The sequence below is a fragment of the Streptococcus sp. LQJ-218 genome (assembly GCF_003428885.1).
In the GTDB taxonomy this organism is placed as follows: Bacteria; Bacillota; Bacilli; order Lactobacillales; family Streptococcaceae; genus Streptococcus.
Map to the genome: position 1 here is coordinate 52,839 of NZ_QQRU01000001.1, position 57,671 is coordinate 110,509.

56 protein-coding genes and 2 other annotated features (2 of these 58 cut by a window edge) are annotated in these 57,671 nt (G+C 40.3%); of the genes, 51 read left to right on the top strand and 5 right to left on the bottom strand.

Features of this window, described 5'->3' with window-relative positions:
* The 11 genes from D2908_RS00395 to D2908_RS00445 all read left to right on the top strand — a co-directional run.
* Positions 1-427, top strand: partial view of a helix-hairpin-helix domain-containing protein gene (locus tag D2908_RS00395; RefSeq protein WP_117304064.1) — the 3' portion only. The gene continues 224 nt to the left of window position 1, outside the view; the window shows 427 of its 651 coding nt (coding positions 225-651); its start codon lies off the left edge, out of view; the stop codon is at positions 425-427.
* Positions 411-2,651, top strand: a complete 2,241-nt coding sequence (locus D2908_RS00400; protein WP_117304066.1) for a DNA internalization-related competence protein ComEC/Rec2 — start codon at positions 411-413, stop codon at positions 2,649-2,651. The genes D2908_RS00395 and D2908_RS00400 overlap by 17 nt, the downstream gene beginning before the upstream one ends.
* Before the next feature lie 123 nt (positions 2,652-2,774).
* Positions 2,775-2,999, top strand: a complete 225-nt coding sequence (locus D2908_RS00405) for a hypothetical protein (RefSeq protein ID WP_117304068.1) — start codon at positions 2,775-2,777, stop codon at positions 2,997-2,999.
* 32 nt (positions 3,000-3,031) lie between these two features.
* Entirely contained in the window at positions 3,032-3,619 is a 588-nt protein-coding gene (locus D2908_RS00410) for an ABC transporter ATP-binding protein (RefSeq protein ID WP_117304069.1), read from the top strand.
* A gap of 3 nt (positions 3,620-3,622) precedes the next feature.
* On the top strand, positions 3,623-4,807 hold the full coding sequence (locus tag D2908_RS00415) for a hypothetical protein (RefSeq protein ID WP_117304071.1): 1,185 nt from the start codon (positions 3,623-3,625) through the stop codon (positions 4,805-4,807).
* 160 nt (positions 4,808-4,967) lie between these two features.
* Positions 4,968-5,099: a sequence feature (ribosomal protein L20 leader region), on the top strand.
* Positions 5,100-5,114: 15 nt separating this feature from the next.
* A complete protein-coding gene (gene infC / locus D2908_RS00420; protein ID WP_000848184.1) occupies positions 5,115-5,645 on the top strand; it encodes a translation initiation factor IF-3 in 531 nt (176 codons plus the stop codon).
* Positions 5,646-5,677: 32 nt separating this feature from the next.
* Positions 5,678-5,878, top strand: coding sequence for a 50S ribosomal protein L35 (gene rpmI / locus D2908_RS00425; protein ID WP_001125942.1), 201 nt, complete (start codon positions 5,678-5,680; stop codon positions 5,876-5,878).
* A gap of 51 nt (positions 5,879-5,929) precedes the next feature.
* The gene (rplT, locus tag D2908_RS00430; RefSeq protein ID WP_000124834.1) at positions 5,930-6,289 is read left to right on the top strand and encodes a 50S ribosomal protein L20; all 360 of its coding nucleotides are present in this window, start codon (positions 5,930-5,932) and stop codon (positions 6,287-6,289) included.
* 59 nt (positions 6,290-6,348) lie between these two features.
* Positions 6,349-6,729 (top strand): VOC family protein, encoded by a 381-nt coding sequence (locus D2908_RS00435; protein WP_117304073.1) that lies wholly within the window; start codon positions 6,349-6,351, stop codon positions 6,727-6,729.
* A gap of 247 nt (positions 6,730-6,976) precedes the next feature.
* Complete coding sequence (locus D2908_RS00440; RefSeq protein ID WP_117304074.1) at positions 6,977-7,777, top strand: dihydroorotate dehydrogenase electron transfer subunit; 801 nt, start codon at positions 6,977-6,979, stop codon at positions 7,775-7,777.
* Positions 7,740-8,726 (top strand): dihydroorotate dehydrogenase, encoded by a 987-nt coding sequence (locus D2908_RS00445; protein WP_165847403.1) that lies wholly within the window; start codon positions 7,740-7,742, stop codon positions 8,724-8,726. The genes D2908_RS00440 and D2908_RS00445 overlap by 38 nt, the downstream gene beginning before the upstream one ends.
* 74 nt (positions 8,727-8,800) lie before the next feature.
* Here D2908_RS00445 and pavA read toward each other — a convergent pair whose 3' ends face one another.
* The gene (pavA, locus tag D2908_RS00450) at positions 8,801-10,456 is read right to left on the bottom strand and encodes an Rqc2 family fibronectin-binding protein PavA (protein WP_117304077.1); all 1,656 of its coding nucleotides are present in this window, start codon (positions 10,454-10,456) and stop codon (positions 8,801-8,803) included.
* A 104-nt stretch (positions 10,457-10,560) separates the two neighbouring features.
* Between pavA and ybeY the strand changes: the two genes are divergently transcribed.
* The 31 genes from ybeY (at position 10,561) to D2908_RS00605 (ending at position 39,452) form a co-directional block, all read left to right on the top strand.
* Positions 10,561-11,058 (top strand): rRNA maturation RNase YbeY, encoded by a 498-nt coding sequence (ybeY, locus tag D2908_RS00455; protein WP_117304079.1) that lies wholly within the window; start codon positions 10,561-10,563, stop codon positions 11,056-11,058.
* Positions 11,039-11,434 carry a diacylglycerol kinase gene (locus D2908_RS00460; protein WP_000378166.1) on the top strand — a complete coding sequence of 132 codons (396 nt, stop codon included), beginning with the start codon at positions 11,039-11,041 and terminating at the stop codon, positions 11,432-11,434. Before ybeY ends, D2908_RS00460 begins: the two co-directional genes overlap by 20 nt.
* 16 nt (positions 11,435-11,450) lie before the next feature.
* Positions 11,451-12,350, top strand: a complete 900-nt coding sequence (era, locus tag D2908_RS00465; protein WP_117304081.1) for a GTPase Era — start codon at positions 11,451-11,453, stop codon at positions 12,348-12,350.
* Positions 12,351-12,398: 48 nt separating this feature from the next.
* The gene (mutM, locus tag D2908_RS00470) at positions 12,399-13,223 is read left to right on the top strand and encodes a DNA-formamidopyrimidine glycosylase (RefSeq protein ID WP_117304083.1); all 825 of its coding nucleotides are present in this window, start codon (positions 12,399-12,401) and stop codon (positions 13,221-13,223) included.
* Positions 13,223-13,828, top strand: coding sequence for a dephospho-CoA kinase (coaE, locus tag D2908_RS00475; RefSeq protein WP_117304084.1), 606 nt, complete (start codon positions 13,223-13,225; stop codon positions 13,826-13,828). Before mutM ends, coaE begins: the two co-directional genes overlap by 1 nt.
* A complete protein-coding gene (locus D2908_RS00480) occupies positions 13,815-15,014 on the top strand; it encodes a multidrug efflux MFS transporter (protein ID WP_117304086.1) in 1,200 nt (399 codons plus the stop codon). Before coaE ends, D2908_RS00480 begins: the two co-directional genes overlap by 14 nt.
* Positions 15,014-15,163 (top strand): 50S ribosomal protein L33, encoded by a 150-nt coding sequence (gene rpmG / locus D2908_RS00485; RefSeq protein WP_001809104.1) that lies wholly within the window; start codon positions 15,014-15,016, stop codon positions 15,161-15,163. Before D2908_RS00480 ends, rpmG begins: the two co-directional genes overlap by 1 nt.
* Before the next feature lie 39 nt (positions 15,164-15,202).
* The gene (gene secG, locus D2908_RS00490) at positions 15,203-15,436 is read left to right on the top strand and encodes a preprotein translocase subunit SecG (RefSeq protein WP_000282517.1); all 234 of its coding nucleotides are present in this window, start codon (positions 15,203-15,205) and stop codon (positions 15,434-15,436) included.
* 100 nt (positions 15,437-15,536) lie between these two features.
* Entirely contained in the window at positions 15,537-17,891 is a 2,355-nt protein-coding gene (gene rnr / locus D2908_RS00495; protein ID WP_117304088.1) for a ribonuclease R, read from the top strand.
* Entirely contained in the window at positions 17,854-18,321 is a 468-nt protein-coding gene (gene smpB, locus D2908_RS00500) for an SsrA-binding protein SmpB (RefSeq protein WP_001051750.1), read from the top strand. Before rnr ends, smpB begins: the two co-directional genes overlap by 38 nt.
* A gap of 14 nt (positions 18,322-18,335) precedes the next feature.
* Positions 18,336-19,196, top strand: a complete 861-nt coding sequence (gene tehB, locus D2908_RS00505) for an SAM-dependent methyltransferase TehB (protein WP_117304090.1) — start codon at positions 18,336-18,338, stop codon at positions 19,194-19,196.
* A gap of 118 nt (positions 19,197-19,314) precedes the next feature.
* On the top strand, positions 19,315-19,503 hold the full coding sequence (locus D2908_RS00510; protein WP_101782206.1) for a type II toxin-antitoxin system HicA family toxin: 189 nt from the start codon (positions 19,315-19,317) through the stop codon (positions 19,501-19,503).
* A gap of 27 nt (positions 19,504-19,530) precedes the next feature.
* Positions 19,531-19,908: a type II toxin-antitoxin system HicB family antitoxin gene (locus D2908_RS00515; protein WP_117304092.1), complete on the top strand. Its 378-nt coding sequence runs from the start codon at positions 19,531-19,533 to the stop codon at positions 19,906-19,908.
* 78 nt (positions 19,909-19,986) lie between these two features.
* Positions 19,987-20,940, top strand: coding sequence for a competence protein CoiA family protein (locus D2908_RS00520; protein WP_117304094.1), 954 nt, complete (start codon positions 19,987-19,989; stop codon positions 20,938-20,940).
* An 18-nt stretch (positions 20,941-20,958) separates the two neighbouring features.
* Complete coding sequence (gene pepF, locus D2908_RS00525) at positions 20,959-22,761, top strand: oligoendopeptidase F (protein ID WP_117304096.1); 1,803 nt, start codon at positions 20,959-20,961, stop codon at positions 22,759-22,761.
* Position 22,762: 1 nt separating this feature from the next.
* Complete coding sequence (locus D2908_RS00530; protein ID WP_117304097.1) at positions 22,763-23,476, top strand: O-methyltransferase; 714 nt, start codon at positions 22,763-22,765, stop codon at positions 23,474-23,476.
* Between the two features lie 66 nt (positions 23,477-23,542).
* Complete coding sequence (gene prsA, locus D2908_RS00535; protein ID WP_117304099.1) at positions 23,543-24,481, top strand: peptidylprolyl isomerase PrsA; 939 nt, start codon at positions 23,543-23,545, stop codon at positions 24,479-24,481.
* A gap of 160 nt (positions 24,482-24,641) precedes the next feature.
* Positions 24,642-25,865 carry an FtsW/RodA/SpoVE family cell cycle protein gene (locus D2908_RS00540; RefSeq protein ID WP_117304101.1) on the top strand — a complete coding sequence of 408 codons (1,224 nt, stop codon included), beginning with the start codon at positions 24,642-24,644 and terminating at the stop codon, positions 25,863-25,865.
* Between the two features lie 24 nt (positions 25,866-25,889).
* Positions 25,890-28,586, top strand: coding sequence for a phosphoenolpyruvate carboxylase (ppc, locus tag D2908_RS00545; RefSeq protein WP_117304103.1), 2,697 nt, complete (start codon positions 25,890-25,892; stop codon positions 28,584-28,586).
* 96 nt (positions 28,587-28,682) lie between these two features.
* Positions 28,683-28,900, top strand: a binding site (T-box leader).
* Between the two features lie 111 nt (positions 28,901-29,011).
* The gene (gene trpX, locus D2908_RS00550) at positions 29,012-30,007 is read left to right on the top strand and encodes a tryptophan ABC transporter substrate-binding protein (RefSeq protein ID WP_117304105.1); all 996 of its coding nucleotides are present in this window, start codon (positions 29,012-29,014) and stop codon (positions 30,005-30,007) included.
* A 75-nt stretch (positions 30,008-30,082) separates the two neighbouring features.
* Positions 30,083-30,949 (top strand): ABC transporter permease, encoded by an 867-nt coding sequence (locus D2908_RS00555; RefSeq protein WP_117304343.1) that lies wholly within the window; start codon positions 30,083-30,085, stop codon positions 30,947-30,949.
* Positions 30,946-31,704: an ABC transporter ATP-binding protein gene (locus tag D2908_RS00560; protein ID WP_117304107.1), complete on the top strand. Its 759-nt coding sequence runs from the start codon at positions 30,946-30,948 to the stop codon at positions 31,702-31,704. The genes D2908_RS00555 and D2908_RS00560 overlap by 4 nt, the downstream gene beginning before the upstream one ends.
* Positions 31,705-31,793: 89 nt before the next feature.
* Positions 31,794-33,554, top strand: a complete 1,761-nt coding sequence (dnaG, locus tag D2908_RS00565) for a DNA primase (RefSeq protein WP_117304109.1) — start codon at positions 31,794-31,796, stop codon at positions 33,552-33,554.
* Positions 33,555-33,556: 2 nt separating this feature from the next.
* The gene (gene rpoD / locus D2908_RS00570) at positions 33,557-34,666 is read left to right on the top strand and encodes an RNA polymerase sigma factor RpoD (protein WP_117304111.1); all 1,110 of its coding nucleotides are present in this window, start codon (positions 33,557-33,559) and stop codon (positions 34,664-34,666) included.
* A 14-nt stretch (positions 34,667-34,680) separates the two neighbouring features.
* Positions 34,681-35,010, top strand: coding sequence for a metal-sulfur cluster assembly factor (locus tag D2908_RS00575; RefSeq protein WP_000331929.1), 330 nt, complete (start codon positions 34,681-34,683; stop codon positions 35,008-35,010).
* A 116-nt stretch (positions 35,011-35,126) separates the two neighbouring features.
* Complete coding sequence (gene cpoA, locus D2908_RS00580; protein ID WP_165847404.1) at positions 35,127-36,170, top strand: alpha-galactosylglucosyldiacylglycerol synthase; 1,044 nt, start codon at positions 35,127-35,129, stop codon at positions 36,168-36,170.
* A gap of 15 nt (positions 36,171-36,185) precedes the next feature.
* Positions 36,186-37,511: a glycosyltransferase family 4 protein gene (locus D2908_RS00585; RefSeq protein WP_117304114.1), complete on the top strand. Its 1,326-nt coding sequence runs from the start codon at positions 36,186-36,188 to the stop codon at positions 37,509-37,511.
* Between the two features lie 29 nt (positions 37,512-37,540).
* A complete protein-coding gene (locus D2908_RS00590) occupies positions 37,541-37,717 on the top strand; it encodes a PspC domain-containing protein (protein ID WP_117304347.1) in 177 nt (58 codons plus the stop codon).
* A gap of 58 nt (positions 37,718-37,775) precedes the next feature.
* Positions 37,776-37,910 (top strand): DUF4044 domain-containing protein, encoded by a 135-nt coding sequence (locus D2908_RS00595; protein ID WP_117304116.1) that lies wholly within the window; start codon positions 37,776-37,778, stop codon positions 37,908-37,910.
* 63 nt (positions 37,911-37,973) lie between these two features.
* A complete protein-coding gene (gene obgE, locus D2908_RS00600; protein ID WP_117304117.1) occupies positions 37,974-39,284 on the top strand; it encodes a GTPase ObgE in 1,311 nt (436 codons plus the stop codon).
* Positions 39,285-39,293: 9 nt separating this feature from the next.
* On the top strand, positions 39,294-39,452 hold the full coding sequence (locus tag D2908_RS00605) for a hypothetical protein (protein WP_007284777.1): 159 nt from the start codon (positions 39,294-39,296) through the stop codon (positions 39,450-39,452).
* Between the two features lie 43 nt (positions 39,453-39,495).
* Here D2908_RS00605 and D2908_RS00610 read toward each other — a convergent pair whose 3' ends face one another.
* Together D2908_RS00610 and D2908_RS00615 are read right to left on the bottom strand one after the other, a co-directional pair.
* A complete protein-coding gene (locus D2908_RS00610; protein ID WP_117304119.1) occupies positions 39,496-39,966 on the bottom strand; it encodes an arginine repressor in 471 nt (156 codons plus the stop codon).
* Positions 39,967-40,439: 473 nt separating this feature from the next.
* Positions 40,440-42,722, bottom strand: a complete 2,283-nt coding sequence (locus D2908_RS00615) for a Xaa-Pro dipeptidyl-peptidase (RefSeq protein ID WP_117304121.1) — start codon at positions 42,720-42,722, stop codon at positions 40,440-40,442.
* A 289-nt stretch (positions 42,723-43,011) separates the two neighbouring features.
* Between D2908_RS00615 and D2908_RS00620 the strand changes: the two genes are divergently transcribed.
* The 3 genes from D2908_RS00620 to pyk all read left to right on the top strand — a co-directional run bounded on the left by D2908_RS00620 (position 43,012) and on the right by pyk (position 48,766).
* Positions 43,012-46,113 carry a DNA polymerase III subunit alpha gene (locus D2908_RS00620; RefSeq protein ID WP_165847405.1) on the top strand — a complete coding sequence of 1,034 codons (3,102 nt, stop codon included), beginning with the start codon at positions 43,012-43,014 and terminating at the stop codon, positions 46,111-46,113.
* Between the two features lie 81 nt (positions 46,114-46,194).
* Entirely contained in the window at positions 46,195-47,202 is a 1,008-nt protein-coding gene (pfkA, locus tag D2908_RS00625) for a 6-phosphofructokinase (RefSeq protein WP_000820863.1), read from the top strand.
* A gap of 58 nt (positions 47,203-47,260) precedes the next feature.
* Positions 47,261-48,766 carry a pyruvate kinase gene (gene pyk, locus D2908_RS00630; RefSeq protein ID WP_117304125.1) on the top strand — a complete coding sequence of 502 codons (1,506 nt, stop codon included), beginning with the start codon at positions 47,261-47,263 and terminating at the stop codon, positions 48,764-48,766.
* An 89-nt stretch (positions 48,767-48,855) separates the two neighbouring features.
* Here the strand turns inward: pyk and D2908_RS10205 are convergent, their stop codons facing one another.
* Positions 48,856-48,978, bottom strand: a complete 123-nt coding sequence (locus D2908_RS10205) for a hypothetical protein (RefSeq protein ID WP_276308506.1) — start codon at positions 48,976-48,978, stop codon at positions 48,856-48,858.
* 79 nt (positions 48,979-49,057) lie between these two features.
* Positions 49,058-50,044, bottom strand: coding sequence for an L-lactate dehydrogenase (locus D2908_RS00640; protein WP_117304129.1), 987 nt, complete (start codon positions 50,042-50,044; stop codon positions 49,058-49,060).
* Positions 50,045-50,238: 194 nt separating this feature from the next.
* Between D2908_RS00640 and gyrA the strand changes: the two genes are divergently transcribed.
* From gyrA to truB, 6 genes are all read left to right on the top strand, one after another.
* Positions 50,239-52,710, top strand: a complete 2,472-nt coding sequence (gyrA, locus tag D2908_RS00645) for a DNA gyrase subunit A (protein ID WP_117304130.1) — start codon at positions 50,239-50,241, stop codon at positions 52,708-52,710.
* Complete coding sequence (locus D2908_RS00650) at positions 52,710-53,444, top strand: sortase (protein ID WP_117304132.1); 735 nt, start codon at positions 52,710-52,712, stop codon at positions 53,442-53,444. Before gyrA ends, D2908_RS00650 begins: the two co-directional genes overlap by 1 nt.
* Before the next feature lie 141 nt (positions 53,445-53,585).
* Positions 53,586-54,383, top strand: coding sequence for a formate/nitrite transporter family protein (locus D2908_RS00655; protein ID WP_000254773.1), 798 nt, complete (start codon positions 53,586-53,588; stop codon positions 54,381-54,383).
* A 147-nt stretch (positions 54,384-54,530) separates the two neighbouring features.
* Positions 54,531-55,811, top strand: a complete 1,281-nt coding sequence (locus D2908_RS00660) for an O-acetylhomoserine aminocarboxypropyltransferase/cysteine synthase family protein (RefSeq protein ID WP_117304134.1) — start codon at positions 54,531-54,533, stop codon at positions 55,809-55,811.
* Positions 55,812-55,905: 94 nt separating this feature from the next.
* Positions 55,906-57,180, top strand: a complete 1,275-nt coding sequence (locus D2908_RS00665) for a DUF2130 domain-containing protein (protein WP_117304136.1) — start codon at positions 55,906-55,908, stop codon at positions 57,178-57,180.
* A gap of 10 nt (positions 57,181-57,190) precedes the next feature.
* Positions 57,191-57,671 carry the 5' portion of a tRNA pseudouridine(55) synthase TruB gene (truB, locus tag D2908_RS00670; RefSeq protein WP_117304138.1) on the top strand. Its footprint extends 398 nt past the window's final position, so 481 of the gene's 879 nt are visible here — the first part of the coding sequence; the start codon lies at positions 57,191-57,193; the stop codon falls past the right edge of the window.

Here is a 57,671-nt window from a genome sequence, read left to right on the forward strand (position 1 = left end):
AGTAGATGTGAAAGGTGCTGTCAAATCACCAGGAATTTATGATTTGCCAGTCGGTAGTCGGGTCAATGACGCTGTTCAGAAGGCTGGTGGCTTGACAGAGCAAGCAGACAGCAAGGCACTCAATCTAGCTCAGAAAGTTAGTGATGAGGCTCTGGTTTACGTTCCAACTAAAGGAGAAGAAGCAGCTAGTCAACAGACAGGTTCTGGAGCGCCTTCTTCAACAAGCAAGGACAAGAAGGTCAATCTCAACAAGGCCAATCTGGAAGAACTCAAGCAGGTCAAGGGGCTGGGAGGAAAACGAGCCCAGGATATTATCGACCATCGTGAATCAAATGGGAAATTTAAGTCGGTTGATGAACTCAAGAAGGTATCCGGCATTGGAGCCAAGACCATAGAAAAGTTAAAAGATTATGTTACAGTGGATTAAGAATTTCTCTATCCCCCTAATCTATCTGAGTTTTCTGTTACTTTGGCTTTACTACGCCATTTTTTCAGCATCCTATCTTGCTTTATTGGGCTTTGTTTTTCTGCTAGTCTGTCTCTTTGTACAATTTCCTTGGAAATCTGCTAGCAAAGTTCTAGTGATTTGTGGAATCTTTGGATTTTGGTTTCTGTTTCAAACTTGGCAGCAGACACAAGCTAGTCAGAACCTAGCGGATTCTATTGAAAGGGTACGGATTTTGCCTGACACTATTAAGGTCAATGGTGACAGTCTATCCTTTCGTGGCAAGTCTGATGGACGCACTTTTCAAGTCTATTATAAACTCCAGTCCGAGGAGGAGAAAGAAACCTTTCAAGCCTTAACAGACCTTCATGAGATAGAACTAGAAGGGAAGCTTTCGGTGCCAGAAGGGAAGAGAAATTTTGGTGGCTTTGACTACCAAGCCTATCTTAAGACTCAAGGAATTTACCAGACTCTCAATATCAAAAGAATCCAGTCGCTTCAAAAGGTTGGCAGTTGGGATATAGGTGAAAACCTATCCAGTTTACGTCGAAAGGCTGTAGTTTGGATCAAGACGCATTTTCCAGATCCTATGCGCAATTACATGACGGGGCTTCTATTAGGACATCTCGACACCGACTTCGAGGAAATGAATGAACTTTATTCCAGTCTAGGGATTATCCACCTCTTTGCCTTGTCGGGTATGCAGGTAGGCTTTTTCATGGATGGCTTTAAGAAACTTCTTTTGCGACTGGGGTTGACCCAAGAAAAGTTGAAATGGATGACTTATCCCTTTTCTCTTATTTATGCAGGTCTGACAGGATTTTCAGCTTCTGTCATTCGCAGTCTCTTGCAAAAGTTACTGGCTCAACATGGTGTTAAGGGCTTGGATAATTTTGCCTTGACAGTCCTTGTCCTCTTTATCGTCATGCCCAACTTTTTCCTGACGGCAGGAGGTGTTTTGTCTTGTGCTTATGCTTTTATCTTGACCATGACCAGCAAAGAAGGAGAGGGGCTTAAGGCTGTTGCCAGAGAAAGTCTGGTTATTTCTTTGGGCATACTACCCATCCTATCCTTCTATTTTGCGGAATTTCAACCTTGGTCTATCCTTTTGACCTTTGTCTTTTCCTTTCTATTTGACTTGGTCTTCTTACCGCTCTTGTCTATCTTATTTGCCCTTTCCTTTCTCTATCCAGTCATTCAGCTGAATGTTATCTTTGAATGGTTGGAAGGTATTATTCGCTTGGTATCGCAGGTGGTAAGTAGACCTCTGGTTTTTGGACAACCCAATGCATGGCTTTTGATTCTTCTCTTAGTTTCATTAGCCTTGTTCTATGATATGAGGAAAAATATCAAAAGACTAGCAGGATTTAGTCTCTTTATCGTGGGGCTCATTTTCTTGACCAAGCATCCACTGGAAAATGAAATTACCATGCTGGATGTAGGGCAAGGAGAAAGTATTTTCCTAAGGGATGTAACTGGTAAGACTATTCTCGTAGATGTGGGCGGTAAGGCAGAATCTGATAAGAAAATTGAAAAATGGCAAGAAAAGGCGACAACCAGTAATGCGCAGAGAACCTTGATTCCTTATCTTAAAAGTCGAGGAGTAGCCAAGATTGACCAGCTAATTTTGACCAACACAGACAAGGAACATGTTGGAGATTTGTTAGAGGTGACCAAGGCCTTCCATGTAGGGGAGATTTTGGTATCAAAAGGCAGTTTGAAACAGAATGAATTTGTGACAGAACTAGAAGCAAGCCAAAGCAAGGTACGCAGTGTGACAGCAGGGGAGAATTTATCGATTTTTGGCAGTCAGTTAGAAGTCCTATCTCCAAGGAAAATTGGAGACGGAGGTCATGAAGATTCCCTGGTTCTCTATGGGAAACTCTTGGATAAGTCCTTTCTCTTCACGGGAAATTTGGAGGAGAAAGGAGAGAAGGATCTTCTAAAGCAATATCCTGACCTAGAGGTGGACGCCTTGAAAGCTAGCCAACATGGCTCTAAAAAATCATCAAGTTCAGCCTTTTTAGAACAGCTCAAACCAAAGATGACTCTCATCTCAGTTGAAAAGAATAATCGAACCAAACTCCCCCATCAGGAAACCCTGACCCGACTGGAAGGTATCAATAGCAAAGTTTACCGAACTGACCAACAAGGAGCTATACGGTTTAAAGGTTGGAAGAGTTGGAAGATCGAAAGTATTCGATAGGAAGGACAAATAGTAAATATTAGTAAAATAAACTAAAAATCTGTTGTATAAAAACGGGAAAAATGATATAATGAAAGCGCATTCAATATTGATGATATAAAACCATTAAAAATTAGTTAGTTTATGATTATTGGTCTTTTTCAGTCCAGTGTATCTGCTGTGACAGTCACTAAAAGTTACCGGTATGATTGGAATACCGCTTTTGAGTATAGTATGAATTATCACAACCATCAATACATTTCTATCCCGTCATGGTCTCGTTATGACAGCTATTCTGAGTATAAAGTTGGTTCTGGCTGGAATTACGATCGTTATGAGGTACTAAACTACTACAGCGGAGGCTATTAATCCCTAAAGAGTGATAAAAAGGAGGACTAGGTATGTTGCAGCTTACTCATGTGACCTTAAAAACGCGACAAGTCATCTTACAAGATGTTGATTTTACATTTAACAAGGGTAGGATTTATGGCATTCTTGCTATCAATGGCTCTGGAAAGACGACCCTGTTCCGCGCCATTAGCAACTTAATTCCCATAAGTAGTGGACATATCGTAGCCCCTCCTTCTTTATTTTATTATGAAAGCATTGAATGGCTGGATGGAAACTTAAGTGGGATGGACTACCTTCATCTCATAAAAAACATCTGGAAGTCAGATCTGAACTTAAGGGATGAAATTGATTACTGGGAAATGTCTGACTATATCAGCCTTCCCATTCGCAAGTATTCCTTAGGCATGAAGCAACGCTTGGTGATTGCCATGTATTTCCTCAGTCAGGCCAAATGCTGGCTCATGGATGAGATTACAAATGGCTTAGATGAGTATTATCGACAGAAGTTTTTTGATAGGCTAGCACAAATCGATAGACAAGAACAGCTGGTTCTTTTAAGTTCCCACTATAAGGAAGAGTTGCTTGATGTCTGCGATAGAGTAGTAACCATTCATCAGGGGCAAATAGAAGAGGTTTAGTTTATGAAAGATGTTAGTCTATTTTTATTGAAAAAAGTTTTCAAAAGTCGCTTAAACTGGATTATCTTAGCTTTATTTGTATCTGGACTCGGTGTTACCTTTTATTTAAATAGTCGGACTGCAAACTCACACAGCTTGGAGAGTGAGTTGGAAACCAGTCTTGTAAAAGATGAGAGAATCATCAATGAATATGAAGAGAAACTCTCCCAAATATCTGATACCAACTCGGAGGAATACCAGATTGCTAAAAATGATTTAGAATTGCAAAAAAATCTTTTGACGCAAAAGAAAGAAATTCTGGCTTTGTTAAAAGAAGGGCGCTGGAAAGAAGCCTACTATTTGCAGTGGCAAGATGAAGAGAAGAATTATGAATTTGTATCAAATGACCCGAACTCTAACTCTGAATTAAAAATGGGGGTTGACCGCGAACGGAAGACCTACCAAGCCCTATATCCCTTGAACATAAAAGCACATACTTTGGAGTTTCCGACCCACGGAATTGATCAGATTGTCTGGATTTTAGAGGCTATCATCCCAACCTTGTTTGTGGTTGCTATTATTTTTATGCTAACGCAACTATTTGCAGAAAGATATCAAAATCATCTGGATACCGCTCAGTTATATCCTTTTTCAAAAGTGACATTTGCAATATCCTCTCTTGGAGTTGGAGTGGGCTATGTAAGTGTGTTGTTTATCGGAATTAGCGGATTTTCTTTTCTAGTGGGAAGTCTGATAAGTGGTTTTGGACAGTTAGATTATCCCTACCCGATTTATAGCTTAGTGAATCAAGAGGTAACTATTGGAAAGATACAGGATGTGTTATTTCCTAGCTTGTTACTAGCTTTCTTAGCTTTTATCGTCATTGTGGAAGTCGTCTATTTGATTGCTTACTTTTTCAAGCAAAAAATGCCTGTCCTCTTTATTTCCTTAATTGGGATTGTTGGCTTATTGTTTGGTATCCAAACCATTCAGCCTCTTCAGAGGATTGCCCATCTGATTCCCTTTACTTACTTGCGTTCAGTGGAGATTCTATCCGGAAGATTACCTAAGCAGATTGATAATGTCAATCTAAATTGGGGCATGGGGATGGTCTTACTGTCTTGCACGATAATTGTTTTGCTATTGGGAATTCTATTTATTGAAAGATGGGGAAGTTCACGAAAAAAGGAAATTTTTAATAGATCCTAGCTTTCCTATACAGAAAATAAGGAAAAACTAACATAGAGAGGGAATCACCTTGGTTCTCTCTTTTTGATGTGGAAACTAAGCAAAAATACAAACAGAAACTTTTCAAAAAAATAACTTTTTATCTTGACAAGGGCTGGAAAACTTGGTATCATATAAAAGTTGAGAAAAGCAGAAGTGAGAGCTTCTCGCCTTGTGACATTAAGTTGCCTGGCCCTACGGATGAAAAGTTTCTAAGAAACGCTATCATAACGTGCGGGCTTGTATATTTACGAGTCCGCTATTGTTTTTCTCTAATAAAACAAAAGAGGTGAAAACCATAGCAAAGCAAGACTTATTCATCAATGATGAAATTCGTGTACGTGAAGTTCGCTTGATCGGTCTTGAGGGAGAACAGCTAGGCATCAAGCCACTCAGTGAAGCGCAAGCATTGGCTGATAGTGCAAATGTTGACTTAGTATTGATTCAACCCCAAGCAAAACCGCCTGTTGCAAAAATTATGGACTACGGTAAGTTCAAATTTGAGTACCAGAAGAAGCAAAAAGAACAACGTAAAAAACAAAGTGTTGTTACTGTGAAAGAAGTTCGTCTAAGTCCAACTATTGACAAGGGTGACTTTGATACAAAACTTCGCAATGCACGCAAATTCCTTGAAAAAGGAAATAAAGTTAAGGTATCTATTCGCTTTAAGGGTCGTATGATTACCCATAAAGAGATTGGTGCAAAAGTTTTAGCCGAGTTTGCTGAAGCAACTCAAGATATTGCCATCATCGAACAACGTGCTAAAATGGATGGACGTCAAATGTTCATGCAATTGGCGCCAGCGACTGACAAAAAATAATTGTCAGAAAGTGAAATAAAGGAGAAAAAATCATGCCAAAACAAAAAACACACCGCGCATCAGCTAAACGTTTCAAACGTACAGGTTCTGGTGGACTTAAACGTTTCCGTGCTTACACTTCTCACCGTTTCCACGGAAAAACTAAGAAACAACGTCGTCATCTTCGTAAAGCATCTATGGTGCATTCAGGAGATTTCAAACGTATCAAAGCAATGCTTACTCGCTTGAAATAATAGCTTGACTGTAAGTAAACAATTCTAGGAAATATTTGGAGGAAATAAAACATGGCACGTGTTAAAGGTGGCGTTGTATCACGCAAACGCCGTAAACGTATTCTTAAATTAGCAAAAGGTTACTATGGAGCTAAACACATCTTGTTCCGTACTGCAAAAGAACAAGTAATGAACTCTTACTACTATGCATACCGTGACCGTCGTCAGAAAAAACGTGACTTCCGTAAATTGTGGATCACTCGTATCAACGCGGCAGCTCGTATGAACGGACTTTCATACTCACAATTGATGCATGGTTTGAAATTGGCTGAGATCGAAGTTAACCGTAAAATGCTTGCTGACTTGGCTGTTAACGATGCAGCAGCTTTCACAGCTCTTGCAGATGCAGCTAAAGCAAAACTTGGTAAATAATAACTGATGAGACTGGAGTAGGAATTTCCCAGTCTTTTTTAAAAATAAAGGAGAAAAATATGGCTTCAAAAATGCTACACACTTGCTTGCGAGTAGAAAATCTTGAAAAATCAATCGCATTCTATCAAGATGCTTTTGGTTTTAAAGAATTGCGTCGCAGAGATTTTCCAGACCATGCTTTCACGATTGTCTATCTAGGACTTGAGGGTGACGACTATGAGTTGGAGTTGACTTACAACTATGATCATGGCCCTTATGTAGTTGGAGATGGATTTGCTCATGTCGCTCTAAGTACACCTGACCTTGAAGCTCTTCATCAAGAGCATAGTGCAAAAGGATATGAAGTGACTGAGCCAAATGGTCTACCAGGAACTGCACCTAACTATTACTTTGTCAAAGACCCTGATGGCTACAAGGTCGAAGTTATTCGTGAAAAATAATCTCATGAGGTCAAGTAGAATGTTCGTTTTCTACTTGACTTTTTTTAGCTGAAAGAGTATACTAATAAAAATTTAACCTTTAAGGGGAGTCCAGAGAGACTCACAAGGTGTCAGATAAAAGGGATAGGGGACTCTCTGTGGAGACTTTTTAAGTGTGCGCATAAGTTCTAGCCTAACCTAACTGAGGCCTTGCATTAGCAAGGCCTTTTCTTTATCTGGTCCCCTTAAAATTTAAGGAGGAAAAGTCATGAATCCCACATGTAAGAAACGTTTGGGTGCAATTCGTTTGGAAACCATGAAAGTGGTTGCACAGGAGGAAATCGCGCCAGCAATCTTTGAATTAATCCTAGAAGGAGAAATGGTTGAAGCTATGCGAGCAGGCCAATTTCTACATCTACGTGTGCCTGATGATGCCCATCTTTTGCGTCGCCCTATTTCAATTTCGTCTATTGACAAGGTTAACAAGCAGTGTCACCTCATTTATCGAATTGAAGGAGCTGGAACAGCTATTTTCTCAACCTTAAGTCAGGGAGAGACTCTTGATGTAATGGGGCCTCAGGGAAATGGTTTTGACTTGTCTGATTTAGACAATCAGAGTCAGGTTCTCCTTGTTGGTGGTGGGATTGGTGTTCCACCCTTACTTGAGGTGGCCAAGGAATTGCATGGGCGTGGTGTGAAAGTAGTAACAGTTCTCGGATTTGCTAATAGGGAGGCTGTTATTTTAGAGACGGAATTAGCTCAATATGGTCAAGTCTTTGTAACGACAGATGATGGTTCATATGGTATCAAGGGGAATGTTTCTGTTGTCATCAATGATTTAGACAGTCAGTTTGATGCTGTTTACTCATGTGGGGCGCCTGGAATGATGAAGTATATCAATCAAACCTTTTATGATCACCCAAGAGCCTATCTATCTCTGGAATCTCGTATGGCTTGTGGGATGGGGGCTTGCTACGCCTGCGTCCTAAAAGTGCCAGAAAGCGAGACGGTTAGCCAACGAGTCTGTGAAGATGGCCCTGTTTTCCGCACAGGAACAGTTGTATTATAAGGAGAAAATCATGACTACAAATCGTTTACAAGTTTCTCTACCAGGCTTGGATTTGAAAAATCCAATTATTCCAGCATCGGGCTGTTTTGGTTTTGGACAAGAGTATGCCAAGTACTATGATTTAGACCTGTTAGGTTCGATTATGATCAAGGCGACGACCCTTGAAGCCCGTTTTGGAAATCCAACTCCAAGGGTGGCAGAGACACCCGCTGGTATGCTCAATGCAATCGGTTTGCAAAATCCTGGTTTGGAAGTTGTTTTGGCTGAAAAGCTGCCTTGGCTGGAAAGAGAATATCCAAATCTTCCTATTATTGCTAATGTGGCTGGTTTTTCAAAACAAGAGTATGCAGCTGTTTCTCGAGGAATTTCAAAGGCAACTAATGTGAAGGCTATCGAGCTCAATATTTCTTGTCCCAACGTAGATCACTGTAATCACGGACTTTTGATTGGTCAAGATCCTGATCTGGCTTATGATGTGGTGAAAGCGGCTGTGGAAGCCTCTGATGTACCAGTTTATGTCAAACTAACTCCTAGTGTGACGGATATTGTCACAGTCGCAAAAGCTGCAGAAGATGCGGGGGCAAGTGGCTTAACCATGATCAATACTCTAGTTGGAATGCGCTTTGACCTCAAAACCAGAAAACCAATCTTGGCCAATGGCACAGGTGGGATGTCTGGTCCAGCAGTCTTTCCAGTAGCCCTCAAACTCATCCGCCAAGTAGCCCAAACAACAGACCTGCCTATCATTGGAATGGGAGGAGTGGATTCGGCAGAAGCTGCGCTAGAGATGTATCTGGCTGGAGCATCTGCTATTGGAGTTGGAACAGCCAACTTTACCAATCCATATGCCTGTCCTGATATCATCGAAAATCTGCCAAAGGTCATGGATAAATATGGTATCAGCAGTCTAGAAAATCTACGCAAGGAAGTAAAAGAGTCTCTGATGTAAACTGTAATCAATCTGTTCTTGATTGTTTTCAAATTGTTAAGAAAACAAGTTAAAAATCCTGATTTCAAGTGAAATCAGGATTTTTTCATGGATGCGATTTTTTCGGGGTCTGGTGTGACACGGAGGGTCTTTTGTCCGGTATAGGTTACAAAACCGGGTTTTCCACCAGTTGGTTTGTTGAGTTTTTTGACTTCAATCATATCTACTTGAACTAGATTTGATAAGCGACCTTGAGAGAAGTAGGCAGCTAGCTCGGCAGCGTCTGTCTTGACTTCATCAGATGGGTCAAGATTGCCTGAGATGACAACGTGGCTTCCAGGAATGTCCTTGGCATGGAACCAAAGTTCCTCCTTGCGAGCCATTTTAAAGGTTAGTTCCTCGTTTTGTAGGTTGTTTCGGCCGACATAGATAATGGTTTTTCCATCACTCGCCAGATACTGTTCTGGTTTTTTGCGTTTCTGGATTTTCTCCCGTTGTCTTCTGCGGATAAAGCCAGTTTGGATTAATTCTTCACGGATTTCAGCGATTTCCTCCAGTCCAGCTTGGTTGAGAACAGTCTCAACACTTTCTAAATAGAGAATGGTTGCCTTGGTTTCTTCAATCAGTTCAGTCAGGTATTTGACAGCTTCTTTGAGTTTCTGGTACCGTTTAAAGTAGCGTTGAGCATTCTGGTTGGGAGTCAGAGCCTTATCAAGCGCAATCGTGATAGGTTGGTTGGTATAGTAGTTGTCTAGGATAACCTGGTCTTGGTCGTTAGGCACTTGGTGGAGGAAGGTTGTCAGCAATTCCCCTTTTTGGCGAAATTCCTCAGCATTGTCTGTCGCTAGTAATTCTTTTTCCTGTTTTTTCAGCTTATGCCGATTCTTCTGAAGTTCATTTTCAACACGGCGAATGAGTTCACTGGCTTGCTGTTTGACGCGGTCGCGTTCAGCCTTGTCCTTATAGTAGGTATCCAACAAATCAGAAAGACTGGCAAAAGGCTCTCCTACCTGATTTGAAAAAGGAATTGGACTGAAGGAAGTCTCAGTCAAGCATGGCTTGGTTTCTTGATTGAAAAAATTTCGGAAGGTGGACAGTTTTTCATGAACCAGTATCCTTTCCAATTCATTTGCCGTATCACGACCGAGACCTTGAAAGAGATTTTGAAGGTTTTTAGCTGTCGTTTCCTGTGTTTGCAGGATTTCAAAGAGCTTCTCATTCTTGATAGTAAAAGGATTGAGTGATTCCGTACTTGGCGGAGTAATATAGGTTGATCCAGGAAGCAAGGTACGGTAGCTATTTTGTGAAAAGCCGATGTGTTTGATTACTTCGAGGATTTTATGACTACTTTTATCGACCAGTAGAATATTACTGTGTTTACCCATGATTTCGATAATCAAGGTAGCCTGAATATGGTCTCCAATCTCATTTTTATTGGAAACTGTAATCTCCACAATCCGGTCATTTTCCATCTGCTCAATTGACTCAATAAGGGCACCCTGCAAATATTTTCTTAAAACCATGATAAAGGTAGAAGGTTGGGCTGGATTTTCAAAAGTCGCTTGGGTCAGCTGAATGCGTCCAAAAACTGGGTGAGCAGAAAGGAGCAGGCGCTGACTTTGGCGATTGCTGCGGATTTGCAAGACCAACTCTTGTTCAAAAGGTTGATTGATTTTCTGAATGCGACCATTCACTAACTCTCTTCGCAATTCCTTAACCATGTGGTGTAAAAAAAATCCGTCAAATGACATCGTTCTCTCCTTGTGATTGTATTCCATAGTATTATATCAAAAAGGTAGAATAAAATCATGGAAATGTGGTATAATAAAGCCAAGTAAAGAGAAACGAGAAGCACATGTATATTGAAATGGTAGATGAAACTGGTCAAGTTTCACAAGAAATCTTGCAACAAACCCAAGAGATTTTGGAATTTGCAGCCCAAAAATTAGGAAAAGAAGACAAGGAGATGGCAGTCACTTTTGTGACTAATGAGCGTAGTCATGAACTGAATCTTGAGTACCGTGACACGGACCGTCCGACAGATGTTATCAGTCTTGAATATAAACCAGAGTTGGAAATTGCCTTTGACGAGGAAGATTTGCTTGAAAATCCAGAATTGGCAGAGATGATGTCTGAGTTTGATACCTATATTGGGGAACTATTCATCTCTATCGATAAGGCCCATGAGCAGGCTGAGGAATATGGTCACAGCTTTGAGCGTGAGATGGGCTTCTTGGCAGTACACGGCTTTTTACATATCAACGGCTATGATCACTACACTCCGGAAGAAGAAGAGGAGATGTTCGGTTTACAAGAAGAAATTTTGACAGCCTATGGACTCACAAGACAATAAACGAAAATGGAAAAATCGTGACCTGATATCCAGTTTAGAATTTGCTCTCACAGGAATTTTTACTGCTATCAAGGAAGAACGCAATATGCGAAAACATGCAGTGACGGCTCTTGTCGTCATCCTTGCAGGTTTTGTTTTTCAGGTGTCACGAATCGAATGGCTCTTTCTCCTATTGAGCATTTTCTTGGTAGTAGCTTTTGAAATTATCAATTCTGCTATCGAAAATGTAGTGGATTTGGCCAGTCACTACCACTTTTCTATGCTGGCTAAAAATGCCAAGGATATGGCGGCTGGCGCTGTATTAGTGGTCTCTCTTTTCGCAGCCTTAACAGGCGCATTGATTTTTCTCCCAAGAATCTGGGATTTATTATTTTAAACAGTAAGAGGAAATTATGACATTTAAATCAGGCTTTGTAGCCATTTTAGGACGTCCCAACGTTGGGAAGTCAACCTTTTTAAATCATGTTATGGGGCAAAAGATTGCCATCATGAGTGACAAGGCGCAGACAACGCGCAACAAAATCATGGGAATTTACACGACTGATAAGGAGCAAATTGTCTTTATCGACACACCAGGGATTCACAAACCTAAAACAGCACTCGGAGATTTCATGGTAGAGTCTGCCTATAGCACCCTTCGTGAAGTGGATACTGTTCTTTTTATGGTGCCTGCTGATGAAGCGCGTGGTAAGGGGGATGATATGATTATCGAGCGTCTCAAGGCTGCCAAGGTTCCTGTGATTTTGGTGGTGAATAAAATCGATAAGGTCCATCCAGACCAGCTTTTGTCTCAGATTGATGATTTCCGTAATCAAATGGACTTCAAGGAAATTGTACCAATCTCAGCTCTTCAGGGAAATAACGTGTCTCATCTAGTGGATATTTTGAGTGAAAATCTGGATGAAGGTTTCCAATATTTCCCAGCGGATCAAATCACAGATCACCCAGAGCGATTCTTGGTATCAGAAATGGTACGCGAGAAAGTCTTGTACCTAACTCGTGAAGAGATTCCTCACTCAGTCGCAGTAGTAGTTGACTCTATGAAGCGTGATGAAGAGACAGACAAGGTTCACATCCGTGCAACGATTATGGTCGAACGTGATAGCCAAAAAGGGATTATCATCGGTAAAGGTGGTGCCATGCTCAAGAAAATTGGGACTATGGCCCGTCGTGATATCGAACTCATGCTAGGAGACAAGGTCTTCCTAGAAACATGGGTCAAGGTCAAGAAAAACTGGCGTGATAAAAAGCTAGATTTGGCTGACTTTGGCTATAATAAAAAAGAATACTAAGTAGAGGTGGGCTCATGCCTGCTTCTTGTTTTTACAGAAGGAGGACTTATGCCTGAATTACCTGAGGTTGAAACCGTTCGTCGTGGCTTAGAAAAATTGATTCTAGGAAAGAAGATTTCGAGTATAGAAATTCGCTATCCCAAGATGATTAAAACGGACTTGGACGAGTTTCAAAAGGAAGTGCCTGGTCAAGTTGTTAAGTCAATGGGACGTCGTGGCAAATATTTGCTTTTCTACCTGACAGACAAGGTTTTGATTTCCCACCTGCGGATGGAGGGCAAGTATTTTTACTATCCAGATCAGGTTCCTGAACGCAAGCATGCCCATGTTTTGATTCATTTTGAAGATGGTGGGACTCTAGTTTACGAGGATGTCCGTAAGTTTGGAACTATGGAGTTACTTGCTCCGGAGCTTTTAGAAGCATACTTTATTTCTAAAAAATTAGGGCCTGAACCTACAGAACAGGACTTTGATTTACAGGTCTTTCAAGTTGCTCTAACCAAGTCCAAAAAGCCTATCAAATCCCATCTCCTAGACCAGACCTTGGTGGCTGGTCTTGGCAATATCTATGTGGATGAGGTTCTCTGGCGGGCTCAGGTTCATCCAGCTAAACCTTCCCAGACTTTGACAGCAGAAGAAGCGACTGCCATTCATGACCAGACCGTCGCTGTTTTGGAGCAGGCCGTTGAAAAAGGTGGTTCCACCATTCGGACCTATACCAATGCCTTTGGAAAAGATGGAACTATGCAGGACTTTCATCAGGTCTATGACAAGACTGGTCAAGAATGTTCACGTTGTGGAACTGTGATTGAGAAAATCCAGCTAGGCGGACGAGGAACTCACTTTTGTCCTCAGTGCCAAAGGAGGGGCTGATGGAAAAAATCATCGGAATCACAGGAGGAATTGCCTCTGGTAAGTCAACCGTGACAAATTTTCTAAGAAAGCAAGGCTTTCAAGTAGTGGATGCTGACGCTCTTGTCCACCAACTACAGAAACCTGGTGATCGTCTGTTTGAGGCTCTAGTCCAGCATTTTGGGCAAAAAGTCATCCTTGAAAGCGGAGAACTCAATCGCCCTCTCCTAGCTAGTCTTATCTTTTCAAATCCTGAAGAGAGAGAATGGTCTAAGATGATTCAAGGAGAGATTATTCGTGAAGAACTGGCTAATTTGAGAGACCAATTGGCTCAGACAGAAGAGATTTTCTTCATGGATATTCCCCTACTTTTTGAACAGGACTACAGTGCTTGGTTTGATGAGACCTGGTTGGTCTATGTGGATCGAGATGTCCAAGTAAAACGTCTAATGAAAAGAGACCACTTGTCCAAAGATGAAGCTGAGTCTCGTCTGACAGCCCAGTGGCCTTTAGAGAAAAAGAAAGATTTGGCCAGCCATATTCTTGATAATAATGGTAATCAGAGCCAGCTTCTTAATCAAGTGCATATCCTTCTCGAGAGAGGTCAGCAAGATGACAGAGATTAACTGGAAGGATAATTTGCGCATTGCCTGGTTTGGTAATTTTCTGACAGGAGCCAGTATTTCTTTGGTTGTGCCTTTTATGCCTATATTTGTGGAAAATCTGGGTGTAAGGAGTGATCAAGCTGCTTTTTATGCAGGTTTAGCCATTTCTGTCTCTGCTATTTCTGCGGCAATTTTCTCTCCTATCTGGGGCATTCTTGCTGACAAATACGGTCGAAAACCCATGATGATTCGAGCTGGCATGGCCATGACCATTACTATGGGAGGCTTGGCTTTTGTCCCAAATATTTATTGGTTAATCTTTCTTCGTTTATTAAACGGTGTATTTGCAGGATTTGTTCCTAATGCAACTGCCTTGATAGCCAGTCAGGTTCCCAAGGAGAAATCAGGCTCTGCTCTCGGGACTTTGTCTACTGGCGTAGTTGCAGGCACTCTAACTGGTCCCTTTATCGGTGGCTTTATTGCAGAATTATTTGGCATTCGTACTGTATTCTTACTAGTTGGTAGTTTTCTATTCTTAGCTGCTGTTTTGACTATTTGCTTTATCAAGGAAGATTTTCAACCAGTAGCCAAGGGAAAGACCATCCCAACAAAGGAATTGTTTACATCAGTTAAATATCCTTATCTCTTGGCCAACCTCTTTCTGACCAGTTTTGTCATCCAATTTTCAGCCCAATCAATCGGCCCTATCTTAGCTCTGTATGTGCGCGACTTAGGCCAGACGGAAAATCTTCTCTTTGTATCTGGTTTGATTGTGTCCAGTATGGGCTTTTCCAGCATGATGAGTGCAGGAGTCATGGGCAAGCTAGGTGACAAGGTGGGCAACCATCGTCTTTTAGTTTTAGCCCAGTTTTATTCAGTCATCGTCTATCTCCTCTGTGCTAATGCCTCTAGCCCCCTTCAACTAGGACTCTATCGATTCCTCTTTGGCTTGGGAACCGGTGCCTTGATACCTGGGGTCAATGCCCTACTCAGCAAAATGACTCCAAAAGCCGGTATTTCGAGAGTCTTTGCCTTCAATCAGGTATTCTTTTATCTGGGAGGTGTCGTTGGGCCTATGGCAGGTTCTGCAGTAGCAGGTCAATTCGGCTACCATGCAGTCTTTTATGCGACAAGCCTTTGTGTTGCCTTTAGTTGTCTCTTTAACCTGCTTCAATTTCGAACATTATTAAAAGTAAAGGAAATCTAGTGCGAGTAAAAATTAATCTCAAATGCTCCTCTTGTGGCAGTATCAATTACCTAACCAGTAAAAACTCAAAAACTCATCCAGATAAGATTGAGGTTTTAAAGTATTGTCCCAAGGAAAGAAAAGTAACCCTACATCTTGAATCTAAGTAGATTTTATGGTAAAATAATAAGGATTTTAAGGAGTTTGATATGTATAACCTATTATTAACCATTTTATTAGTATTATCTGTTGTGATTGTGATTGCCATTTTCATGCAACCAACCAAAAACCAATCCAGCAATGTATTTGATGCCAGCTCAGGTGATTTGTTTGAACGCAGTAAAGCACGCGGTTTTGAAGCTGTCATGCAGCGTTTGACAGGGATTTTAGTCTTTTTCTGGCTAGCCATTGCCTTAGCATTGACGGTATTATCAAGTAGATAAGAAAAAATGGGCAGGACTAGGTCTTTGCCTCTTTTTGTTTTTAAATGATGTTTGAGATGGTTTTACAGTAAAAGAAAATAAAAAAATCTAGAAAGAAAATATGAAAGATAGAATAAAAGAATATTTGCAAGAAAAGAGCAAGGTGACGGTCAATGACTTGGCTCAGGCTTTGGGAAAAGACGATTCCAAGGATTTTCGTGAGTTGATTAAAACCTTGTCCCTAATGGAAAGAAAGCACCAGATTCGTTTTGAAGAAGATGGAAGTCTGACCTTAGAAGTCAAGAAAAAGCAGGAGATTACTCTCAAGGGGATTTTTCATGCCCATAAAAACGGCTTTGGCTTTGTCAGTCTGGAAGGCGAAGAGGACGACCTTTTTGTTGGAAAAAACGATGTTAACTATGCCATTGATGGTGATACCGTTGAGGTCGTGATTAAGAAAGTTGCTGATCGCAACAAGGGAACTGCAGCAGAAGCCAAGATTATCGATATCCTAGAGCACAGTCTGACGACAGTTGTCGGCCAAATCGTTCTGGATCAGGAAAAGCCTAAGTATGCGGGCTACATTCGTTCAAAGAATCAAAAAATCAGTCAGCCAATTTATGTTAAGAAACCAGCTCTTAAACTAGAGGGAACGGAAGTTCTCAAGGTCTTTATTGACAAATATCCAAGTAAGAAACACGATTTCTTTGTCGCTAGTGTGCTAGACGTGGTAGGACACTCGACTGATGCTGGGATTGATGTCCTTGAGGTTTTGGAGTCTATGGACATTGTATCCGAGTTTCCAGAGGCTGTTGTCAAGGAAGCAGAAAGTGTGCCTGATGCTCCGTCTCAAGAGGATATGGAAGGTCGTCTGGATCTAAGAGATGAGATTACCTTTACCATTGATGGTGCTGACGCCAAGGACTTGGACGATGCAGTTCACATCAAGCCTTTGAAAAATGGAAATATCGAACTCGGTGTTCACATTGCCGATGTCTCTTACTATGTGACAGAAGGTTCTGCCCTTGACAAGGAAGCTCTTAACCGTGCGACCTCTGTCTATGTGACAGACCGTGTAGTTCCAATGCTGCCAGAGCGCCTCTCAAACGGAATCTGTTCTCTTAACCCTCAAGTGGACCGCTTGACTCAGTCGGCTATTATGGAGATTGATAAACATGGTCGTGTGATTAATTACACTATTGCCCAAACGGTTATCAAGACAAGCTTCCGTATGACCTACAGTGATGTCAATGATATCCTAGCTGGAGATAAGGAAAAGAGACAAGAATATCAGAAAATTGTTCCAAGTATCGAACTCATGGCTAAGCTCCATGAAATTTTAGAAATCATGCGTGAGAAACGTGGAGCTCTCAATTTTGATACCAGCGAAGCTAAGATTTTAGTAGATAAACAAGGTAAGCCTGTTGATATCGTTCTTCGTCAGCGTGGTGTTGCCGAGCGTATGATTGAGTCTTTCATGTTGATGGCCAATGAAACAGTTGCCGAGCATTTTAGCAAGCTGGATTTGCCTTTTATTTATCGTATCCATGAGGAGCCAAAGGCTGAAAAAGTTCAGAAGTTTATTGACTATGCTTCGAGTTTTGGCCTGCGCATTTATGGGACTGCCAGTGAGATTAGCCAGGAGGCCCTCCAAGACATCATGCGTACTGTTGAGGGAGAACCTTATGCGGATGTATTGTCCATGATGCTTCTTCGCTCTATGCAGCAGGCACGTTATTCGGAGCACAATCACGGACACTATGGACTAGCGGCTGACTATTATACTCACTTTACCAGTCCGATTCGTCGTTATCCAGACCTTCTTGTTCACCGCATGATTCGGGACTACGGCCGTTCTAAGGAAATAGCCGAGCATTTTGAGCAAGTGATTCCAGAGATTGCGACCCAGTCTTCCAACCGTGAGCGTCGTGCCATTGAGGCTGAGCGTGAGGTCGAAGCCATGAAAAAGGCTGAGTATATGGAGGAATATGTAGGCCAAGAGTACGATGCGGTTGTATCAAGTATTGTCAAATTCGGTCTCTTTGTTGAATTGCCAAATACAGTCGAAGGCTTGATTCATATCACCAATTTGCCTGAGTTCTACAATTTCAACGAACGTGATTTGACTCTTCGTGGGGAGAAATCAGGAACAACCTTCCGTGTTGGTCAGCAAATCCGGATCCGAGTTGAAAGAGCCGACAAGATGACGGGTGAAATCGACTTCTCTTACATTCCAAGTGAGTTTGATGTGGTTGAAAAAGGCTTGAAAGAGTCTAATCGTAATGATAGAGGGCGTGGTTCAAGTCGTCGTTCAGATAAGAAGGAAGATAAGAGAAAACCAGGACGCTCAAATGATAAGCGCAAGCATTCACAAAAAGACAAGAAGAAAAAAGGAAAGAAACCTTTTTATAAGGAAGTAGCTAAGAAAGGAGCCAAGGATGGCAAAGGGCGAGGGAAAGGTCGTCGCACAAAATAAAAAGGCGCGTCACGACTATACAATCGTAGATACGCTAGAGGCAGGAATGGTCCTGACTGGAACTGAAATCAAGAGTGTACGAGCTGCTCGAATCAATCTCAAAGATGGCTTTGCCCAAGTAAAAAATGGGGAAGTCTGGTTGAGCAATGTTCATATCGCTCCTTACGAAGAGGGCAATATCTGGAACCAGGAACCAGAACGTCGTCGTAAACTCCTGCTCCATAAAAAGCAAATCCAAAAGTTGGAGCAAGAGACAAAAGGGACAGGAATGACCCTGGTTCCCCTCAAAGTCTATATCAAAGATGGCTATGCTAAACTTCTTTTAGGTCTTGCTAAAGGGAAGCATGACTATGATAAACGGGAGTCTATCAAACGTCGTGAGCAGAATCGCGATATTGCGCGCGTGATGAAAGCAGTCAACCAGCGATAAAAAGAGGAATGAAGATGGAAAAACTAGTTGCCTATAAACGCATGCCTTTGTGGAATAAACAAACTATGCCTGAGGCTGTTCAGCAAAAGCACAATACAAAAGTTGGGACTTGGGGCAAGATTACTGTTTTAAAAGGAACTCTCAAGTTTATTGAGTTGACAGCAGATGGTGAGGTTCTAGCTTATCACCTCTTTGAGGCAGGAGCTGACAATCCCATGGCGCAACCGCAAGCCTGGCACCGAGTGGAGGCAGCCACAGATGATGTGGAATGGTACTTAGAATTTTATTGTAAACCTGAGGATTATTTTCCTAAGAAATACAATACCAATCCGGTTCATTCAGAGGTTCTAGAGGCAATGCAGACAGTAAAACCAGGGAAAGCCTTGGATTTGGGCTGTGGTCAAGGCCGTAATGCACTTTTTTTAGCCCAGCAAGGTTTTGATGTGACAGCTGTGGATCAAAATGAATTATCTCTTGAAATCTTGCAAAGCATTGTGGAGCAGGAAGACTTGGATATGCCTGTTGGTCTTTATGATATTAATTCAGCCAGCATTGGGCAAGTCTATGATTTCATCGTCTCGACAGTTGTTCTGATGTTTCTGCAAGAAGACTGCATTCCTACAATTATCAAAAACATGCAGGAGAAAACCACAGTTGGTGGCTACAATCTTATCGTCTGTGCCATGGACACAGAGGATTATCCTTGCTCAGTGAACTTTCCATTCACCTTTAAAGAAGGGGAATTGGCAGACTATTACAAGGATTGGGAATTAGTTAAGTACAATGAAAATCCAGGCCATTTGCACCGTCGTGACGAAAATGGCAATCGTATCCAACTACGCTTTGCGACCATGCTAGCTAAAAAAATCAAATAAACATAAATGAAGATTGGGAAATTTCCTGATCTTTTTTCTTTTTTACGAATAGATAAGATAGAAGAATTGACAAAAATACGCATTATAAGTATAATTTTAGATAGAAAGGTGACCATAAATGCCAATTACAGGTAAGGAAATGGTAAAATTAGCTCTTGCAAATGGATGGATTGAAGTTCGTAAGAGAGGAAGTCATCATCATTTTAAGAAAGAAGGGGTCTCCTATCTTGTCACTATTCCAGTTCACGGTAATGAGGATTTAGGAAAAGGCCTAGAGAGAAAAATATTAAAAGATTTGGGATTGTAGTTGATTTGGAAATTGTGGAGGTGTATTATGCTAAAATCTTATCCTGCTATTTTTCATAAAGAAGGTACTGGATACTGGATTGAATTTCCGGAGTTTGGAGGCGGAACAGAAGGAGCAACGATTGAACTTGCAATGAAAAACGCTCGGGAAATGCTTGAGAGTGTTTTAGCTTCTTATATTGATGAAGGACTGGCTTTGCCTACTCCTAGTGACATTGCTGAGTTGAAAGCTCCCGATGGATTTGTGACTTTGATTCAGGTCAATCCCTTGCCTTTCGTAAAGAATAATAAAGCGATTCGAAAAAATGTTACGGTTCCAGAGTGGTTAGTCAGACTCGCAGATCGTGAGCAAGTGAACTATTCTGAAGTGTTGACACAAGCTCTTGAAAGTCGCTTGCAACTCTAAAATTATAGAGTGATGAAGATTAGGAAATTTCCTAATCTTTTTTCTTTTTTACGAATAATACAGAAAAGGAGGGAAATCATGTTTGTTGCGAGGAATGCTAGGGGACAGCTGGTAAATGTGTTAGAGAATAAGCTTGAGAAGGAAGAATACACCTGCCCAGCTTGTGGAGGTCAGCTCCGTTTGCGTCAAGGTCCAAGTGTCCGGATCCATTTTGCTCATAAATCCCTAAAAGACTGTGATTATTCCTCTGAAAATGAAAGTCCGGAACACCTGGCAAATAAGGAATCCCTCTATCACTGGTTGAAAAAAGAGGCAGAGGTGCAATTAGAATACCCTCTTCCAGAGCTTAAACAGATTGCGGATGTATTTGTAAATGACAATCTAGCTTTAGAAGTTCAATGTAGTCCCTTATCTCAAAAACTTCTTAAAGAGCGAAGTGAGGGCTATCGTAGTCAGGGTTACCAAGTACTGTGGTTGCTGGGTCAAAAACTGTGGCTCAAGGAGCGTTTGACTCGTCTACAAGAAGGTTTTTTATACTTCAGTCAAAACATGGGCTTTTATGTTTGGGAAGTAGACAGTGAAAAACAAGTTTTAAGACTCAAATATCTCATTCATCAAGATCTCCGAGGTAAACTCCATTATCAAATCAAGGAATTTCCCTATGGTCAAGATAGTCTACTGGATACATTACGTTTTCCCTATAAGAAACAAAAGATATCTCATTTTACAGTTTCTCAGGATAAGGACATCTGTCGCTATATCCGACAACAACTCTATTATCAAAATCCCTTTTGGATGAAAGAACAAGCAGAAGCCTATCAAAAGGGTGAAAATCTCTTGACTTATGGCTTAAAAGAATGGTATCCACAAATTCGACCACTAGTAGGTGAGTTTTGCCAAATTGGGAAAGATTTGACTAGCTATTATCAGCATTTTCAAACCTATTACCAAGAAAATTATCAAAATGATTGGCAAAAGCTGTATCCACCAGCTTTTTATCAGCAATATTTCTTTAAAAATATGGTAGAATAGAAAGGATGGAGGAATCTAATGGTATTACAAAGAAATGAAATAAATGAAAAAGATACGTGGGATCTATCAACGATCTATCCAACTGACCAGGCTTGGGAAAAAGCCTTAAAAGAGTTAACAGAACAACTGGAGACAGTAGCCCAATATGAAGGTCATCTCTTGGATAGTGCGGATAGCCTACTCGAAATCACTGAATTTTCTCTTGAAATGGAACGCCAAATGGAGAAGCTTTACGTTTATGCTCATATGAAGAATGATCAGGATACACGTGAAGCCCAGTACCAAGAGTACTATGCCAAGGCCATGACTCTCTATAGCCGGCTAGACCAAGCCTTTTCATTCTATGAACCTGAATTTATGGAGATTAGTGAAGAGCAGTATGCTGAATTTTTAGAAGCTCAACCAAAATTACAGGTTTATCAACACTATTTTGACAAGCTTTTACAAGGCAAGGAACACGTTCTTTCACAACGTGAAGAAGAATTATTGGCTGGAGCTGGGGAAATCTTTGGGTCGGCAAGTGAAACCTTCGCTATCTTGGACAATGCGGATATTGTGTTCCCTTATGTCCTAGACGATGATGGAAAGGAAGTTCAGCTCTCTCACGGGACTTATACACGTTTGATGGAGTCTAAAAACCGTGAGGTACGTCGTGGTGCTTATCAAGCTCTTTATGCGACTTATGAACAATTCCAACACACCTATGCTAAAACCTTGCAAACCAATGTTAAGGTCCAAAACTACCGTGCCAAAGTTCGCAACTACAAGAGTGCGCGTCATGCCGCCCTTGCAGCGAATTTTGTTCCAGAAAGTGTTTATGACAATTTGGTAGCAGCAGTCCGCAAGCATTTACCCCTCTTGCATCGTTACCTTGAGCTTCGTTCTAAAATCTTGGGAATTTCAGACCTCAAGATGTACGATGTCTACACACCACTTTCTTCTGTTAAATATAGTTTTACTTACCAAGAAGCTTTGAAAAAAGCAGAAGATGCCTTGGCAGTCTTGGGTGAGGATTACTTGAGCCGTGTTAAACGTGCCTTCAGTGAGCGTTGGATTGATGTTTACGAGAATCAAGGCAAGCGTTCTGGGGCCTATTCTGGAGGTTCTTACGATACCAATGCCTTTATGCTCCTCAACTGGCAGGACAATCTAGACAATCTCTTTACCCTTGTCCATGAAACAGGTCACAGTATGCATTCCAGCTATACTCGTGAAACGCAGCCTTATGTTTACGGAGATTATTCTATCTTCTTGGCTGAGATTGCATCAACTACCAATGAAAATATCTTGACGGAGAAATTATTAGAAGAAGTGGAAGACGACGCAACGCGCTTTGCTATTCTCAATAACTTCCTAGATGGTTTCCGTGGAACAGTTTTCCGCCAGACTCAATTTGCTGAGTTTGAACACGCTATTCACCAAGCGGATCAAAATGGTGAAGTTTTGACAAGCGATTTCTTAAATAAACTCTACGCAGACTTGAACCAAGAGTATTATGGTTTGAGTAAGGAAGACAATCCTGAAATCCAATACGAGTGGGCTCGCATTCCACACTTCTACTATAACTACTATGTATATCAATATTCAACAGGTTTTGCAGCAGCCTCAGCCTTGGCTGAAAAGATTGTCCATGGTAGTCAAGAGGATCGTGACCGCTATATCGACTACCTCAAGGCAGGCAAGTCTGACTATCCACTTAATATCATGAGAAAAGCTGGTGTTGATATGGAGAAAGAAGACTACCTCAACGACGCCTTTACAGTCTTTGAACGTCGTTTGAATGAGTTTGAAGCCCTTGTTGAAAAATTAGGATTGGCATAAGATGGTTGAATCATATAGTAAAAATGCCAACCACAACATGCGTCGTCCTGTCGTTAAGGAAGAAATTGTAGACTTGATGCGTCAGCGTCAAAAGCAAGTCACAGGCTCTTTGAAAGAATTGGAAGACTTTGCTCGCAAGGAAAATATTCCCATTATTCCCCATGAAACGGTAGCTTATTTCCGTTTTCTCATGGAAACCATGCAACCTAAAAACATTCTGGAAATTGGGACGGCTATCGGGTTTTCAGCCCTCTTGATGGCAGAACACGCACCAAATGCTAAGATTACAACTATTGACCGTAATCCTGAGATGATCGGCTTCGCCAAGGAAAATTTTGCTCAGTTTGACAGTCGCAAGCAAATCACACTCCTAGAAGGAGATGCGGTAGATATCTTATCTACACTGACAGAATCCTATGATTTTGTTTTTATGGATTCTGCCAAGTCTAAATACATCGTCTTTCTGCCAGAAATCCTCAAACATTTGGATGTTGGAGGTGTGATTGTCTTGGATGATATTTTCCAAGGTGGTGATGTTGCCAAGGATATTATGGAAGTCCGTCGTGGCCAGCGAACTATATACAGAGGCCTTCAAAGACTATTTGATGCAACCTTAGATAATCCAGGCCTCACTGCAACATTAGTACCTCTAGGGGACGGCATTCTCATGCTTCGTAAAAATGTAGCAGATGTTCAATTGCCTGACAGCGAATGATTTTCAGAAAAATTTAAGAAAATAAAGTAAAATAGATAGGGTAACACTTATCTCAAAGGAGTAGACATGAAGAAAAAACTATTGGCTGGTGCCATTACACTATTATCAGTAGCAACTTTAGCAGCTTGTTCGAAAGGTTCAGAAGGGACAGACCTTATCAGCATGAAAGGGGATGTCATCACAGAACATCAATTTTATGAGCAAGTGAAAAGCAATCCTTCAGCTCAACAAGTGTTGTTGAACATGACCATCCAAAAAGTATTTGAGAAACAATACGGTTCAGAAGTAGATGACAAAGAAGTCAACGATACTATTGCCGAAGAAGAAAAACAATATGGTGAAAACTACCAACGTGTCTTGTCACAAGCAGGAATGACCCTAGAAACACGTAAAGCTCAAATTCGTACAAGTAAATTGGTTGAGTTGGCAGTTAAGAAGGCAGCAGAAGCTGAATTGACAGATGATGCTTATAAGAAGGCCTATGAAGAGTACACTCCTGATGTGACGGCTCAAATTATCCGTTTGGACAATGAAGACAAGGCCAAAGAAATTCTTGAAAAAGCGAAAGCTAGTGATGCAGACTTTGCTCAATTAGCCAAAGATAATTCAACAGATGAGAAAACGAAAGCAAATGGTGGAGAAATCACCTTTGATTCTGCTTCAACAGAAGTACCAGATCAAGTTAAGAAGGCAGCTTTCGCTTTAGATGTAAACGGTATTTCTGATGTGATTAGCGTTACTGGAACACAAGCCTACAGCAGCCAATATTACATTGTGAAACTGATTAAGAAAACAGAAAAATCATCTAATATTGACGACTATAAAGAAAAATTAAAAACGGTTATCTTAACTCAAAAACAAAACGACGCATCATTTGTTCAAAGTATTATCGGAAAAGAATTGCAAGCAGCCAATATCAAGGTTAAAGATCAAGCCTTCCAAAATATCTTTACCCAATATATTGGTGGTGGAGATTCAAGCTCAAGCAGTTCTTCAAAAGAATAAAACAGAAAAGAGCCCAGTGCTCTTTTTCTTATGAGAAAATCTTCTATCTTAAGGGTAAGAGTTTTTTTCTTTCGGAAAAAATGGTATAATAGCAATCAAAACTAGAAAATAAACGGAATTTGGGAATAATTTCTTTTGTTCTCATTAGATTGGTGATACTATGAAGATTAGTAAGAGGCACCTATTAAACTATTCTATTCTAGTTCCTTACTTACTTTTATCAATTTTGGGTTTGATTGTAGTCTACTCTACAACCAGTGCCATTCTCATCGAAGAAGGAATAAGTACCTTGCAATTGGTTCGAAGTCAGGGAATATTTTGGATATTTAGTTTGATATTGATTGCCTTGATATATAAGCTGAAACTGAATTTTTTAAGAAAAGAACGACTTTTATTTATTGTTATGTTTGTTGAGTTGATTCTCTTAGCGCTGGCTCGGCTAATTGGTACGCCAGTCAATGGAGCATATGGTTGGATTTCAGTAGGTCCTTTGACCATTCAGCCAGCTGAGTATTTGAAGATTATCATCGTCTGGTACTTGGCCCAACGTTTTTCAAAACAGCAGGATGAAATTGCTATTTACGACTTTCAAGTTTTAACTCAAAATCAATGGATTCCTCGTGCTTTTAATGATTGGCGCTTTGTCCTACTAGTCATGATAGGCAGTTTGGCTATTTTCCCAGATTTGGGGAATGCTACTATCTTAGCGCTGGTCGCCTTGATTATGTATACAGTTAGTGGGATTGCTCATCGTTGGTTTATAGCCTTTATCGGTGTATTAGTAGGAGTTTCAGCCCTATCCTTATCAGCTATTTCTATGATTGGGGTTGATAAGTTTTCAAAAGTTCCAGTATTTGGTTACGTTGCCAAGCGTTTCAGTGCCTACTTTAATCCCTTTGCTGATTTGGCAGGAGCTGGTCACCAACTTGCAAATTCCTACTTTGCCATGGTAAATGGTGGTTGGTTTGGTTTAGGCTTAGGAAATTCAATCGAAAAACGTGGTTATTTACCAGAGGCCCATACAGATTTTGTATTTTCAATTGTTATTGAAGAGTTTGGATTTGTGGGAGCCAGCTTGATTTTAGCACTTGTCTTTTTCCTGATATTGCGAATCATCCTAGTCGGTATTCGTGCTAAGAATCCCTTTAATTCCATGATGGCGATTGGGGTTGGGGGGATGATGTTGGTACAGGTCTTTGTCAATATCGGTGGAATTTCTGGTATTATTCCTTCGACAGGAGTAACCTTCCCCTTCTTATCACAAGGGGGAAACAGTCTTCTAGTCTTGTCTGTAGCCATCGCCTTTGTCTTAAATATTGATGCAAGTGAAAAACGTGCCCAATTATATGAGGAGTTAGACGCTCACTCATCAGACAATATGTAGAGTTGATAGTGGAAAGGATTAACTATGTCACTTCAAAAATTAGAAAACTATAGTAATAAAGCTGTCGTGCAAGAAGAAGTATTGATTTTAACAGAATTGTTAGAAGATATTACTAAAAACATGCTTGCTCCAGAAACTTTTGAAAAAATCATGCAGTTGAAAGAATTGTCAACTCAAGAAGATTATCAAGGTTTGAACCAATTAGTTACTAGTCTGACAAATGATGAAATGGCTTATATTTCACGCTATTTCTCTATTTTGCCTCTTTTGATTAATATTTCAGAAGACGTGGATTTGGCCTATGAAATCAACCATCAAAATAATATCGATCAAGATTATCTTGGGAAATTGTCAACAACTATCAAAATGGTTGCAGAAAAAGAAAATGCGGTTGAAATTCTAGAACACTTGAATGTTGTTCCTGTTTTGACAGCCCATCCAACGCAAGTGCAACGTAAGAGTATGTTGGATTTGACTAATCATATCCACACCCTCTTGCGTAAGTATCGTGATGTGAAATTAGGCTTGATTAATAAGGAAAAATGGCATAATGATCTCCGTCGTTACATTGAGATTATTATGCAGACAGATATGATTCGTGAAAAGAAATTGAAAGTAACCAATGAAATCACGAATGTTATGGAATACTACAATAGTTCATTTCTGAAGGCAGTTCCTCATTTGACTGCTGAGTACAAGCGTCTGGCTAAAAAACACGGCTTGGAGTTGAAACATCCAAAACCAATTACCATGGGCATGTGGATTGGTGGAGACCGTGATGGGAATCCTTTTGTTACAGCAGATACCTTGAAACAATCTGCTATGACTCAGTGTGAAGTTATCATGAACTACTATGATGAAAAGATTTACCAACTATATCGTGAATTCTCCCTCTCAACCAGTATTGTCAATGTGAGCAAGCAAGTCAGAGAAATGGCGCGTCAATCCAAGGATAACTCGATCTACCGCGAAAAAGAGCTGTATCGTCGTGCCTTGTTTGATATTCAATCAAAAATCCAAGCAACAAAAACTTATCTCATTGAAGATAAGGAAGTTGGGGATCGCTATGAAACAGCCATTGATTTTTATAAGGATTTAATTACCATTCGTGATTCCCTCATGGAAAATAAGGGTGAAGCACTGATTTCTGGTGATTTTGTTGAGTTGATTCAGGCAGTTGAAATTTTTGGTTTCTATTTGGCATCTATTGACATGCGTCAAGATTCTAGTGTTCATGAAGCTTGTGTAGCGGAACTCTTGAAATCAGCAGGTATTCATTCGTATTATAGTGAACTCAGTGAAGAAGAAAAATGCAAGCTCCTTTTGAAAGAATTAGAAGAAGATCCAAGAATTCTTTCTGCCACTCACGTTGAAAAATCAGAGTTACTTGAAAAAGAATTAGCTATCTTTAAAGCTGCTCGTAAGTTGAAAGATAAGTTGGGAGATGATGTCATTCGTCAGACTATCATTTCACATGCGACAAGTGTATCTGATATGCTAGAATTGGCTATCTTGCTAAAAGAAGTAGGGTTAGTTGATAAAGAAAGAGCCCGTGTCCAAATTGTTCCTCTCTTTGAAACAATTGAGGACTTAGACCACTCAGAAGAAACCATGAGAGAATACCTTTCTCTTCCTCTTGCTAAGAAATGGATTGCTTCACGTAATAACTACCAAGAAATCATGCTTGGTTACTCTGATAGTAATAAAGATGGTGGCTACCTATCATCCTGTTGGACTCTCTACAAAGCTCAACAACAATTGACTGCTATTGGAGATGAATTTGGCGTTAAGGTTACCTTCTTCCATGGCCGTGGTGGGACTGTCGGTCGTGGTGGTGGACCAACTTATGAAGCCATCACCTCTCAACCACTCAAGTCTATCAAGGATCGTATCCGTTTGACGGAGCAAGGAGAAGTAATTGGGAATAAATACGGTAACAAAGACGCAGCTTACTATAACCTTGAAATGTTAGTATCTGCAGCCATTAACCGTATGATTACGCAGAAGAAGAGCGATACAAATACCTCAAATCGTTATGAAGCCATCATGGACCAAGTAGTGGACCGTAGTTACGATATCTACCGTGATTTGGTCTTTGGAAATGAACATTTCTATGACTATTTCTTTGAGTCCAGTCCGATTAAGGCTATCTCAAGCTTTAATATCGGTTCTCGTCCAGCAGCTCGTAAGACCATTACAGAAATCGGTGGTTTGCGTGCTATCCCTTGGGTATTCTCATGGTCGCAAAGTCGCGTCATGTTCCCTGGCTGGTATGGGGTTGGTTCAAGCTTCAAGGAATTTATTGATAAAAATCCAGAGAATATCGCTATCCTACGAGATATGTACCAAAACTGGCCTTTCTTCCAATCGCTTCTTTCAAATGTCGACATGGTCTTGTCAAAATCAAATATGAATATTGCTTTTGAATATGCCAAACTGTGTGAGGATGAAGAAGTAAAAGCAATCTATGAGACTATTTTAAATGAATGGCAAGTTACCAAGGAAGTTATCTTGGCTATCGAAGGTTATGATAAACTTTTGGCTGAAAATCCATATCTAAAAGCGAGTTTGGATTACCGTATGCCTTACTTTAATATCCTCAACTATATCCAGTTGGAGTTGATTAAACGTCAACGTCGAGGAGAATTATCTAGCGACCAAGAAAAATTAATCCATACAACCATCAACGGAATTGCGACAGGATTGCGTAATTCAGGCTGATACCTATTAAACTTCCTCTTTTCTATAGGGGAAGTTTTTGAATAGTTCAAAAAAATGCTAAAAGAGTCTTGACAAGTACTTGAAAAATGATATAATTTAACCATTCAGAAAAGTAATCATACAAACTTTTTAGAGAGTCTGTGGTAGCTGAAAACAGATAAGTGTTGATGATGAAAATTGGGCTGAATGTTATGTAGAATTTGAAATCATAAAAATTCGGTGAGCACACCTTACAGTGCATCTCGTTATTGCGAGACAGAGTGATAGGGAAATTCCCTATAATTGAGGTGGTACCGCGCATCGACGTCCTCACACAAGTTTTTTGTGTGAGGACTTTTTTGATGGAGGTTAGTATGGAAAGAAAACGATGGCGTCGCTTGTTGAGATAAGTGAAGTATTTTAAAGGAATAAAAAGGAGAAATAGAATGAAAAATAAACGATTAATTGGAATTATCGCTGCCTTAGCAGTCTTAGTAGCAGGAAGTTTGATTTATTCTTCAATGAATAAACCAGAAGCTAAAAATGAAAAGAAAGTTGCCAAAGTTGGTGTCCTTCAGTTTGTGAGCCATCCCTCTCTTGACTTAATTTATAAAGGGATTCAAGATGGACTTGCAGAAGAAGGATATAAAGATGATCAAGTTAAAATCGACTTTATGAACTCAGAAGGTGACCAAAGTAAGGTTGCGACAATGAGTAAACAATTGGTTGCAAATGGCAATGACTTGGTTGTTGGTATTGCAACACCAGCTGCTCAAGGTTTGGCTAGTGCAACAAAAGACCTACAGGTTATTATGTCTGCTATTACAGACCCAATCGGTGCGAACTTGGTTAAAGATTTGAAAAAACCAGGTGGCAATATTACAGGAGTATCTGACCACAACCCAGCTCAACAACAAGTTGAACTCATCAAAGCTTTGACACCAAATGTGAAAACAATCGGAGCTCTTTACTCAAGCAGCGAAGACAATTCCAAAACTCAGGTCGAAGAATTTAAGGCTTATGCTGAAAAAGCAGGTTTGACTGTCGAAACATTTGCAGTTCCTTCAACAAATGAAATTGCTTCAACCGTTAACGTTATGACTAGCAAGGTCGATGCTATCTGGGTTCCAATTGATAACACTATTGCATCAGCCTTTTCAACAGTTGTATCAAGTAACCAATCAGCTAAAAAACCAATTTATCCAAGTGCGACTGCCATGGTAGAAGCAGGTGGTTTGGCATCAGTTGTAGTTGACCAACATGATCTTGGTGTGGCAACTGGTAAAATGATTGCTCAAGTCTTGAAAGGTGCTAAACCAGCTGATACTCCAGTCAATGTCTTTTCAACTGGTAAGTCAGTAATTAACAAAAAATTGGCACAAGAGCTAGGTATTACGATTCCTGAATCTGTTCTAAAAGAAGCAGGACAAGTGATTGAATAATCTGTAATGGAGGAGTTGGGGACATCTCCTCCAATTTTTTACAAAAGAAATCGTATAGAAAAGGTTAAGAAACAGATGATATTATCTATTATTTCTCAAGGATTTGTCTGGGCAATTCTAGGTCTGGGAATCTTTATGACATTTAGGATTTTGAACTTTCCAGATATGACGACAGAAGGTTCCTTCCCTCTTGGGGGAGCTGTTGCTGTCACTTTGATAACCAAAGGCGTGAACCCATTTTTAGCGACACTTGTTGCTGTAGGAGCAGGTTGTTTGGCTGGAATGGCAGCAGGACTTCTTTATACAAAAGGAAAGATCCCAACCTTGCTCTCAGGGATTTTGGTGATGACTTCTTGTCACTCTATCATGCTCATGATTATGGGACGTGCTAATTTAGGCTTGCTTGGAACCAAGCAAATTCAGGATATTTTGCCTTTTGACTCGGATTTGAATCAACTCTTGACAGGTTTCATCTTTGTCAGTCTTGTTATTGCCCTCATGCTCTTTTTCTTGGATACTAAACTCGGACAGGCCTATATTGCTACAGGTGACAATCCTGATATGGCTAGAAGTTTCGGGATTCATACTGGACGCATGGAGCTTATGGGTTTGATTTTATCAAATGGTGTGATTGCCCTTGCAGGAGCTCTCATTGCCCAGCAAGAAGGCTATGCTGATGTATCTCGAGGAATAGGGGTTATCGTTGTAGGTCTTGCAAGTTTGATTATTGGGGAAGTTATTTTCAACAGTTTGAGCTTGGCAGAGCGTTTGGTAACCATCGTTGTAGGTTCTATCGCCTATCAATTCTTAGTGTGGGCAGTTATCGCGCTTGGCTTTAATACAAGTTACCTTCGTTTGTACAGTGCCTTGATTTTAGCAGTCTGCCTTATGATTCCAACATTTAAGCAAACGATCTTGAAAGGAGCCAAGTTAAGCAAATGACAGCAATTGTAGAATTAAAAAATGCAACCAAAGTCGTTAAAAATGGCTTTGATGAAGAAAAGATTATTTTAAATGATGTTTCCTTAGAAATTTTTGAACAGGATTTCATCACGATTTTAGGTGGAAATGGTGCTGGTAAATCAACTCTCTTTAACACTATTGCAGGAACCTTGTCCTTAACTAGTGGAACTATCCGTATCTTGGGTGAAGATGTTACCAAGTTTTCACCAGAGAAGAGAGCCAAGTATCTGTCTCGTGTCTTCCAAGATCCAAAGATGGGGACAGCTCCTCGTATGACGGTAGCTGAAAATCTTTTGATCGCCAAGTTTCGTGGTGAAAAGCGTGGATTGTTACCACGACGCTTGAATAGCTATAAGGATGAGTTTCAGGCAACTATTGAAAAAGTAGGAAACGGTCTTGAGAAACACTTGAATACACCGATTGAATTCTTATCTGGTGGACAAAGACAGGCTTTGAGTCTCTTGATGGCAACCTTGAAGCGACCTGAATTACTCTTGTTAGACGAGCATACTGCAGCCCTTGATCCAAAGACCAGTGTGGCCTTGATGGAGTTGACAGATGAATTTGTCAAGAAAGACCAGCTGACAGCCCTTATGATTACCCACCATATGGAAGATGCTCTTAAGTATGGCAATCGCTTAATTGTCATGAAAGAAGGACGAATTATCCAAGATTTGAACCAAGAAGATAAAGGAAAAATGAAAATCTCTGATTATTATCAACTCTTTGAATAAAGTAGGAAAAATGAGTAAAATGGTTTACTTTTTTTCTGAAATAAAGTATACTATATAAAGTAAACTATGATAACATGGAGGTATTGTGTATGGTTGACAAACAAGTCATTGAAGAAATCAAAAACAATGCCAACATTGTGGAAGTCATAGGAGATGTGATTTCTTTACAAAAGGCAGGACGGAACTATCTAGGGCTCTGTCCTTTTCATGGTGAAAAAACACCTTCTTTCAACGTTGTAGAGGACAAGCAGTTTTACCACTGTTTTGGTTGTGGTCGATCTGGTGATGTCTTTAAGTTCATAGAGGAGTACCAAGGAGTTCCCTTTATGGAGGCTGTCCAAATTTTAGGTGAGCGTGTTGGGATTGAGGTTGAAAAACCGCTTTATAGTGAGCAGAAGGCAACCTCGCCTCACCAAGCTCTTTATGATATGCATGAGGATGCAGCCAAATTTTATCATGCTATTCTCATGACAACGACCATAGGGGAAGAAGCCAGAAACTATCTTTATCAGCGTGGTTTGACAGATGAAGTTCTCAAGCATTTTCGGATTGGTTTAGCACCTCCAGAACGCAACTATCTTTATCAACGTTTGTCCAGTCAGTATCGTGAAGAGGATTTTCTAGACTCAGGTCTGTTTTATCTCTCGGATGCTAATCAATTTGTAGATACCTTTCACAATCGGATTATGTTTCCCCTGACAAATGACCAGGGAAAAGTCATTGCCTTCTCAGGTCGCATCTGGCAGAAAACGGATTCACAAACTTCTAAGTATAAAAATAGCCGATCGACTGCAATTTTTAACAAAAGTTACGAATTATATCATATGGATAGGGCAAAAAAATCTTCTGGAAAAGCCAGTGAGATTTACCTGATGGAAGGGTTCATGGATGTCATTGCAGCCTACCGGACTGGAATCGAAAACGCTGTGGCATCTATGGGAACAGCCTTGAGTCGGGAGCATGTTGAGCATCTGAAGAGGTTAACCAAGAAGTTGGTTCTTGTTTACGATGGCGATAAGGCTGGGCAAGCTGCGACATTGAAAGCGCTGGACGAAATTGGTGATATGCCTGTGCAAATCGTCAGCATGCCTGATAACTTGGATCCAGATGAATATCTACAAAAAAATGGTCCAGAAGACTTGGCCTATCTATTAACCAAAACTCGTATTAGTCCGATTGAGTTCTACATTCACCACTACAAACCTGAAAATAGTGAAAATCTGCAGGCCCAGATTGAGTTCATTGAAAAAATAGCTCCCTTAATTGTTCAAGAAAAGTCTATCACTGCTCAAAATAGTTATATACATATTTTAGCTGACAGTCTGGCGTCCTTTGATTATGCCCAGATTGAGCAGATTGTGAATGAGAGTCGTCAGGCGCAAAGGCAGAATCGCATAGAAGGAATTTCCAGACCGACGCCAATCACCATGCCAGTCACTAAGCAGCTATCAGCTATTATGAGGGCAGAAGCCCATCTACTTTATCGAATGATGGAATCTTCCCTTATTTTGAATGATTACCGTTTGCGAGAAGACTTTGCATTTGACACACCTGAATTTCAGATCTTATATGACTTACTTGGCCAGTATGGAAATCTTCCTCCAGAAGTTCTAGCAGAACAGACAGAGGAAGTTGAGAGAGCTTGGTATCAAGTCTTAAATCAGGATTTGCCTACTGAGATGTCACCTCAGGAACTAAGTGAAGTAGAAATGACTCGAAACAAGGCTCTCTTGAATCAGGATAATATGAGAATCAAAAAGAAGGTGCAGGAAGCTAGCCATGTAGGTGATACAGACACAGCCTTGGAAGAATTGGAACGTTTAATTTCCCAAAGAAGAAGAATGGAGTAATAATGGCAACAAAACAAAAAGAAGTAACAACATTTGACGTACAAGTAGCAGAATTTATCCGTAATCATAAGCAAAAAGGGACAGCAACAGATGATGAAATCAATGCCAGTCTGGTTATTCCTTTTACCTTGGACGCTGATGGGATTGAAGATCTCTTGCAACGAATTCAAGATGCAGGAATTTCTATCACAGACAACGAAGGAAATCCAAGTGCACGTGTTCTTAGTACTGAAGAAGAGCCAGAACTCAGTGATGAGGACTTGATTGGGTCAACTTCGGCTAAGGTCAACGACCCTGTTCGTATGTACTTGAAAGAAATTGGTGTCGTACCTCTCTTGACCAATGAAGAGGAAAAAGAATTGGCACTAGCAGTTGAAGCCGGTGATATCGAAGCCAAACAACGTCTTGCGGAAGCCAACCTTCGTTTGGTTGTTTCTATTGCTAAGCGCTATGTTGGTCGTGGTATGCAGTTCCTTGATTTGATTCAAGAAGGGAACATGGGCTTGATGAAGGCGGTTGACAAGTTTGACTATTCTAAAGGATTCAAGTTCTCAACTTACGCAACTTGGTGGATTCGTCAGGCTATCACTCGTGCTATTGCGGATCAAGCGCGTACCATCCGTATCCCAGTCCACATGGTTGAAACGATTAACAAGCTTGTTCGTGAACAGCGTAACCTTCTTCAAGAATTGGGACAAGACCCAACACCTGAGCAAATCGCTGAACGTATGGATATGACCCCAGACAAGGTTCGTGAAATCTTGAAGATTGCCCAAGAACCAGTATCCCTTGAAACTCCTATCGGTGAAGAGGATGATAGTCACCTTGGGGACTTTATCGAAGATGAAGTGATTGAAAATCCAGTCGACTATACGACTCGCATCGTCTTGCGTGAGCAGTTGGATGAGGTCTTGGATACTCTTACAGACCGTGAAGAAAATGTTCTACGTCTCCGTTTTGGACTAGATGATGGGAAAATGCGTACCCTTGAAGATGTGGGTAAAGTCTTTAACGTGACTCGCGAGCGTATTCGTCAGATTGAAGCCAAGGCTTTGAGAAAACTACGCCAACCAAGTCGTAACAAACCGCTTCGTGATTTTATTGAAGACTAAGAGTGAGGATAAATATGGCTTATACAGAAGAGCAAATTGAAAATATCAAGACACGGATTTTAACAGCCTTGGAAGAAGTTATCGATCCTGAGTTGGGAATCGATATTGTCAATCTTGGCTTGATTTATGAGATTCGTTTTGACGGCGACACAGGTCAAACAGAGATTGATATGACTTTGACAACCATGGGGTGTCCCCTAGCAGACCTTTTGACGGACCAGATTTACGATGCTATGACAGAGGTACCAGAAGTAACGGATACTGAGGTTAAATTAGTTTGGTATCCAGCCTGGACAGTTGAAAAAATGAGTCGCTATGCACGCATTGCCCTAGGCATTAAGTAAACATATAAAAGCATGTGAGAGATTATTGGAAAAGTGAGGAAATTTCCCCCCTCTTTTCCTCTAGTCTCTCCTTTCTTTTGCTGATTTTATTTAAAGAAAATGATATAATAGTAGTTATGGAAAAAAAGAAATTACGCATCAATATGTTGAGTTCAAGTGAGAAAGTAGCAGGGCAAGGAGTTTCAGGGGCCTACCGTGAATTAGTTCGTCTTCTTCACCGTGATGCCAAGGACCAATTGATTGTTACAGAAAACCTTCCAATCGAGGCAGATGTGACTCACTTTCATACGATTGATTTTTCCTATTATTTATCTACATTTCAAAAGAAACGCTCAGGGAGAAAAATTGGCTATGTGCATTTCTTGCCTGATACTCTTGAGGGGAGTTTGAAAATTCCATTTTTCTTAAAGGGAATTGTGAAGCGCTATGTATTTTCTTTTTACAATCGGATGGAGCACTTAGTGGTGGTCAATCCTATGTTTATCGAGGATTTGGTGGCAGCTGGTATTCCACGTGAAAAAGTAACCTATATTCCTAACTTTGTCAACAAGGAAAAATGGCATCCTCTACCACAAGAAGAGGTAGTGAGACTGCGAACAGAGCTAGGTCTTAATGACAATCAGTTTATCGTAGTAGGTGCTGGTCAAGTTCAGAAACGTAAAGGGATTGATGATTTTATCCGTTTGGCTGAGGAATTGCCTCAGATTACCTTTATCTGGGCTGGTGGTTTCTCTTTTGGTGGTATGACAGATGGCTATGAACGCTACAAAAAAATTATGGAAAATCCTCCTAAAAATTTGATTTTTCCAGGTATCGTGCCACCCGAACGAATGCGCGAATTGTATGCCTTATCAGATCTTTTCTTGTTACCTAGTTACAATGAGCTCTTTCCTATGACTATTCTAGAAGCTGCTAGTTGTGAAGCTCCTATTATGTTGCGTGATTTGGATCTTTATAAGGTGATTTTAGAGGGAAATTATCGGGCTACAGCAGATAGAGAAGAGATGAAGAAAGCTATTTTGGAATATCAAGCAAATCCTGTTGCCTTAAAGGACCTCAAAGAAAAAGCTAAGAATATTTCCAGAGAGTATTCTGAAGAGCATCTATTACAAATTTGGTTGGACTTTTATGAGAAGCAAGCCGCTTTAGGGAAAAAGTAAAAAGTGAGGTAATCTATGCGAATTGGTTTATTTACAGATACCTATTTTCCTCAGGTTTCTGGTGTTGCGACCAGTATTCGAACCTTGAAAATAGAACTTGAAAAGCAAGGACACGCTGTTTTTATCTTTACGACGACAGATAAGGATGTCAATCGTTATGAAGATTGGCAAATTATTCGCATTCCAAGTGTTCCCTTCTTTGCTTTTAAGGATCGCCGCTTTGCCTACCGAGGTTTTAGCAAGACGCTTGAAATTGCCAAACAATATCAACTGGATATTATCCATACTCAAACAGAATTTTCTCTTGGCTTGTTGGGGATTTGGATTGCGCGTGAATTGAAGATTCCAGTTATCCATACCTATCACACCCAGTATGAAGACTATGTGCATTATATTGCTAAGGGGATGTTGATTCGTCCTAGTATGGTCAAGTACTTAGTAAGAGGTTTCCTGCATGATGTGGATGGGGTTATTTGCCCTAGTGAGATTGTCCGTGACTTGCTATCTGACTATAAGGTTAAGGTTGAAAAACGGGTCATTCCTACTGGGATTGAATTAGCTAAGTTCGAGCGTCCAGAAATCAAGCAAGAAAATCTGAAAGAACTGCGTAGTAAACTAGGGATTCAAGAGAATGAAAAGATGTTGTTGAGTCTTTCTAGGATTTCCTATGAAAAAAATATTCAAGCAGTTTTAACAGCCTTTGCAGAAGTCCTGAAAGAGGAAGACAAGGTTAAACTGGTAGTTGCTGGGGATGGGCCTTATTTAGATGATCTCAAAGAGCAAGCCCAGAAACTAGAGATTCAAGACTCCGTTATCTTTACAGGGATGATTGCTCCTAGTGAGACCGCTCTTTATTATAAGACGGCGGATTTCTTCATCTCGGCATCGACAAGTGAAACGCAAGGTTTGACCTACTTGGAAAGCTTGGCCAGTGGAACACCTGTCATTGCTCACGGAAATCCTTATCTGGATAATCTTATCTCTGATAAGATGTTTGGGACCTTGTACTATGGAGAACATGATTTGGCTGGAGCTATTTTAGAAGCCTTGATTGCAACGCCAAATATGGATGAGCATACCTTATCAGCGAAATTATACGAGATTTCAGCTGAGAATTTTGGAAAACGAGTACATGAGTTTTATCTGGATGCTATTATCTCAAATAATTTTCAGAAAAATTTGGCTAAAGATGATACAGTCAGTCAGCGTATCTTTAAGACAGTTTTGTATCTACCACAGCAGGTAGTTGCTGCGCCTGTAAAAGGCTCTAGACGCATGCTGAAGGCTTCAAAAACACAGTTAATGAGCATGAGAGATTATTGGACAGACCGTGAAGAATAGAAAGAGGACAAGCTATGAATAAACGATTAATGAGAAGTGGTCGTGACAAAAAGATTGCGGGTGTTTGTGCTGGAGTGGCCCATTATCTGGATACGGATCCTACTATTGTTCGCGTAATATGGGGTGTTCTTGGATTTTGTTATGGGGCAGGAATTGTAGCTTATATCATTTTATGGATTATCGCACCAGTAGCAACTGACTATTGAAAACTAGCTCAATTCATGCTAAGATAATAGAAAATAGAATGTAACGAAGGAGAGAAAAATGGCATTTGGAGATAATGGAAATCGTAAAAAAACGATGTTTGAGAAAATAACCTTGTTTATCGTGCTTATCATGTTAGTAGCAAGTATTTTGGGTATTTTTGCAACTGCAATCGGTGCCCTCAGTAACTTATAAGAAAGATTCAAGAAAATTTTGTGACTGGGATTTCCCAGCCCTTTTTTAAAGTGAGAAGAAAAAATGAGTATGTTTTTAGATACAGCTAAGATTAAGGTCAAGGCTGGTAATGGTGGCGATGGTATGGTTGCCTTTCGCCGTGAAAAATATGTCCCTAATGGCGGTCCTTGGGGTGGTGACGGAGGTCGTGGAGGAAATGTTGTCTTCGTTGTAGACGAAGGATTGCGTACCTTGATGGATTTCCGCTATAATCGTCATTTTAAGGCTGATTCTGGCGAAAAAGGAATGACCAAAGGGATGCATGGTCGTGGAGCTGAGGACCTTAGAGTTCGAGTGCCACAAGGTACGACTGTGCGTGATGCAGAGACTGGTAAAGTTTTAACAGATTTGATTGAACATGGGCAAGAATTTATTGTAGCCCACGGTGGTCGTGGTGGACGTGGAAACATCCGCTTTGCGACACCAAAAAATCCTGCACCGGAAATCTCTGAAAACGGGGAACCAGGTCAGGAACGTGAGTTACAATTGGAACTAAAAATCTTGGCAGATGTCGGTTTAGTAGGTTTCCCATCTGTAGGGAAATCAACCCTTTTAAGTGTTATCACATCTGCTAAACCTAAAATTGGTGCCTACCACTTTACCACTATTGTGCCAAATTTAGGTATGGTTCGTACCCAATCAGGTGAATCCTTTGCAGTAGCTGATTTACCAGGTTTGATTGAAGGGGCTAGTCAGGGTGTCGGTTTGGGAACTCAGTTCCTCCGTCACATTGAGCGTACCCGTGTCATCCTTCATATTATAGATATGTCAGCTAGCGAAGGACGTGATCCTTATGAGGATTATCTTGCTATCAACAAGGAGTTGGAGTCATACAATCTTCGTCTCATGGAGCGTCCACAGATTATCGTAGCCAACAAAATGGACATGCCTGAGAGTCAAAAAAATCTTGAAGAATTTAAGAAAAAATTGGCTGAAAACTATGATGAATTTGAAGAGTTACCAGCTATCTTCCCAATTTCTGGTTTGACCAAGCAAGGTCTGGCAACGCTATTGGATGCTACAGCTGAATTGTTAGATAAGACACCAGAATTCTTGCTCTACGACGAGTCAGATATGGAAGAAGAAGCTTACTATGGCTTTGATGAGGAAGAAAAGACCTTTGAAATTAGTCGTGATGATGATGCGACATGGGTGCTCTCTGGTGAAAAACTTATGAAACTCTTTAATATGACCAACTTTGATCGGGACGAATCAGTCATGAAATTTGCTCGCCAGCTTCGTGGTATGGGGGTTGATGAAGCCCTTCGTGCGCGTGGAGCTAAAGATGGTGACTTGGTCCGCATTGGTAAATTTGAGTTTGAATTTGTAGACTAGGAGACTGATATGGGAGATAAACCGATATCTTTCCGAGATGCGGATGGTAACTTTGTTTCCGCTGCAGATGTTTGGAATGAAAAGAAATTGGAAGAACTATTTAATCGTCTCAATCCAAATCGTGCTCTGAGATTAGCACGAACCAAAAAAGACAATCCATCTCAGTAAAAAATATAAGAAAATTCCGTGCCACATCAGACACGGAATTTTGTTATTCTTCAAAGAAAAATGGTGGAGCGAATTTTTTCAGCCCTTCAAAGCATTTTTGAGCAGCTGCTGCATCTTCGCAGATGACGAGACAGACATCATCGCCACAAAGAGTAGCGATAGCGTCAGGGAAGCTCAAGGCATCAATGATGGAACCAAAGGATTGAGCAAGTCCAGGAAGGGTTTTTAGTAGGACTTGATGTTGAACGGGGCGCATCAAGACAAGAGCATCTTCCATATAAATTTCGAGACGTTTTTCCCATTTTGAGATAGAACCTGTATTGAGCACGTAGTAAGAGTTGTCTTCTTCTCGTACTTTTGAAAGGTTCATACTTTTAATATCTCTCGAAAGTGTAGCTTGTGTAACTTGAATGTCATTATCAGCAAGGAGAGCTTGTAGCTCAGCTTGAGTATGAATCTTGTTTTTCGTTACAAGGGCTCGTATGAGTTGGTGTCGGTGTTCAGATTTATTCATAAAAATAGTACTCCTTGTACAAGGTACAGAAAGCGTGGACTGATCGAGAATGTCAGTCGGGTGGTAAGCGGTATGGTCACGTATGATGATTTCAAAGTTAGTAGTATAAAGAACTATACGGAGAAAATCTCCTTCTATTAACTTGTCACTAGTTGGGTGTAGATGAATTAGGTGTATATCTGTTTATCTACATTGGTGTCCTCTACTAACAGTAAGTCATTCAATTAGGGTAGCCTTTTGTCACGACTTGTTGTGAATTTACACTCAATGGCAATTCACAGAGATTGTCCAACATGTGGTGTGGTAGCGAGTATTATTAATGAGTACACATGTTGGTTAGGGTATTAGTATCTTTTTTCTAAGATCTCGTGTAGACTTATCATAAGTCTTTCTTTGAGAGTGGATTTGATACAAAGTTTATGTTTAGTTAGACTGTTCAAGTGGAAATCTTTCCATACTGAATATCTGTTACATTATACCTTTTGACAAGGTAGGATAAGAGTAGACTGTTCAAGATCAACAGTCAGGTGGTAGTCAGTATTGTCTCGTATGGTGATTTCAAAGTCAGTAGTATAGAGTACTAAACGAAGAGTATCTCCTTCTTTTAGCTTGTAAATAGTCGGTTGCAATTCAAACTGGATATCCATCCATTCATCTGCAGTAATATCCTCTACTAACAGTAAATCAGTTCTATTTTGCAAATTGAGATAGCCTTTTGTCACAACTCGTTGTGAATCTGGTCTAAATGGCAATTCGCAGAGATTTTCCAACATATGGTAGCGTCCGTTGTCAATGGTTCTAGCACTTAAAACAGCTGGATAAGGTTGTAGGTATTTCTTTTGTCCATGTTCCAGTAATTGGGCAGATAAGAGCCCCTTGTTTGTACTGGATTTGATACGAAGATTGAGCTGAGCCCGACCGTTCAAGTGAAGATCTTTGGTTATAGGAAGATCAATAGTAATCTGATTGGCTTTCCCTTGATAGAGTTCTGTATTGAAAGTCTGGTATGTCTTGCCATAACGCTCAAAATCTTTATCTGGGTACTGGTTTTGAATCACTTTCTCTTCTTGACCAAGTGCGAAGGTTTCAAAGTTTTCTTGCTCACCGAAGGTATCAAGTGATAACCAAGTCTGAGGAGCTGTATTGTCCTGCCAAATAACAGTCGGAAGTTGAAAATCTGTATCTTCTCCCAGTAATTTCTTAGTCAATAAGGCATTCATAGATTCACGGAAGTCAATAGATTGCCAGTTGTTCATATAAACATGAGCGCCATTATGGAAAAAGAGATGCTTATTTATATTGGCAGGAAGGGCATGAAACATCTGGTAAACATGAAGTGGTTTGACATTCCAATCCTGAGAACCATGAGTAAAGACAACCTCTGCCTTTACCTTATGGGCATTAAGCAGATAATTGCGGTCATGCCAAAACTGATTGTAATCGCCAGACTTGCGATCCAGTTGCTCTTTTACTTTTTCTAAGTCAGCTTGGTGAGCTTCATTACCACGTATATAGTCACCAGCCAAGAGATTACGAGAGTAGGTTAGTTCAGCAAGGGAGTCAAAGTCCTCACCTGGATAACCACCTGGGCTAGTTATCAGACCGTTTTCACGGTAGTAGTTGTACCACGAAGAAATACCAGCCTCGGCAATAATAACAACTAAACCATCTACACCTGTAGTCGCAAGACCATTGGACATAGTACCTAGATAGGAAAGACCAGTTGTAGCTACTTTTCCGTTTGACCAGTCAGCATTTACTTGACGTTGGCGCGTGTGGTCAGTGAAGGCACGACAACGACCATTGAGCCAATCGATAACATTTTTATAAGCCTCAATTTGCTGATAGTCTCCATTAGTCATGAAACCTGTAGAGTCTTTGGTACCAACACCTGAAACATAGAGATTGGCAAAACCTCGTGGAAGGAAGTAGTCGTTGAGTGTATAGCTAGCGTTGATGTGCGTTAGCTTTTCCTCAGCTTCTGACACAAGCGCAGCTTGACCTTGAGATTCGACTAGATTTAGTCGAGGTTCCTCTAGCTCGATCTTGTGGGCAGGCTTCACTTCAAGTTCGCCTTCCATCTTGTAGAGTGCCTTGTCACTCGCCTTGTCATTTGTTCCCTGATGATAGGGACTTGCGGTCATGATAGCAGGGATTTGCCTGTCATAACGAGGACGAATAATGCTGACCTTGACTAAGTCTGGTAGCCCTTTTTGGTCAGTATCGACACGAGTCTCAACATAAACGACTTCACGTATGACATCATGGCTAGAAAAAGTAGCCAAACTCTTGCCGTTAAAGTAGTGATAGTCATTATCCTCAGGAATAAGACCGTCGCTGACAAGTTGGTCGATAAGAGTGATTCCCTTTTTGGTGCGAGTATTGAGTAACTGATAGAGATTTTCAATCAAGTCACCGTATACAATGGGAAAACCAGTCTCTTTACGAAAAACATCACTGTCTTCGAAGTCAATCAAATAAGAAAAACCTAAGAGTTGAAAAGCAACAGTATAGAAAATATCTGCAGTTAGTTCTTTGCTAGATTTTAAAAAAGTTAATATATCATTTTTTTTATCTGAAGCAAGTAAAGACAAAGGATAGTCTGTATTCTGATATGTGAAATAAATTTTACGAATAAAGTCCTCAAATTGTTTTTTTTCTGAATCAGTAGGTTTTAGGTTGAAACCTAAAGAAACTAAATCATTCAGGGCCTGCGTTGATGAAGTTTTGAGATAGCTGTATTGATTAAAACGCATAAGACCTCCTATTTATGAAATATATTAAAGTTATTATATCAAAAAATAGAGAGAAAAGAAACTGTAAAAAATGAACAGAAATTATAATAAATAAAAATAAGCGTTTATAAAATAAACATGTAAAATGATAAGCCTAAATACAAAAATATTAGTGATATTTTTGATAATCGTGTAAGGATCGTCTAGTCAACTATGATTTGAGTTTTTAGATAGTAAAGCATCAGTAATAGTAATAGAAATTTTAAGAAAATGGTATAATATAGTGAGAACGATAGAGGAGAAGTGTAAATTGATCGCACAACTAGATACAAAAACAGTCTATAGTTTTATGGAGAGTGTCATTTCGACCGACAAGTATGTGAGAGCAGCTAAAGAATATGGCTACACTCATATTGCTATGATGGATATTGACAATCTATACGGGGCTTTTGACTTTCTAGAGATTACAAAAAAATATGGCATTCATCCTTTGTTAGGGCTTGAAATGAATGTATTTGTGGATGATCAGGAAGTGAATCTGCGCTTTTTAGCTCTATCTAGTGTGGGCTATCGGCAGTTGATGAAACTTTCAACAGCTAAGATGCAGGGGGAGAAAACTTGGTCAGTTCTGTCTCAGTATCTGGAGGATGTTGCGATCATTGTGCCTTATTTTGAAGAGCTCGAGTCGCTCAATCTAGGTCGTGATTACTATATTGGGGTTTACCCAGAAACACTGGTCAGCGAATTTCACCATCCAATCTTGCCTCTTTATCGAGTCAATGCTTTTGAAAGTAAGGATAGAGAAGTTCTGCAAGTATTAACAGCGATTAAAGAAAATCTACCTCTAAGAGAGGTTCCCTTACGCTCACGCCAAAATGTCTTTATATCGGCAAGTTCTTTAGAGAAATTATTCCAAGAACGTTTTCCTCAAGCATTAGACAATTTAGAAAAGCTTATTTCAGGCATCTCTTATGACTTGGATACTAGTCTGAAACTGCCTCGCTTCAATCCAGCTAGACCAGCCGTAGAAGAGTTGAGAGAACGTGCTGAATTGGGGCTTGCTCAGAAGGGGTTGACTAGCAAAGAATATCAAGACCGTCTAGACCAAGAATTGGCTGTTATTCATGATATGGGCTTTGATGATTATTTCTTGGTTGTCTGGGATTTGTTACGTTTTGGACGTTCGAATGGCTATTATATGGGAATGGGACGAGGTTCCGCAGTTGGTAGCTTAGTTTCCTATGCCTTAAACATTACAGGGATTGACCCTGTGGAGAAGAATCTCATTTTTGAACGTTTCCTCAATCGTGAACGCTATACTATGCCTGATATTGATATTGATATCCCTGATATTTATCGTCCAGATTTTATCAGATATGTTGGTAATAAATATGGTAGCAAGCATGCTGCGCAAATCGTTACTTTTTCTACCTTTGGCGCCAAGCAGGCTTTGCGAGATGTCTTGAAACGCTTTGGTGTGCCAGAGTACGAATTATCTGCAATTACAAAGAAAATTAGTTTTCGTGATAATCTCAAGTCAGCCTATGAGGGCAATCTACAGTTTCGTCAGCAAATCAATAGTAAGTTAGAATATCAAAAAGCCTTTGAAATTGCTTGCAAGATTGAGGGCTATCCAAGACAAACCTCTGTCCATGCAGCTGGTGTTGTAATCAGTGACCAAGATTTGACCAACTACATCCCTCTAAAGCATGGTGATGAAATTCCACTGACCCAGTATGATGCTCATGGAGTAGAAGCTAGTGGGCTTTTGAAAATGGACTTTCTGGGACTACGAAATTTGACCTTTGTCCAGAAGATGCAAGAGATGCTTGCTGAAACAGAAGGTATTCATCTGAAAATTGAAGAAATCGATTTAGAAGACAAGGACACCCTAGCTCTTTTTGCTGCTGGGAATACAAAAGGTATCTTTCAATTTGAACAACCTGGTGCCATTCGCTTGCTAAAACGTGTGCAACCAATCTGTTTTGAAGATGTCGTAGCAACTACTTCCTTAAATCGACCAGGTGCTAGTGATTATATCAATAATTTTGTTGCAAGAAAGCATGGGAAGGAAGAAGTGACTGTTCTAGATCCAGCTCTGGAAGATATTTTGGCTCCAACCTATGGTATCATGCTCTATCAGGAGCAAGTTATGCAGGTAGCTCAGCGTTTTGCCGGATTTAGTCTTGGGAAGGCCGATATTTTGCGTCGAGCTATGGGGAAAAAGGATGCCTCTGCTATGCATGAGATGAGGGCCTCCTTTATTCAAGGTTCCATAGAGGCTGGACATACTGTGGAAAAGGCAGAGCAGGTCTTTGATGTCATGGAGAAGTTTGCAGGTTATGGTTTTAACCGATCTCACGCCTATGCTTACTCAGCCTTGGCCTTCCAGTTGGCCTATTTCAAAACACACTATCCAGCCATCTTTTATCAGGTCATGTTGAATTCTTCCAATAGTGATTACCTAACAGACGCACTAGAAGCAGGCTTTGAAGTAGAACCGTTGTCTATCAATACGATTCCCTATCACGATAAAATTGCGAATAAGTCTATCTATCTAGGTCTGAAATCGATTAAGGGTGTCAGCAATGATTTGGCGCTTTGGATTATTAAAAATAGACCCTATTCTAACATTGAAGATTTTATATCTAAATTACCTGAGAATTACCTGAAACTACCACTGCTAGAACCTTTGGTAAAAGTTGGTCTTTTCGACTCATTTGAAAAAAATCGTCAAAAAGTATTCAATAATTTAGCTAATCTATTTGAATTTGTGAAAGAATTAGGAAGCTTGTTTGGTGATACCATCTATAGTTGGCAGGAATCGGAAGATTGGACAGAACAAGAAAAATTCTATATGGAACAAGAACTTCTAGGAGTAGGAGTTAGCAAACATCCACTACAAGCTATTTTAAGCAAGGCTATTTACCCGATTACATCTATTGGAAATTTATCAGAAAATAGCTATGCTATTATCTTAGTTGAAGTTCAGAAGATAAAAGTAATTCGAACCAAAAAAGGTGAAAATATGGCTTTCTTACAGGTGGATGACAGTAAGAAAAAATTGGATGTCACACTCTTTTCAGACTTATATCGACAGATTGGGCAGGAAGTAAGAGAGGGAGCATTCTACTACATCAAAGGAAAAGTCCAGTCACGTGATGGCCGCCTGCAAATGATTGCACAAGAAATAAGAGAAGCAGTTGCGGAACGTTTTTGGATTCAAGTCAAAAATCATGATTCAGATCAAGAAATTTCGAGAATTTTAGACAAGTATAAAGGTCCAATTCCAGTCATCATCAGGTATGAAGAGGAACAGAGAACAATTATTTCTCCCCATCATTTTGTAGTCAAATCCACTGAATTAGAAGCGAAATTAGGTGAAATTGTTATGAAAACGATTTATCGTTAAAATTACGGAAAATAGAAGAATTTTCCAATTAAATGTGATATAATCAGTAAGAATGTTAAAAGAAAAAGGAGCATAAACCAAATGAAACGTATTGCTGTTTTGACTAGTGGTGGAGACGCCCCTGGTATGAATGCTGCCATCCGTGCAGTTGTTCGTCAAGCAATCTCAGAAGGAATGGAAGTTTTTGGTATCTATGATGGATATGCCGGTATGGTTGCTGGTGAAATTCATCCCCTAGATGCTGCTTCAGTAGGAGACATCATTTCTCGTGGTGGTACTTTCCTTCACTCTGCTCGTTACCCAGAGTTCGCTCAACTTGAAGGGCAACTGAAAGGGATTGAGCAATTGAAAAAACACGGAATTGAAGGTGTAGTTGTTATCGGTGGTGATGGATCTTACCACGGTGCTATGCGTTTGACTGAACATGGCTTCCCAGCTATCGGTCTTCCAGGTACAATCGATAACGATATCGTTGGTACCGACTTTACAATCGGTTTTGACACAGCGGTTACTACTGCTATGGACGCTATCGACAAGATTCGTGATACATCATCAAGTCACCGTCGTACATTTGTTATCGAAGTTATGGGACGTAACGCAGGTGATATCGCTCTTTGGGCAGGTATTGCAACTGGTGCTGATGAAATCATCATTCCTGAAGAAGGATTCAAGATTGAAGATATCGTAGAAAGCATTAAATGTGGTTATGAGTGTGGTAAAAAACACAATATCATCGTCTTGGCAGAAGGTGTGATGTCAGCAGCTGAATTTGGTCAAAAACTAAAAGAAGCTGGAGATACAAGCGATCTTCGTGTGACAGAACTTGGACATATTCAACGTGGTGGTTCTCCAACTGCGCGTGACCGTGTTTTGGCGTCACGTATGGGTGCGCATGCCGTGAAACTTCTCAAAGAAGGCATTGGTGGTGTTGCGGTTGGTATCCGTAACGAAAAAATGGTTGAAAATCCAATTCTTGGTACTGCAGAAGAAGGAGCTTTGTTTAGCTTGACTGCAGACGGTAAGATTGTGGTTAACAACCCACATAAAGCTGACCTTGAGCTATCTAGCTTGAATAAGAGCTTGTCATAATTTATAATTTTGTTAAAAAGACCAAAAAGGTCATTTATATAAAGGAGTCACAAAAATCATGAACAAACGTGTAAAAATCGTTGCAACTTTGGGTCCTGCGGTAGAAATTCGCGGTGGTAAAAAATTCGGTGATGACGGATACTGGGGTGAAAAACTTGACGTTGAAGCTTCAGCTAAAAACATTGCTCAATTGATTGAAGCAGGAGCTAACACTTTCCGTTTCAACTTCTCACACGGTGACCACCAAGAACAAGGTGATCGTATGGCAACTGTTAAACTTGCAGAAAAACTTGCAGGTAAAAAAGTTGGTTTCCTTCTTGATACTAAAGGACCAGAAATCCGTACTGAATTGTTCGAAGGTGACGCAAAAGAGTACTCTTACACAACTGGTGAAAAAATCCGTGTTGCAACTAAACAAGGAATCAAATCAACTCGTGAAGTGATTGCATTGAACGTTGCTGGTGCTCTTGATATCTATGATGATGTTGAAGTTGGTCACCAAGTTTTGGTTGACGATGGTAAACTTGGTCTTCGTGTTTTCTCAAAAGACGATGAAACTCGTGAATTTGAAGTAGTCGTTGAAAATGACGGTGTTATCGCTAAACAAAAAGGTGTAAACATCCCAAACACTAAAATTCCTTTCCCAGCTCTTGCTGAACGTGATAACGCTGATATTCGTTTCGGTTTGGAACAAGGTATCAACTTCATCGCAATCTCATTCGTACGTACTGCAAAAGACGTTGACGAAGTTCGTGCAATCTGTGAAGAAACTGGTAACGGTCATGTTCAATTGTTTGCGAAAATCGAAAACCAACAAGGTATCGACAACTTGGATGAAATCATTGAAGCTGCTGACGGTATCATGATTGCTCGTGGTGACATGGGTATCGAAGTACCATTTGAAATGGTTCCAGTTTACCAAAAAATGATCATCACTAAAGTGAACGCAGCAGGTAAAGTTGTTATCACAGCAACAAACATGCTTGAAACAATGACTGAAAAACCACGTGCAACTCGTTCAGAGGTATCAGACGTATTTAACGCTGTTATCGATGGAACTGACGCGACAATGCTTTCAGGTGAGTCTGCAAACGGTAAATACCCACTTGAGTCAGTAACAACAATGGCTACAATTGACAAGAACGCACAAACTCTTCTTAACGAATACGGACGTTTGAACTCAGATACTTTCGAACGTAACTCTAAGACAGAAGTTATGGCTTCAGCTGTTAAAGATGCTACAAACTCAATGGACATTAAATTGGTTGTAACTCTTACTAAGACTGGTCATACAGCACGTTTGATCTCTAAATATCGTCCAAATGCTGATATCTTGGCATTGACATTCGACGAATTGACAGAGCGTGGATTGATGTTGAACTGGGGTGTTATCCCAATGTTGACTGAAACTCCATCATCAACAGATGATATGTTCGAAATTGCTGAACGTAAAGCAGTTGAAGCAGGTCTTGTAGAATCTGGTGATGATATTGTTATCGTAGCTGGTGTGCCAGTTGGTGAAGCTGTACGTACAAACACAATACGTATCCGTACAGTACGTTAACTAAAATGAAAAAGAACCTATCATATCAAGCTTTCTAGCCTATATGATAGGTCTTTTTGTATCAAGGAGAAAAAATGAAGCAAAACTTTTTACTTTCGGTTTAAAGCGACGGTATCAGGTACTGTTTGTCCAATGAGTTTCATGATGTCAGTGTTGATTTGATGGGGCGCCATAGTGTCATGGTGTTCTTTTTGAGATATTATTTTCTTCATGCAACCTTTATAAAATATGTAGTTTAGAAACAGATAAAAAATAACTCCTTGAAAGCTCAAGGAGTTATTTCTATCTAAATTAGTTTTTAGAAGCATCTTGGAATTCTGAGTTTTTCCATGCTTCGTCAATAATAGCTTGTAATTCTTTTGCTGAAGCTTGCATTTTTTGAGTTTCAGCATCGTTCAATGGGATGTTTACTGGACGAACGATACCGTGTGCACCAACGATAGCTGGTTGACCGATAAAGACGTTTTCAACTCCGTATTGACCTTCTTGGAATACTGAAAGTGGAAGAACTGCATTTTCATCGTCAAGGATAGCTTTTGTGATACGAGCAAGGGCTACTGCGATACCGTAGTATGTTGCACCTTTTTTGTTGATAATTGAGTAAGCAGCGTCACGAACTGAGATGAAGAGTTCTACAAGGTCAGCTTCATCCAAGTCGCGGTTAGCTTGCAACCATTGTTCCAATTTTACACCGGCAACGTTAGCGTGTGACCAAACGGCAAACTCAGAGTCACCGTGTTCACCCATGATGTAGGCGTGAACTGAACGAGCATCAACGCCGATTTTTTCAGCAAGTGCTTGACGGAAACGAGCTGAGTCAAGTGAAGTACCTGAACCGATAACGCGTTCTTTAGGGAAACCTGAGAATTTCCATGTTGAGTATGTCAAGACGTCAACTGGATTAGCAGCAACAAGGAAGATACCTTTGAAACCTGATGCAACAACTTGTTCAACAATTGATTTGTTGATAGCAAGGTTTTTACCAACAAGATCAAGACGAGTTTCACCTGGTTTTTGTGGAGCACCAGCAGTGATAACTACAAGGTCTGCATCCGCACAGTCTTCGTACTTAGCTGCATAAATTTTCTTAGGTGAAGTAAAAGCAAGTGCGTGGCTAAGGTCTTCAGCGTCACCAACAGCTTTTTCAAACAATTGAGGAATTTCAATGATACCGAGTTCTTGTGCAATTCCTTGGTTAACAAGTGCAAAAGCGTAAGAAGAACCTACTGCACCATCACCGACAAGGATAACTTTTTTGTGTTGTTTAGTGGAAGTCATTATTCTAAACATCTCCTTAATTTTATTCAGGGATTTCCCCAGTTATTTCAATTTTATCACTTTTAAAAAGCTTTGTCACGGATATGCCTTTCAGTTCACTATGTAAACGTTTTAGTGGTTTTAGATACCTGAAATATAGCGGACATTATGGTATAATATAGTTAATTACAAATTGTGAAATGAGGCATTTATTAATGCAAGATAGAAATTTAGTGAATGTCAATCTGACAAAGGAGATGAAGACTAGCTTTATCGACTACGCCATGAGTGTTATCGTAGCGCGGGCCCTTCCTGATGTTCGAGATGGCTTGAAACCCGTTCACCGTCGGATTCTGTACGGAATGAATGAATTGGGTGTTACTCCAGATAAACCTCATAAAAAATCTGCTCGTATTACAGGGGATGTCATGGGTAAGTACCACCCACACGGAGATTCTTCTATCTACGAAGCCATGGTCCGCATGGCGCAATGGTGGAGCTACCGTTGCATGCTTGTCGACGGACATGGGAACTTTGGTTCTATGGATGGAGACGGTGCTGCCGCCCAGCGTTATACTGAGGCTCGTATGAGCAAGATTGCTCTGGAAATGCTTCGTGATATCAATAAAAATACAGTTGATTTCGTTGATAACTATGATGCCAATGAACGAGAACCCTTGGTCTTGCCAGCCCGTTTTCCAAATCTTTTAGTTAATGGAGCAACTGGTATTGCTGTTGGAATGGCAACCAACATTCCGCCTCACAACTTGGGAGAAACCATTGATGCGGTCAAGTTGGTTATGGATAATCCTGAAGTAACTACTAAGGACTTGATGGAAGTCTTGCCTGGTCCAGATTTTCCAACTGGTGCCCTTGTCATGGGGAAATCAGGTATCCATAAGGCTTACGAAACAGGTAAAGGTTCTATTGTTCTTCGTTCTCGTACTGAAATCGAAGAAACCAAGACTGGCCGTGAGCGCATCGTTGTAACGGAATTTCCTTATATGGTTAATAAAACAAAGGTGCATGAGCATATTGTTCGTTTGGTTCAGGAAAAACGTATTGAGGGCATCACAGCAGTGCGTGATGAGTCAAACCGTGAAGGGGTGCGATTTGTTATCGAAGTTAAGCGCGATGCCTCAGCCAATGTTATCCTCAATAACCTCTTCAAGATGACCCAGATGCAAACCAATTTTGGTTTCAATATGCTTGCTATCCAAAATGGTGTACCCAAGATTTTGTCCCTTCGTCAGATTTTGGATGCTTATATTGAGCACCAAAAAGAAGTGGTTGTTCGTCGTACACGTTTTGATAAAGAAAAAGCAGAAGCGCGTGCACACATCTTAGAAGGTCTTTTAATCGCACTTGACCATATCGACGAAGTGATTCGTATTATCCGTGCTAGTGAAACGGATGCCGAAGCTCAAGCCGAATTGATGAACAAGTTCAAACTTTCTGAACGTCAAAGTCAAGCCATCCTTGATATGCGTCTTCGTCGTTTGACAGGTTTGGAACGCGATAAGATTCAGTCTGAGTATGATGAGCTCTTGGCTCTGATTGCGGATTTAACAGATATTCTAGCTAAGCCTGAACGTGTTTCTCAAATCATTAAGGATGAATTAGATGAAGTCAAGCGTAAGTTTGGTGATCAACGCCGTACGGAATTGATGATCGGTGAAGTCTTGAGTCTTGAAGATGAAGATTTGATCGAAGAAGCTGATGTTTTGATTACACTATCTAATAAGGGTTACATTAAACGATTGGACCAAGCTGAGTTTACTGCTCAAAAACGTGGTGGGCGTGGTGTTCAAGGGACAGGTGTTAAGGATGACGATTTTGTTCGTGAGTTAGTGTCAACTAGTACCCATGATCATCTACTTTTCTTTACAAATAAAGGACGTGTTTATCGCCTGAAAGGCTATGAAATTCCTGAGTATGGCCGTACTGCTAAGGGATTACCAATAGTTAATCTTTTGAAATTGGATGAAGGTGAAAGTATTCAGACCATCATCAATGTTGAATCTGAACGCAGCGATGATGCTTATCTCTTCTTCACAACCCGTCATGGTATTGTGAAGAGAACCAGCGTTAAGGAATTTGCTAACATTCGTCAAAATGGACTTAAAGCACTGAACCTCAAAGATGAAGATGAATTGATTAATGTTTTACTAACAGAAGAAGATACAGATATTATCATTGGTACCAAGCTTGGTTATGCAGTTCGCTTTAATCAATCAGCCGTTCGTGGGATGAGTCGTATTGCTACTGGTGTGAAAGGTGTCAATCTTCGTGAAGGGGACACAGTTGTTGGTGCTAGTGTGATTACAGACCAGGACGAGGTTCTTATTATCACTGAAAAAGGATTTGGTAAGCGCACAGTTGCGACCGAATATCCAACTAAAGGTCGTGGTGGTAAGGGGATGAAAACTGCTAAAATTACGGAAAAGAATGGTTCCCTTGCTGGTCTTATGACAGTTAAAGGTGATGAAGATTTGATGATTATCACTGATACAGGTGTCATGATTCGAACTAACGTTGCTAATATTTCAGAAACAGGTCGCTCAACTATGGGAGTTAAAGTAATGCGCCTGGACCAAGATGCCAAAATTGTAACCTTTACTACGGTTTCAGCGGAAGAAAAAGAAGAAGAAGTTGGAACAGAAAACGAAACAGAAGGTAAAGCATAATGTCTCATAAAAAGAAAATAAACCGAAAAAATTTACTAATCAATATTTTGGCAGGATTCTTAATTCTCTTGTCAGTGGCTTTGATTTTCAATTCAAAAATTCGTGATATGTTCATGGTTTGGAATACCAATAAATACCAAGTCAGCCAGGTATCAAAAGAAAAATTGGAAGAAAATCAAGATACAGAAGGTAATTTTGACTTTGATTCCGTAAAAGCTATCTCGTCAGAAGCTGTCTTATCCTCACAATGGGATTCGCAAAAATTGCCTGTTATCGGTGGAATTGCTGTCCCTGAATTAGAAATGAATTTGCCAATTTTTAAAGGGCTTGATAATGTCAATCTTTTCTATGGTGCTGGTACGATGAAACGCGATCAAGAGATGGGGAAAGGAAATTATAGTCTAGCTAGTCATCATATTTTTGGTGTCAATAATGCTAATAAAATGTTATTTTCTCCTTTGGATAACGCTAAAAATGGGATGAAGATTTATCTAACTGATAAAAATAAAGTTTATACTTATGAAATACGTGAAGTCAAACGTGTTACACCAGATCGTGTTGATGAAGTTGATGATAGAGATGGGGTAAATGAGATTACATTAGTAACCTGTGAAGACCTTGCTGCTACAGAACGTATTATTGTAAAAGGCGATTTGAAAGAAACAAAAGACTATTCACAGACATCTGATGAAATCCTAACAGCTTTTAGTCAACCATATAAACAATTTTATTAATACAAATCAGTAAAATCTTAGGTTTTACTGATTTTTTATAGATAGAGTTTCAAAATAAAAGATTATAAAATATAGAAAACGCTTTCCTAACATTAAAGTTTGTGATATAATTATCATGTAAAAAATTTTTAGGAGTTTATTATGGTTTCTTCAGAATTTATCTCAAAGATTGAATTTGCTTGCAAGAAGAAAGAAAGTCTTTATAGTCAAAGCAAATTTAAGTATGCGATTCGTTCGATGTTCGCAGGTGCATTTTTAACCTTTAGTACAGCTGCTGGTGCAGTTGGGGCTGATTTGATTAATAAAATCGCACCAGGTAGTGGCCGCTTCCTCTTCCCATTTGTCTTTGCTTGGGGATTGGCCTATATTGTTTTCTTGAATGCCGAGTTGGTAACATCAAACATGATGTTCTTGACTGCTGGTAGTTTCTTGAAAAAAATCTCTTGGAGAAAAACAGCTGAGATTCTACTTTATTGTACCTTGTTCAACCTTATCGGAGCTTTGATAGCAGGTTGGGGTTTTGCTCATTCGGCAGCCTATGCACATCTGACTCACGATAGCTTTATTTCAGGCGTTGTTGAGATGAAGTTAGGTCGCTCAAATGAATTAATCTTGCTTGAGGCGATTTTGGCAAATATTTTCGTAAATATTGCCATTCTTTCATTTGTTTTGGTGAAAGACGGTGGTGCCAAACTTTGGCTAGTTTTATCAGCGATTTACATGTTTGTATTTTTAACAAATGAGCACATCGCTGCGAACTTTGCTTCTTTCGCGATTGTAAAATTCAGTGTTGCTGCTGATTCAATTGCTAACTTCGGTGTTGGAAATATGCTTCGTCACTGGGGAGTAACCTTCATTGGGAACTTTATCGGAGGAGGCCTCTTGATGGGTCTTCCATATGCCTTCCTCAATAAAAATGAAGACACTTATGTAGATTAAGAAAATGAGCACGATTGAATCGTGCTTTTTTCATTTTTAAAATAGAGTAATAGCTATTTCTTATATCAAAACATAGAAAACTGATATTTGTAAACTATACCTTAAGGTGTTACAATATCCTTAATCAAACTATTTGGAGGTCGCCTTATGACTCGTGATTTTAAATTTGAAACTTTGCAACTACATGCTGGTCAAGTTGTGGATCCAGCTACCAAGTCTCGTGCGGTGCCGATTTATCAAACAACATCCTTTGTTTTTGATGACACGCAGGAAGGTGCCGATTTGTTTGCCTTGAGAAAACCAGGGAACATTTATACTCGTATCACCAACCCTACAACAGCTGCCTTTGAAGAAAGAATTGCTGCCCTTGAAGGTGGTGTTGGAGCTCTTGCAACAGCTTCAGGTATGGCTGCAGTGACTTATACGATTTTGGCGCTTGCTCATGCGGGTGATCATGTAGTAGCGGCATCAACTATTTACGGTGGGACTTTCAATCTCTTGAAAGAAACCCTTCCTCGTTATGGGATCACAACAACTTTTGTGAATGTGGATAATTTGGAGGAAGTAGAAGCAGCAATCAATGACAATACCAAGCTTGTCTTGATTGAAACCTTGGGCAATCCCTTGATTAACATTCCAGATTTGGAAAAATTGGCTGAGATTGCGCATAAACATCAGATTCCACTTGTTTCTGACAATACTTTTGCTACACCTTATTTGATTAACGTTTTTTCTCATGGTGTAGATATTGCTATTCACTCAGCGACTAAGTTTATCGGTGGGCATGGTACGACCATTGGAGGAGTGATTGTAGATAGCGGTCGTTTTGACTGGGCGGCTTCAGGAAAATTCCCTCAATTTGTTGAGGAAGATCCTAGCTACCACAACTTGAGCTATACTCGTGATGTTGGGGCAGCAGCCTTTATTATCGCTGTTCGAGTTCAATTACTTCGTGATACTGGTGCAGCCTTGTCACCATTTAATGCCTTCCTCTTGCTTCAAGGACTGGAAACCCTTTCACTTCGTGTCGAACGCCATGTGCAAAATACAGAGAAAATTGTTGATTTCCTTGTCAACCATCCTAAGGTAGAAAAAGTTAACTATCCAAAATTGGCAGATAGTCCTTATCATGCCTTGGCTGAGAAATACTTGCCAAAAGGTGTGGGTTCAATCTTTACCTTCCATGTCAAAGGTGGGGAGGCAGAAGCTCGCAAGGTCATTGATCATTTAGAGATCTTCTCTGACCTTGCAAATGTGGCAGATGCTAAATCACTTGTGGTTCATCCACCTACAACCACTCACGGTCAATTGTCAGAAAAAGACCTAGAAGCAGCAGGTGTCACACCTAACCAAATCCGCTTGTCAATCGGTCTTGAAAATGTAGAAGATTTGATTGAAGATTTACGTTTGGCCTTAGAAAAAATTTAAAGTAACAGATATAAACAGTGGGTTTCAACTCGCTGTTTTTGATTTTCCCTCAGGCATGATATAATGGATGAAGAAGTCTAGAAAGAGGAACGATATGAACGAAATCAAATGCCCCAACTGTGGGGAAGTCTTTACAGTAAATGAAAGTCAGTATGCTGAACTTTTATCCCAAGTGAGAACTGTTGAGTTTGATAAGGAATTGCACGAGCGAATGAAGCAGGAGCTGGCCTTGGTTGAGCAGAAGACTATGAATGAGCAACAGACTAAACTGGCTCAGAAGGACCAAGAAATTGCGCAATTGCAGAGTCAAATCCAAAACTTTGATGCAGAAAAAGAATTGGCCAAGAAAGAGGTTGAACAAACAAGTCATCAGGCCTTATTGGCCAAGGACAAGGAAGTGCAGGCCTTGGAAAACCAGTTGGCGACCTTGCGTTTGGAGCATGAAAATCAACTGCAAAAGACCCTTTCTGACCTAGAAAAAGAACGGGATCAGGTCAAAAACCAGCTTCTCTTACAAGAAAAAGAAAATGAGCTTTCTCTTGCTTCTGTTAAACAAAACTATGAGGCACAGCTTAAAGCAGCCAGTGAACAAGTCGAATTTTACAAGAATTTCAAGGCACAACAATCCACCAAAGCTATCGGGGAAAGTTTGGAACACTATGCAGAGAGCGAGTTTAACAAGGTCCGCAGTTTTGCCTTCCCCAATGCCTACTTTGAGAAGGATAACAAGGTTTCTGCGCGTGGGTCTAAGGGGGACTTTATATTTCGTGAATGTGATGAAAATGGCGTTGAGATTATTTCCATTATGTTTGAGATGAAAAACGAAGCTGACGGAACAGAGAAGAAGCACAAGAATGCAGATTTTTACAAGGAATTGGACAAGGACCGTCGGGAAAAGAACTGTGAATATGCCGTTTTAGTGACCATGCTTGAGGCAGATAATGACTACTTCAACACGGGTATCGTGGATGTCAGCCACGAATATGAAAAGATGTATGTCGTCCGTCCCCAGTTCTTCATCCAGTTGATTGGTCTTTTGCGAAATGCAGCGCTTAATTCCCTAAAATACAAGCAGGAGTTGGCCTTGGTTCGCGAGCAGAATATCGATATTACGCATTTTGAAGAAGACTTGGATGCCTTCAAAGTAGCTTTTGCCAAAAACTACAACTCTGCTTCAACCAACTTTGGTAAAGCAATCGATGAAATCGATAAGGCCATCAAACGCATGGAAGAGGTTAAAAAGTTCCTAACAACATCTGAAAATCAACTCCGCCTCGCAAATAATAAATTAGAAGATGTTTCAGTCAAAAAACTAACGCGAAAAAATCCAACTATGAAAGCTAAGTTTGAAGCTCTGAAGGGGGAGTAATAAAGCAAAAATGAACGGTATTATCAACTTAAAAAAAGAAGCGGGGATGACCTCGCATGATGCGGTTTTTAAACTGCGTAAGATTTTGGGAACCAAGAAGATTGGGCATGGTGGGACCTTGGATCCGGATGTAGTGGGTGTTTTGCCCATTGCGGTTGGCAAGGCGACACGCATGGTCGAGTTTATGCAGGATGAGGGCAAGGTCTATGAGGGGGAAATTACTCTCGGCTATTCAACGACGACTGAGGATGCCAGTGGGGAAGTGGTCGATGAGACTCCTGTTTTGTCGCCTTTGGATGAAAAGCTTGTCGATGAAGCGATTGCCAGCTTGACTGGGCCTATTACCCAGATTCCACCTATGTATTCGGCTGTCAAGGTCAATGGTCGTAAGCTTTATGAGTATGCGCGTGCTGGTCAGGAAGTGGAGCGTCCAGAGCGTCAGGTGACCATTTATCAATTTGAGCGGACAAGTCCGATTTCTTATGAGGGTC

What these genes read in the sequence shown, in the direction of transcription:
- D2908_RS00400 (WP_117304066.1), top strand. Translation starts at nt 411, where the DNA reads ATGTTACAGTGGATTAAGAATTTCTCTATCCCCCTAATCTATCTGAGT.
- D2908_RS00405 (WP_117304068.1), top strand. Translation starts at nt 2,775, where the DNA reads ATGATTATTGGTCTTTTTCAGTCCAGTGTATCTGCTGTGACAGTCACT.
- D2908_RS00410 (WP_117304069.1), top strand. Translation starts at nt 3,032, where the DNA reads ATGTTGCAGCTTACTCATGTGACCTTAAAAACGCGACAAGTCATCTTA.
- D2908_RS00415 (WP_117304071.1), top strand. Translation starts at nt 3,623, where the DNA reads ATGAAAGATGTTAGTCTATTTTTATTGAAAAAAGTTTTCAAAAGTCGC.
- rpmI (WP_001125942.1), top strand. Translation starts at nt 5,678, where the DNA reads ATGCCAAAACAAAAAACACACCGCGCATCAGCTAAACGTTTCAAACGT.
- rplT (WP_000124834.1), top strand. Translation starts at nt 5,930, where the DNA reads ATGGCACGTGTTAAAGGTGGCGTTGTATCACGCAAACGCCGTAAACGT.
- D2908_RS00435 (WP_117304073.1), top strand. Translation starts at nt 6,349, where the DNA reads ATGGCTTCAAAAATGCTACACACTTGCTTGCGAGTAGAAAATCTTGAA.
- D2908_RS00440 (WP_117304074.1), top strand. Translation starts at nt 6,977, where the DNA reads ATGAATCCCACATGTAAGAAACGTTTGGGTGCAATTCGTTTGGAAACC.
- D2908_RS00445 (WP_165847403.1), top strand. Translation starts at nt 7,740, where the DNA reads ATGGCCCTGTTTTCCGCACAGGAACAGTTGTATTATAAGGAGAAAATC.
- pavA (WP_117304077.1), bottom strand. Translation starts at nt 10,456, where the DNA reads ATGTCATTTGACGGATTTTTTTTACACCACATGGTTAAGGAATTGCGA.
- ybeY (WP_117304079.1), top strand. Translation starts at nt 10,561, where the DNA reads ATGTATATTGAAATGGTAGATGAAACTGGTCAAGTTTCACAAGAAATC.
- D2908_RS00460 (WP_000378166.1), top strand. Translation starts at nt 11,039, where the DNA reads ATGGACTCACAAGACAATAAACGAAAATGGAAAAATCGTGACCTGATA.
- era (WP_117304081.1), top strand. Translation starts at nt 11,451, where the DNA reads ATGACATTTAAATCAGGCTTTGTAGCCATTTTAGGACGTCCCAACGTT.
- mutM (WP_117304083.1), top strand. Translation starts at nt 12,399, where the DNA reads ATGCCTGAATTACCTGAGGTTGAAACCGTTCGTCGTGGCTTAGAAAAA.
- coaE (WP_117304084.1), top strand. Translation starts at nt 13,223, where the DNA reads ATGGAAAAAATCATCGGAATCACAGGAGGAATTGCCTCTGGTAAGTCA.
- D2908_RS00480 (WP_117304086.1), top strand. Translation starts at nt 13,815, where the DNA reads ATGACAGAGATTAACTGGAAGGATAATTTGCGCATTGCCTGGTTTGGT.
- secG (WP_000282517.1), top strand. Translation starts at nt 15,203, where the DNA reads ATGTATAACCTATTATTAACCATTTTATTAGTATTATCTGTTGTGATT.
- rnr (WP_117304088.1), top strand. Translation starts at nt 15,537, where the DNA reads ATGAAAGATAGAATAAAAGAATATTTGCAAGAAAAGAGCAAGGTGACG.
- smpB (WP_001051750.1), top strand. Translation starts at nt 17,854, where the DNA reads ATGGCAAAGGGCGAGGGAAAGGTCGTCGCACAAAATAAAAAGGCGCGT.
- tehB (WP_117304090.1), top strand. Translation starts at nt 18,336, where the DNA reads ATGGAAAAACTAGTTGCCTATAAACGCATGCCTTTGTGGAATAAACAA.
- D2908_RS00510 (WP_101782206.1), top strand. Translation starts at nt 19,315, where the DNA reads ATGCCAATTACAGGTAAGGAAATGGTAAAATTAGCTCTTGCAAATGGA.
- D2908_RS00515 (WP_117304092.1), top strand. Translation starts at nt 19,531, where the DNA reads ATGCTAAAATCTTATCCTGCTATTTTTCATAAAGAAGGTACTGGATAC.
- D2908_RS00520 (WP_117304094.1), top strand. Translation starts at nt 19,987, where the DNA reads ATGTTTGTTGCGAGGAATGCTAGGGGACAGCTGGTAAATGTGTTAGAG.
- pepF (WP_117304096.1), top strand. Translation starts at nt 20,959, where the DNA reads ATGGTATTACAAAGAAATGAAATAAATGAAAAAGATACGTGGGATCTA.
- D2908_RS00530 (WP_117304097.1), top strand. Translation starts at nt 22,763, where the DNA reads ATGGTTGAATCATATAGTAAAAATGCCAACCACAACATGCGTCGTCCT.
- prsA (WP_117304099.1), top strand. Translation starts at nt 23,543, where the DNA reads ATGAAGAAAAAACTATTGGCTGGTGCCATTACACTATTATCAGTAGCA.
- D2908_RS00540 (WP_117304101.1), top strand. Translation starts at nt 24,642, where the DNA reads ATGAAGATTAGTAAGAGGCACCTATTAAACTATTCTATTCTAGTTCCT.
- ppc (WP_117304103.1), top strand. Translation starts at nt 25,890, where the DNA reads ATGTCACTTCAAAAATTAGAAAACTATAGTAATAAAGCTGTCGTGCAA.
- trpX (WP_117304105.1), top strand. Translation starts at nt 29,012, where the DNA reads ATGAAAAATAAACGATTAATTGGAATTATCGCTGCCTTAGCAGTCTTA.
- D2908_RS00555 (WP_117304343.1), top strand. Translation starts at nt 30,083, where the DNA reads ATGATATTATCTATTATTTCTCAAGGATTTGTCTGGGCAATTCTAGGT.
- D2908_RS00560 (WP_117304107.1), top strand. Translation starts at nt 30,946, where the DNA reads ATGACAGCAATTGTAGAATTAAAAAATGCAACCAAAGTCGTTAAAAAT.
- dnaG (WP_117304109.1), top strand. Translation starts at nt 31,794, where the DNA reads ATGGTTGACAAACAAGTCATTGAAGAAATCAAAAACAATGCCAACATT.
- rpoD (WP_117304111.1), top strand. Translation starts at nt 33,557, where the DNA reads ATGGCAACAAAACAAAAAGAAGTAACAACATTTGACGTACAAGTAGCA.
- D2908_RS00575 (WP_000331929.1), top strand. Translation starts at nt 34,681, where the DNA reads ATGGCTTATACAGAAGAGCAAATTGAAAATATCAAGACACGGATTTTA.
- cpoA (WP_165847404.1), top strand. Translation starts at nt 35,127, where the DNA reads ATGGAAAAAAAGAAATTACGCATCAATATGTTGAGTTCAAGTGAGAAA.
- D2908_RS00585 (WP_117304114.1), top strand. Translation starts at nt 36,186, where the DNA reads ATGCGAATTGGTTTATTTACAGATACCTATTTTCCTCAGGTTTCTGGT.
- D2908_RS00590 (WP_117304347.1), top strand. Translation starts at nt 37,541, where the DNA reads ATGAGAAGTGGTCGTGACAAAAAGATTGCGGGTGTTTGTGCTGGAGTG.
- D2908_RS00595 (WP_117304116.1), top strand. Translation starts at nt 37,776, where the DNA reads ATGGCATTTGGAGATAATGGAAATCGTAAAAAAACGATGTTTGAGAAA.
- obgE (WP_117304117.1), top strand. Translation starts at nt 37,974, where the DNA reads ATGAGTATGTTTTTAGATACAGCTAAGATTAAGGTCAAGGCTGGTAAT.
- D2908_RS00605 (WP_007284777.1), top strand. Translation starts at nt 39,294, where the DNA reads ATGGGAGATAAACCGATATCTTTCCGAGATGCGGATGGTAACTTTGTT.
- D2908_RS00610 (WP_117304119.1), bottom strand. Translation starts at nt 39,966, where the DNA reads ATGAATAAATCTGAACACCGACACCAACTCATACGAGCCCTTGTAACG.
- D2908_RS00615 (WP_117304121.1), bottom strand. Translation starts at nt 42,722, where the DNA reads ATGCGTTTTAATCAATACAGCTATCTCAAAACTTCATCAACGCAGGCC.
- pfkA (WP_000820863.1), top strand. Translation starts at nt 46,195, where the DNA reads ATGAAACGTATTGCTGTTTTGACTAGTGGTGGAGACGCCCCTGGTATG.
- pyk (WP_117304125.1), top strand. Translation starts at nt 47,261, where the DNA reads ATGAACAAACGTGTAAAAATCGTTGCAACTTTGGGTCCTGCGGTAGAA.
- D2908_RS10205 (WP_276308506.1), bottom strand. Translation starts at nt 48,978, where the DNA reads ATGAAGAAAATAATATCTCAAAAAGAACACCATGACACTATGGCGCCC.
- D2908_RS00640 (WP_117304129.1), bottom strand. Translation starts at nt 50,044, where the DNA reads ATGACTTCCACTAAACAACACAAAAAAGTTATCCTTGTCGGTGATGGT.
- gyrA (WP_117304130.1), top strand. Translation starts at nt 50,239, where the DNA reads ATGCAAGATAGAAATTTAGTGAATGTCAATCTGACAAAGGAGATGAAG.
- D2908_RS00650 (WP_117304132.1), top strand. Translation starts at nt 52,710, where the DNA reads ATGTCTCATAAAAAGAAAATAAACCGAAAAAATTTACTAATCAATATT.
- D2908_RS00655 (WP_000254773.1), top strand. Translation starts at nt 53,586, where the DNA reads ATGGTTTCTTCAGAATTTATCTCAAAGATTGAATTTGCTTGCAAGAAG.
- D2908_RS00660 (WP_117304134.1), top strand. Translation starts at nt 54,531, where the DNA reads ATGACTCGTGATTTTAAATTTGAAACTTTGCAACTACATGCTGGTCAA.
- D2908_RS00665 (WP_117304136.1), top strand. Translation starts at nt 55,906, where the DNA reads ATGAACGAAATCAAATGCCCCAACTGTGGGGAAGTCTTTACAGTAAAT.